This window comes from Dactylosporangium cerinum (assembly GCF_042653625.1).
Classification (GTDB): Bacteria; Actinomycetota; Actinomycetes; order Mycobacteriales; family Micromonosporaceae; genus Dactylosporangium; species Dactylosporangium cerinum.
The window spans coordinates 502,684-558,048 of the sequence record NZ_JBHSIU010000011.1 but is presented as its reverse complement, the minus strand read 5'-3'; the positions used below and the strand labels follow the sequence as shown (position 1 = coordinate 558,048).

Genomic DNA, 55,365 nt, shown 5'->3' with positions numbered 1-55,365 from the left:
CCACGCCAACCCGGCCCGGCAGTCAGAGGCGCTGGTCGCCGTGGTGACAACGCTGGCCGGGGTCGGTCAGCATCAGCCGGCCGAAGCTATCGCACGGAGCATCACCAACACCCACCAGCAGGTGCGCGCGTTGACTGCCGTGGTGCCCGCATTGCTCAGCGCCGGCGGGCGGGAGCGAGCCACACAACTGGCCGCGGACGCCGAAGCCGCTGCCCGTGGCATCACCGACCCGCAGTTGCAGTCGGAGGCATTGACGGTCGTGGTGAACGCGATTGCCGGCGCCGGCGAGCGGCAGCGAGCCACGCAGGTGGCGGCGGACGCCGAAGCCTCCGCCCGCAGCATCACCGACCCGGTCTCGCAAAGATATGCCTTGGTCACCCTGGCGAAAGCGTGCGCCCAGGCGGGCCTGGATCAACAAGCCGAGGCCATTGCGCGCAGCATGACAGATCCGTTCCGGCAGTCGGATGCGTTGTGTGTCGTGGTGACAGCGCTGGCCGAGGCCGGTCAGCACGAGCGAGCCGAAACGATTGCCCGCAGCATCACCGATGACCACTACCGGCGATTGCCGGCGTTGAGTGCCTTGGTGAAGGCGCTGGCCACAGCTGGTGAACACCGGCGGGCCGAGGCCATTGCCCGCGGGATCGGCAGCTCAGTCGAACAGGCGGAGGCGTTGGCAGCCGTGACAAGAGCGCTGGCCGCCGCCGGCGAACACGAGCGCGCGGCACAGGCGGCGGCAGACGTCGAGAACATCGCTCGCGGCACGGCAGAGCCGTTTCGGACGGAAGCGTTGACGGCCGCGGCGACAGCACTGGCCGCCGCCGGCGAACACGAGCGAGCAGTGCAGGCGGCCGCTGACGCCGAGACCGCCGCCCGCAACGCGGCCGACATGTACTTTTCGACAAAGGCCCTCACCGTCGCGGCCACGTCACTGGCGGACATCGCAGACGTTGTGGGCGATGAACAGGTCTGCCGGCTCCTTGGCGCAGCCTTCACTGTCGGCGCCTGGTGGACGCCGCTCAAGGTGGTAGCGCGTTTCCGTCCTGACCTGATCGTTGAGATTGCGAACGAACGTCAGACACCTTCGTTCCCCTTGGGCCTGGGCCCCCGAGAGTAACTCCTGTCGCGCAACGGCCAGGTGCGTCGGGCTACTGCTCAGTGCGCGGCGCCGACCTGGTAGAGCTGGGCCACGGCGGCGATGTCGGCGTCGCGCAGGCCGGATGACGCCGCTTCCTCGTAGCGCTGCCGCACCGCCCTGGCCGCCGGCAGCTCGACCTGCGCCGCCGCGGCGACGTCCAGTGCCAGGCCCGCGTCCTTGGCCCCGAGGACGGTCGCCCACCATCCGTCCTGCGAGCCGGTCAGCATGTCCTCGAAACGGTTCGCCAACCCATCCGGCAGCACGGGACTGGCACCGAGCAGGTCCCGGAGCTGGTCGTCGCGCAAACCTCCGGAACGTCCGACGGCAAACGACTCGGCCAGGGCGACCACCTCCGACAGCAGCATCAGATTGGTCGCCAGTTTGGCGGTCATGGCCAGCTGCGCCGTGTCGTACCGCCGGGCATTGCCGGACAGCGACGCGACGACGGGACGGATGCGGTCCACGACGCCGGCGTCGCCACCCGCCAGCAGCGCCGACTGTCCCGCCTCGACCGCGTCCGGGCTCCCCAGGACGGGCATCGCGACGTACCGGCCGGGGAACGCCTCGGCCAGCTCCGCGCTGAGCCCCGGCGACACCGTCGAGCAGTCGACGTAGACGGTCGGCCCACCGATCGATGACCGCAGCGGCCCCAACGCGACCGCCCGGACCGCGTCGTCGTTGGCCAACATGGTGATCACCACATCGGCACCGGTGGTGGCGTCAGCGACGCTGGCCGCTTCCATGGCGCCCGCCGACACGATCTCTCCTGCCTTGCCCGGCGTACGGTTCCACACCGCCACGTTGTGACCGCCGGCCACGAGCCTCCCGGCGATCGCGCGACCCATCCGTCCCATGCCCAGAACAGCGACGTTCATGCTGGCCTCCGTGTATCGGCCTCCGTTCGATGACACGGGCCCAGTGCCCGCCCGTCCCGCCCGCAAACGCCGGGCCCGCCGCTGACCGCTTGCCCGGTGCTCGGACCTCACCCGGACAGGATGAGCCGGCTGCGTCAGAGCTCGGCCAGGCGCCGGGCGGCCTCAACCAGTTCGGCGTGATCGGCAGTGGCGGCGAAGCCGAGCCGCAGGTGCGCGGCGGGGGGCTCGGTCGCGAAGTAGCGGCTGCCGGCGCCGACCGCGACACCGAGGCGGCGCGCGGCCCGGGCGACCTCGACGTCGTCGCTGCCGGGTGGCAGCCGGACCCACACGTGCAGCCCGCCGGACGGCACCTGGGTGACGGTCCAGTCCGGCCGTTGCCGGGTGATGGCGGCGACGAGCGTCCCGCATCGCTGGCGCAAGGCCACTGCCAGCGATCGGACGTGTCGCTCCCACGCCGGCGAGGTGAGCAGTTCCAGCGCGGCCTCCTGCATCGGCTGGGCGACGAAGAAGTCGTCGACCCGGCGGACCGCGCGCATGCGGTCCATGACCGGTCCGCGGGCGATGAGGGCGCCGATGCGCATGCTTGGCGCCGCGGGTTTGGTGAGTGAGGTCAGGTAGACGACGGTGCCGTCGCGATCGTCGGCCAGCAGCGTTCGGGGAATCGGGCCGCCGTGGCCGAGAAACCGGGCGAAGTCGTCCTCGATCACGAATGCTCCGGCGGCCCGGGCGACGTCGATGACCTGCTGGCGGCGTTGCGGGGACAGGACCGCGCCGGTCGGGTTGTGATGCGTCGGCTGGCAGTAGAGCAGCCGTGCACCGTGCATGGCGAACGCGTCGGCGAGCAGGTCGAGTCGCAGGCCGTGCTCGTCCACGGGCACCGGGGTCGGGCGGAGCCCGGCCGCGCGGGCGGCGGCGAGCGCGCCGGGGTAGCTGGGCGACTCCACCAGGATCGGGCTGCCCGGTGCGGCGATGGCGCGGAACGCCAGCGACAGGGCGCTCTGCCCGCCCGCCGTCACCAGGACGTCCTCCGCGCTGACGCCGCCGATCAGGTTGGCGAAGGTGCTGCGCAGGGTGGCCAACCCGGTCGCCGGCGCGCGGTCCCATGCGTCGGGCCGCCGTGCCGCGCGCACGAGCGCCGCGTTCAGCGCACGGACGGGCTGCAGCGAGTGGTGCAGATACCCGCCGTCCAGCAGGATCGCGTCAGCCGGCGGCAGCCCGAAGGCGTCGGTGATGGGCGTGGTGTCGACGCTGCGGTCGGTGAGCGCGACGGTCTGCCAGGCGGTGTCGGGTTGCGCACGGGATGGCCCGGCCGCCGCGGCGACGTAGGTGCCGCTGCCGGGGCGGGTGACGACCACTCCCTCGGCGGCCAGGAGCGCGATCGCGCGGGACACGGTGACCGGGCTGACGCGGTGCTGTTCGACGAGTTCGCGGTTGCTGGGCAGCCGATCGCCGGCGGAGAGCCGGGCGGCGAGAGCGCGGAGGCCAGCAGCCAGCGATGCAGTAGTGCTATCGTCAAACATGACGGACAACGATAGCACTACTGCGAAGAGCCGAGAAGCACTACCGCTGGACATCGCCGCGCTGCGCGCCGACACACCAGGAGCGAGCAAGGTCGTGCACTTCAACAACGCCGGCTGCGGGCTGCTCGCCACTCCGGTGCTGAAGGCCATGCTCGACCACCTCAACCTGGAGGTGGAAATCGGTGGGTACGAGGCATCAGCCGCGCGTGCCGACGAGGTCCGCCACTTCTACACCGAAGTCGCCGCGCTCATCAACACCACCGCCGAGAACGTCGCCTTCGCCGGCAGCGCCACACACGCCTTCGCCACCGCCCTGTCCGCGATCCCGTTCGAACCCGGCGACGTCATCCTGACCACCCGCAACGACTTCATCTCCAACCAGATCGCGTTCCTGTCACTCCGCAAACGTTTCGGCGTACGGATCGTGCACGCGCCCGACACGCCGGAGGGTGGGGTGGACGTCGCGGCGATGGCCGAGCTGATGCGGACGCACCGGCCGCGACTCGTCTCCGCCACCCACATCCCGACCAACTCCGGCCTGGTCCAGCCGATCGCCGAGATCGGCCGCCACTGCCGGGCACTCGATCTGCTGTACCTCGTCGACGCCTGCCAGTCGGTCGGCCAGTACCCCATCGACGTGGACGAGATCGGCTGTGACCTGCTCACCGCGACCTGCCGCAAGTTCCTGCGCGGACCGCGCGGCTCAGGATTCCTCTACGTGTCCGATCGCGTCCTGCGAGCCGGCTACGAGCCGCTGTTCGTCGACATGCACGGCGCTCGCTGGACCGCACCGGATCAGTACCAGCCCGCGCGCACGGCCGCCCGGTTCGAGGAGTGGGAGTTCCCCTACGCCACGGTGCTCGGCTGCGCCGCGGCCGTCCGATACGCCAGGCAGGTCGGCATCGACGCCGTCGCCCGCCGCTCCCCGGCCCTCGCCGGCACGTTGCGGCAGGAACTGGCGGGCATTCCCGGCATCCGCGTGCTCGACCGTGGCCGGCAACTGGGCGCCATTGTCACCTTCACCGTTGACGGATGGCAGCCACAGCCGTTCAAGGCCGCGCTCGACGCGCAGGGCATCAACTCGGCGCTCAGCCTCCGGGAGTTCGCGCAGTTCGACTTCACCGACAAGGCCGTCGACTGGTGCCTGCGACTCTCGCCCCACTACTACAACACCGAGGAGGAGCTCGGCCGGGTCGTGGCGGCGGTCGCCGGTCTCCGCGGGGATCGACGGTGAGCCCGCCCTTCCAACACCGGTCCAGCCCGATCCGGCATAGTGATGACGAATACGCGCGAACCTGGAGGCATCTTGAAGCTGCTGCTGACGTCAGGTGGCGTCACGAACCCGAGCATCCACGCCGCATTGGTGCAGCTTCTCGGCAAGCCGGTCGCGGAGTCTCACGCGCTGTGCGTCCCGACAGCGCAGTGGGGGCACCCGATGTGCGGTCCGGCTTCGGTGCGGGGTTTCGTAGCCGCCGGACCCGGCTTCCAGCATCTGTCAGGACTGGGTTGGGCGTCGCTCGGTGTCCTCGAGCTCACCGCGCTGCCCACGATCGGCGCGGAGCGCTGGGTGCCGTGGGTCCGGCAGGCTGACGTGCTCCTGGTCGACGGCGGCGACGCGACGTACCTGTGTCACTGGATGCGGGAGTCCGGGCTCGCTGATCTCCTGCCGTCGCTGCCCGACGCGGTCTGGGTGGGCGTGAGTGCCGGCAGCATGGTGATGACGCCCCGGATCGGATCGGATTTCGTCGAGTGGCCGTCCGCGCCGGACGACCGCACCCTGGGAGTCGTCGACTTCTCGATCTTCCCGCATCTGGACGCCTTCCCGACGAACACCATGGCCCACGCCGAACGATGGGCGGCCGAAGTCGACATCCCGGCCTACGCCATCGACGAACAGACGGCCATCAAGGTCATCGACGGCTCCGTCGAGGTGGTCTCCGAAGGACGATGGACGAGGTTCGGCTGATCGCCGGCCGAAGCCCTCAGCACTCCGCGGTGGCTGGGAGGCGGATCTGCCGATGTCCGGATGCCGTTCCGGCCAAGCGAATCCGGCTTCAGCTGTCCTCGTCCAGGCGCCGCGCCGCATCCTGCAGTTGGCCCTGGTCCCAGGTGATGGAACCGTCGCTGAGTCCGGCGACGACGGTGTCGATCCAGCGGATCTCCGCCTCGATGATCGCTTGCAGGTACTCGGTCTCCAGCAGGCTGACCCGCGGCAGCTCGACGCCGGCCTCCCGCACCAGTGCTTCACGGTCGGCGAGCCGCTGAACCAGCAGGTCCCGCCGTGCGGCCAGCAGGTCCCGCGTGGTCCGCGGGGAGAGCATCGGCACGAACGACAGTGCCGCGGGGAACTCCGGGAACTCGTTGCGCGGCGTGGACAGTATCTCGACGAGCCATTCGCGTGACGCGGCGCGTCCCGCGTCGGTCAGCCGGTAGGTCGTGCGCTCCGGGTACAGGTGGTCGCGCGTGGTCTCGTGGACCTCGATCAGCCCGGCCTCGGCCAGTCGGCCGATCGTCTTGTAGAGCGTGGCGCGTTGCCCCACGTTGACCACCTGGTCCTTCCCCCACTGCTTGATCAGGTGCTGCATCCGGTACGGGTGCAACGGACCGTCCTCGAGCAGGCCGAGGATCGTCAGTGCGAGGGGCGAGCGACGGGAGCCGGTGGTCACCACAAAAATCTACACTAGTGCCGACTCATCTAGTTGCCGGGAGACTAGTTGCCATGACACTATCTCTCCCATGACGACGCACAGCACCCCTCTCGCCGCCTGGCCGCGTCCAGCCACCCCGGTCCGCGCCAACCTGTCCCGCGTCCTCGCACTCGGTGCCGTCGCCGGCCCCGTGGTGTTCACGTCGGCTTGGCTCGTCCTGGGTTTCGTGAGCTCGGGTTACACGGTGTCCGGCACCCACATCGCGCCCTACTCCCACGTGAGCCAGCCCATCAGCGGCCTGGGCATGAGCGGGACCGCCCCGTTCATGAACACCGCCTTCGTGCTCAGCGGCCTCCTGCTTCTCGCCGGCGTGATCGGCGTCTTCCGGGGCACTGCCGCGGCGGGCCGGCCCGTAGCACGTCGGGTGAGCACGGTCCTTCTCTCGCTGTCGCCCGTCGACCTCGTGGTGGTCGGTCTGTTCGACCTGGAGTCGCCGCTGCTGCACTTCACCGGCGCCGGGCTGATCTACCTGCTCCCGGTGCTCAGCTTCCCGGTTGCCGGGCGCTACCTGCGCGGCATCCCGCAGTGGCGGCGGTTCGGCAACGGGCTGCTCCTCGCCGGGGCGCTGACCCTCGTGCTCGCGGTCGTGTTCACGATGACCTTCGACGTGGATACGACCGCTACTGGTCACGGCGTGGCCGGCCTCACCCAGCGTGTGCTCTTCACCGAGGTGCTCGCCTGGTTCGCCGTGATGGGCTGGCTGGCCCGCCGCGAACCCGCCGACCAGCAGGACGCGTGACGACCATGCCACGGACCCGCACCCGCACCGGTCTGGTCATCGGCGGTGGCATCGCCGGACCGATCGCGGCGATGGCACTGCGCAAGGCCGGCATCGAAGCCACCATGTACGAGGCGTACGACGGCACCGCGGACGGTGTCGGCGGCGCACTGACCATCGCATCCAACGGGCAGTTCGCCCTTGACGCGCTCGATGCCGGGCACGTCCTGCGGGGCATCGGCACACCCGTCGCCGGGATCGAGCTGCGCACCTGGCGCGGGCGAACCCTCGGCGAGTTCGGGACGCTGCCAGGACTGCCACCGGGCCAGTTCGTCTGGCGCGCCGACCTCTACCGGGCATTGCACGACGAGGCCGGCCGCCGCGGTGTCCGCACCGTGCACGGCAAGCGGCTGGTCGACACCGTGGAGACCGGCGACGCTCAAGCTCCGGCCAGGGCGCCTCGATCGCGGCGGAGAGCGCCGTCCAGCTCGCCCGATGCCTGCGGGACCTGCCGTACGCCGACGCGTTCCAAACGTACGAGCGGCTTCGCCGGGCCCGAGTCGAGAAAATCATCGCGGAAGCCAACAAGACCAACGCCAACAAGGCACCCGGCGCCGCCGGCCGGATCATCCGCGACGCCCTCCTGCCCGTGGTCTTCAAGCTCGCCAAACCCGAGAAGACGACCTGGCAGTTCGACCATCGGATCGACTGGACATCCCGGGCTGATGCGCTGCCCGCCTCGTCCTGAAGGCGGAGACAAAACATCGGTCTGCCGGCAGAGACGCCTGGCCAACCGGATCGCGGTGGCATCCGCGGGCGACTCTCGTTGGATGAGCACTGGGGAAGCTTGTCGAGACGGGCGGGAGCCGACAACCGGTTTCAAGCAGCGTGAACGTCGGGTGCGGCTCGGGGTCCGCGTAGCCTGGATGTCATGCCTGTCCAGCTCAACCACACCATCGTGCACGTGCGGGACCGGGAGCGCTCGGCCCGGCTCCTCGCCGAACTGCTGGGCGTCGCGGATCCGGTGCCGTACGGCCCGTTCCTGGTGGTCGAGCTCGCCAACGGCTGCTCGCTGGACTTCGTGCGGGAGGACGGCACCGTCCACCCCCAGCATTACGCGTTCCTCGTGTCGGAGGCGGAGTTCGACGAGATCTTCGCCCGGATCCAGGCGCACAGCCTGCCGTACTGGGCGGATCCGTACCACCGGCAGCCGGGACGGATCAACACCAACGACGGCGGGCGCGGGCTGTACTGGGAGGACGCCGACGGTCACAACCTCGAGATCATCACCGTGCCGTACGGCGGTTGAGGATCTGGTACTCGCCGCCGCAGGACTCGGCCAGGGTGGGGCCGAAGAGCGCGGCCGGGGTGTACGCGCCGGGCTTGCCCTGTCCGTCGAGCAGCCGGCGGACCACCTCGGCCGGCACCGCGCCCGTCCAGGCCTGTGCCTCACCGACGCGTAGCCAGCCCTCGCGCGTGCTGCCGTCGGCCCACTCGATGAGGGCGTGGCCCCACGAGTGCTCACGCGGTTTCGGTGCGGCCTTGAACCGCACCGCGGCCAGTCGCCGCCGCGCGAAGGTGCGGACCGGCCCGAGGTTCAGCAGCGCGGTCGCCGCCGGCAGGACCGCGCGGACGACCGGGGACGCCGGGGCCTCGCTGGACGCGGAGACCACGTCCGGCGCGCCGCTGGCCCGCTGGGCGGCCATCAGTTCGCCGAGCGGCATGCTCGCGGTGGTGACGGTCGAGCCGTCGGGCAGGACGAGCCGGATCGGGTCGCCGGCGAGCTTGTCGGGCACGAGCCGGCCGTCGCGGTACCGCCGGCCCTGGTACCTCCCGCCGCCCTCGACCCCCGGCAGGCCCTCCACGATGGTGCCCGCGAGCGCGTCGCCGACGGCGCCGGCCTCGACGGTCAGCGACGGCACCATGTCGACCCGGACCCGCCGCGGGATCGGCCGCCCCTCGCACAGCTTCACCACGATGCTCTCCGTGGCCGTCACGCCGAACCCGGCGCCGGTGACGGCGGTGCGCCCGGCGGCCGCGAACGCGTCGCCGCGGCCGAGGGTCGCCGACACCGCGGCGAGGTCGTTGGCCAGGTCGAGGTAGTCGCTGGCCGGCAGGCACGCGTCCAGCAGCGGCGCGGCGGTGTCGGTGAACGGCCCGATCGTGTTCACGACCACGGCCGGCCGGTCCCGCCGGATCGCGTCCGCCGTCTCGCCGACCGTTGCGGCCGCGACCGTCGGCAGGCCGTTCGCCGCGGCGGCGAGCCGGCCGGCGTCCCGCCCGACCAGCACCGGCCGGATGCCCCGGTGCTGCAGTTCGGCGGCGATCGCCCGGGCGCTGCGGCCGGTCCCGCCGAGAATCCACACGTCTGTCATGGCACAGCTCCGCCCTGGTGCGGCGAGCATCCCGGTGATGACACGCCGTGTCATTACGGTACCGCCAATGACATGCCATGTCATCACCGGTACACTTCCGGGATGGCACGATGGCAACCCGACGCGCGCGAACGGCTCCAGCAGGCGGCCCTCGAGCTCTTCGCCGAACAGGGCTTCGCCGCGACCACGGTGCCGGCGATCACCGAACGGGCCGGCCTGACGACGCGCACGTTCTTCCGGCACTTCGCCGACAAGCGTGAGGTGCTCTTCGCCGACGAGGCCGAACTGCCCGCATACGCCGAGCAGCTCGTCGCCGGGGCGCCCGCCGACACCAGCCCCCTCGCGATCGTCCTGGAGGGTCTGCGTGCCGTCGCCGAGACCCGGTTCGAAGGCCGGAAGGACACCGTCCGGCAGTGGCGCGCCATCGTCGCGTCCGACCCCGGTCTGCGCGAGCGCGAGCTGCAGAAGCGGGCCGCGATGGCGGCCGCGGTGCGGGACGGCTTCCAGGCCCGCGGTCTCGATCCGACCCGGGCCGCCCTGCTCGCCGAGACGTCGACGACCCTGATGTACGTGTCGGTCACCGTGTGGCTGGAGACCGACGACGACCGCAAGCTCTACGACATCATCGAGACAGCCCTCACGACACTGCGGGCAACGCTCGACACGTAACGCCGGTGACGAGCGTCTGGACGCGCCCGAGCGCGTGTGCTCCGATGGAGATATGCGGTTCGATGTCGACACGAAGGCCTCGCCCGAGCAGGTGCGCCGGGCCTTCACGGACTTCAGCGAGCGCCGGGCGCAGATCTGGAGCCGCACCCTCGATGCGAAGACGTACGAGCTGCGCGAGCAGGGCGACACCTGGGCGGTCGCCCGGGAGAGCACTCCCGGCTCACCGTTCTGGGTGGTCGCCCGCTACGACTGGTCGGACCCCGCGGTCATCCGCTGGACGGTCGTGGAGAGCAGCTACGGGGGCGGCGGCGACGGATTCGTACAGATAGCGCCGGGCTCCGACGGAGGCAGCCGGCTGCACGTCGAGTGGACCAGCACCAACGCGCGCGCATCGCAGAAGCCGCTGCTGTTCCTGCTGCATCACAGCCCCATGGGCAGGCTGATCTCCCGAATGTACGCCACCACCCTGGACCGGCACGCCCAGGAGGATCGCCACTGATCCTGAAGCCGCCGTCCACGATTCGCCGGTGGCGGTTGTCCAAATCCGCCAAGCGTCATTCGTCATCAGAGTGGGCCCGTCCGGGTCCATACCGAGAGCGGGTGGCCTGCATGACCGTCAACGATCAGCCCAGAGTCGATCAGCCACCGGTGCGGACGGCACCGGGGCGGTGGGCCGTGACCGCGGTGTTCTTCCTCAACGGGCTCACGCTGTCGACGTACATCGTGCGGGCCCCTTCGTTCAAGGACACCTACCACCTCACCGACGGACAGTTCGGGCTCACCGGCCTGCTGTTCGCGCTGGCCGCGCTGGTCTGCATGCAGTTCGTCGGGCCGCTGACGGCCCGGGTAGGGGCCCGGACGGTGCTGCGCGTGACCCTTGCGGTCATGCCGCTGCTGCTGGCCGGCATCGCCGTCGCACCCAGCCCGTGGTGGTTCACCGCCCTGGCACCCGTGCTCGGGGCGGTCCACGGCACCACCGACGCGGCGATGAACACCAGCGCCGTCGCCGTCGAACGCCGGGCCGGCCGCCCGATCCTCAACGGGTGCCACGCGGCCTGGAGCATCAGCGCGGTCGCCGCCTCGCTGTCCACCGCCGCCCTTGCCCACACCGAGGTCTCGCTCGCCGCCCACCTCATCACCGCCGGCGCCCTGCTGCTGGCCGCCGGCCTCGTGCTCGGTCCCCGACTGCCGGAAGCCGGCCGTGCCGACGCCGAGGCCGGCGACGCAGCCGGGCAGGACGGCGCGACGGACACCGCGGGCGCTACGGGCCCGCGGAACGGCTGGAGCGGCGCGCTGCTCCTGCTGGGCCTGACCGCCACCACGCTCATGATCTGCGAGGGAGCGGCGCTCGGCTGGGGCGGCATCTTCCTGCACGAGCAGCGGTACGCCACCCTCAGCATCGCCGCGGCCGCGATCACCGCCTACACCGGCGGCCAGACCCTGGGCCGGCTGGTCGGCGACCGGCTCACCAGCCGCTGGGGCGGCGACACGCTGTTCCGCCTGAGCGCCGCGATCGCGACAGCCGGCCTCGCGGCCGCCATACTGACGCCGCACCCCACCGCGGCGGTGGCCGGCTTCGCCCTGGCCGGACTGGGCTCCTCGGTGCTGATCCCGCTGACCTTCAGCGCGGTCGGCCGGCTGCCGGGCATCCCCACCGCGACCCTGGTGTCGCGGCTGACCACGTTCACCTACACCGGGATCCTGCTCGGTCCCGCCCTCATCGGCTGGGCCGCCGACCAGATCGGCCTCACCGCCACCATGACCGCGCTGATTCCACTGCCGCTCATCGTCGCCCTGCTCCGCCGCCCGCCGGCCCGGTGACCGGTCCTCGTGGCGGGCCGTGGCCGACCCTGCCTGAGCCACGAGCGCCGGTCGGCGCGCAGCGCGACGCTACGACTGCCTGGCCAGGCGGGCGGGGTGGTGCTCGATGCCGCCGCACCAGACGCGGCTGATCGACCGGACGGCGCGGATGTCGTGCAGCGGGTCGCCGTCGACGAGGACCAGGTCGGCTCGGCGACCCGGCGTGACGGCGCCCCGGTCGTGGAGGCCGAAGCGTTCGGCGGGCAGGACCGTCGCGGCGCGCAGCGCGTCGACGGTGCTGAGGCCGGCGTCGACGAGCAGTTCCAGCTCGTGGTGCAGGCTGTCGCCGAAGCTGAAGTTCCCCGCGGACTCGACGTCGGTGTTGGTGTCGGTGCCGGCCAGGATCGGGACACCGGCGCGGTACGCGGCGGCGACGCTCGCCCGCGCGCTGTCGTAACTCGCGCCGGGCATCGCCCACTGCTCCACCATCTGCGGGGGCGTCGACGGCGAAGTCAACGCCTCCATCATGGCCAGCGTGGGGATCAGCATCCGGTCCGCGGCCGCCATCCGGTCCGCCGCGGGGCGGTCCAGTGGCCGGTCCAGCGGCGTGTGGGTGAGCGCGTCGACCCCGGCCGCCTGCGCCATCTCCGCGGCCTCGTAGGACAGGGCGTGCGCCACGACGAGCCGCCCGAGTCGGTGCGCGGTGGCGACGAGCGCGTCGACGGTGGCCCGGTCGAGGCTGGGCCCGGGCAGGTCGATCAGAATCTTCAGGTAGTTGGAACCCTCGGCGAACCGCTCGGTCACGAACCGCTCCGCTTCGGCGGCGGAACGGATCAGGCCGCGCCTGCCGATCTCCGGGATGTGCGAGTGGACGCTGCCCGGAGCGAGCGCAGCGGTGCCGGCGCTGCGGATGTCGGTGAGGCCCCGGATCCCGCGCATCGAGTCGACGAACTCCGGCGGGGCGTTGGCCATGTCCAGGGCGGAGGTCACCCCGAAGCGCACCAGCCGTTCGAGCGCGGACCGCCCGTTGACGTGCAGGTGGGCGTCGATCAGCCCGGGCAGGAGCACCGCTCCCTCGCCGTCGATGACCGCCGTGACCCCCTCGGGGTCGGAGCCGATGCGGTCGCCGTCGAGCAACACCGTGCCGGGCCGGAGAAGTTGCCTGCCGTCGAACACGCGGACGTTGTGCAGTGCAGTCCTCATACGCCCGCAGATGCCCACTTCCGCACCGATGAACACCCGTCGGGCGCCACGATGTGGCTGCTGCTGCGACGACGCCTCCGGGCAGATCGCCGCAGCGCGTTCCGGCACCGGCGCAACTGCGTGCGGTCAGCGTGTCCGGGTCTCCCAGACCGGCTGCTGGGGCTCGTCGTTGTGCACGACGAAGTCGACCTGATCGGTCGGGCGTACCGTGGCGAAGTAGAGCTGCTGGGACGGGATGTACCGCTCGCGCCAGCGCCGTTCGACCTCGGCCCGGGACGACACCTGGCGCTCCCGGATCACGGCACGATCCACGGTCTTCTCCAGCTCGGTCGACACGAAGACACGCAGCTCCCAACGACCGATCAGCTCCGGGCGCATGAGGAAGACGCCGTCGAAGATCAGCACGGCGTCGGCGTCGGCAGTCACGACCGGCGGGGACGACACGGTGTCCGCCGTGCGGTCGTACACCGCGTCCTGGAAGCGTCGATCACCGCCCGGGCCGAGCGGATCGAGCAGCACCCGGTTCAGCGCGTCGTAGTCGTGGGTGTCGAAGTAGCAGCCTTCGGCCGAGTATTCGCCGCGCGGATAGCGCTGGGCCCGGGGGAAGAGGAAATCGTCGATCGTCGCGCGGATGACGTCGCGGCCCTGCGCGCGCAGGACGACGGCCAGGTCGTCGGCGAGGGTGGTCTTGCCGGCGGCGGGCGGTCCGTCGACTGCAACCCGTGTCGGGTGCGTCACTGTCACGGACCTGACTGCCTCAGCCAGGCGGCCGAGCATATCGTCGCGAGTGCCCTGGTCCATATCCTGCCCCGTCCCGCATTCGCGAAGTTCGCCGTGTGGGGCCGACCTTATGCGCGTCAGCCTTCGCCTGCCAACGCTCGTGAGGAGGAACCAATGGCGCCTTCGCTGGCCTACTTCGCCTGGCTCGCCCGTCTGCGGCCGTACACCCTGATGCGCCCCGCAGCCGCGCTGCAGCGCAACCTCAAGCGGCACGGGCTGACCGTGTATGACTACCCGGACGACGATCACCTGCGCGCGTCGACGCCCGAGGACCACACGCCGTTCTCCGCGACCGGCTGGCCGCTGAAGTCGGCGTTCGGGATCGGGCACGGCCTGGACGTCATGCCCCGCACCGACACCGCCGCGGGCCGCGCGGAGAACGCGGCGATCGCCCGGCAGCTGATCAAGGACCGCGACGCCGACCGCTCCGGCGTGCTGTGGATCAAGTACATCAACTGGACCGATGAGCGGGGCGTCTGCCGCCAGGAGCGGTGGATGCCGAACCGCACCACCAGGTCGTCGACGGACAAGGGGCACATCCACATCTCGGGCCGGTCGGACTGCGACGACGACGCCCGGGCCGAGACCTACGACCCGCTCAGCGAAGGAGACCCGTTCATGGCGCTCAGCGATCAGCAACAGACGGACCTGTGGGAGTGGATCGCCCTGCTGGTCGACCCGGGAGCCCCGCCGAACGGCCGCCCCGGGGACAGGTTCCGCTTCCCGCCGCCGTTCAAGGCTCTCGCCACCCGGCTCGGCACGATCGAGGCGGCGCTGGCCGCGTCGGCGCTGCGGGAGCAGGACATGCTGGCCGCGCTGGCCGCGCTCGCCGGCGGCGGCGGCGTCGACACGGCCGCGATCATCGCCGCGATCAACGCGCGTTCGTTGGACGTCATCGGGATGCTCAACCAGCAGGCCGCCCGGATCGCCGAGCTGGAAGCCGAGCTCGAGCAGGCGCGGCACGCCGCGGCGCAGGCCGAGACCGGCTGAGCCACGACCCGGCGGCCCGGGACGGTTCCTTCCTCGCCGCAGCCGCCGCCGGGCTGGTGCCGGCTTCCTACGCTGTCGGCATGCAGCTGACCGAGTTGAGCGATCGGGGGTTCCGGACCTCCGTCAGTGTGTTCCAGCGACCCACTGGTGGGCTGCGCTGGGTGATCATCCCGACGATCCACATGGGGCACGCCGACTACTACTGGGCGATCTGGCAGCGGCTACGGTCCTGCAAGGCGGTCATCGCCGAGACCTGGGACGGGCCCAGCTCGACCGGCATGGCCTACGCCAACGCGATGCGCCTGGCCCGGCAGCGAGCCAGCCGTGACCTGGTGGCCCAGGACATCGACTACGGCGCGCTCGGCGTACCGATCATCTTTCCCGACGACTACCTGGTGCCGCAGGCGGACCCGGACCGCCGGATGTCCCGTGGAGAGCGGCTGCACGCGACCATGTGGACGCCGATCCTCGCGCTGCAGATGGCGCTCGCGGATGACGGTGACTGGCTCAGCACCGCATCACTCGAACTGCACGACCATACCGAGGTTCCGCCGTACGGCGACAGCATCAAGCGGGACGAACTGCTGCTCGGCGTGATGCGGGAGATCGACGGCGAGTTCAGCGCCGAGGACATCGAGGTGGCCGTCGTCTTCGGGGCGTTGCACATACCGGCCGTCGTCCGGGAGCTGACCAAGCTCGGCTACCAGGTGATTCCCGAGGTCCAGTGGCTGACCGCGATCGACTACGACGAGCCGGCGTACCTGCGCAAGCCCCCGCTGGACGGGTGGATGGACTGGTGACCATCATGACCCACCCGGACCTGGACGGTTGGCCAGCCACGTTGCGGATGTCGGCATGACTGTTCTGGCGATGGCTTCCGCAGGGCGGTGGTTTTACCGTGCGGTCATGCCTATCGGACGGCTGGTGTTTGGTCTTGAATTCGGCACCTTGTGATGGCGCGGTCCGTCAACTCGATGCGGTCTCGGGCGGTCTTGATCGGCGCCGGCCGTTACGACGGTGCGCAGTTGCCCGACCTACCAGCCGCTGCACGGAATGTGGCGGCGCTCGGCGGGCTGCTGGCAGTTGACGGCTGCACGCAGGTGGTGGACCCGCTGGATGTGGCAGCGGTGCTGGACCCGGTGCGAACCGCATCGCTGCAGGCCGAGGATCTGCTGGTGGTGTATTACGCCGGGCACGGTCTGCTGCTCGGGCGGCAGCGGGACGAGCTGCACCTGGCGGTCGGTCGCAGTGATTTGGAGAAGCCGTGGGCGGCGGTGCCGTACGCACAGGTCGCCGATCTGGTCCGAGACAGTGGTGCACGGGTCAAGGTGGTCATCCTGGACTGCTGCTACAGCGGTCGTGCGACCGGTGTGCCGTTGATGGCGGCCGGGCCTGGGGTGATGGAGCAGGTCGACGTCGAAGGCGTGTACGTGATGACGTCGAGCCCGGCGACGCGCCCGTCGTACGCACCGTCGGGCTCGGCGTTCACCGCCTTCACCGAAGCGCTGCTGGACGAACTTGCCGCTGCGGCGACCGGCACCGACGGTCGGGTGTCGCTGGCCGCGGTGTTTGAGCGGGTGCGGCGGCGGATGCGGCGGGCTGGACTGTCGGAGCCGCAGCAATACACCACCAATACCGCAGCCGAGTTGGTTCTGGTGGTGCATGGCAAACAGGTCGGCGGTCGCGTCGTCACCTGGGGATACAGCACCCGCTACGAAGGCAGGGACATCTGGAGGATTTCAGAAGTCGCCACCGTGCCCTACGGACTGCCGCCCGCAACAGCGGTGTCGGCCGGCTACGGACATGACCTGTCCCTTGACGCGTACGGACGTGTCCATGCCTGGGGCGACAACGGGGAAGGGCAGCTGAACGTTCCGGATGGCCTGGACCGGATCGTGGCGATCTCGGCGGGTGGAAGCCATAGCCTTGCCCTCGACGCCGACGGACGGGTGTACGGCTGGGGCCGCAACACCCATGGGCAGGCAGCCGTCCCGGAGGCGCTGTCCGGCATGGTGTCTGTCGCCGCGGGATGGAGCCATAGCATGGCGCTCGGGAGCGACGGGCGGGTCGTCGCATGGGGCAGCAACCGTTGCGGGGAGCGGGCGGTCCCGGGCGGGCTGTCCCGAGTGTCGGCCATCGCCGCCGGTGGGCTGCACTGCCTTGCCCTCGACGCCGATGGCCGGGTCACCGCCTGGGGCGACAACACCTACGGCGAAACGCGGGTTCCGGACACCCTGGGACGGGTCGTCGCCATCGCGGCCGGATCGCATCGAAGCCTTGCAGTCGACGTCGATGGCAAACTCACCGCTTGGGGCAAGGTTGGCCGGCCTTCACGACCCTCCCGTGCTACGCCACCCAAGGGATTGGACCGGATCATCGCCATCGCCGCCGGCGAGTGGCACGACCTGGCCCTCGACGCCAACGGACAGATCACTGCCTGGGGCGACAACAGCCGCCACCAGACGGAGGTACCCACAGGACTGGTAGGCGTGACAGCGATCGCAGCCGGCGGGCACCGCAATCTGGCCATTGTCGCGGACTGAGCCCGCTCGTCGAGTGCACCCCCGATCGTGCTGCTCAGAGGGCCGGGCCGCCGACGTCACCGGCGGCCCACATGCGGGCCGCCACGCCGACCCGGTTTCGCACGCCGAGCTTCGCCTGGATGCTGGCCAGGTGGGTCTTCACGGTCCCGGCCGAGATGTTGAGCTCCGCCGCGATCTCCGCGTTGGTGCCGCCGGCCGCCACCGCCCGGGCGACCTCGCGTTCGCGGTCGGTCAGGGCGGCGACGCCAGCCGTTGATCCAAGCGGCTCGAGGCGGCGCAGCAGCCGGACCGTCAGCTGCGGGCTGATGAGGGTGTCGCCGGCCATCGCCGCGCGGACCGCCTCGATCAGCAGGGTCGGCCCGGACCGTTTCAGCAGGAAGCCGCAGGCGCCGTCGCGCAGCGCAGTGGTGAGGTAGTCGTCCTGGTCGAAGGTGGTGACCACGATGACGCGGGGCCCGGTGCCGGCCAGCCGGCGGGTCAGTTCCAGGCCGTCGAGGCCGGGCATGCGGATGTCGGCGAGGACGACGTCGGGGCGCAGGTGGCGGGCCAGGTCGAGGGCGGCGGTGCCGCTGGCGGCCTCGCCGACGACGGTCATGTCGGGCTGGCTGTCCAGGACCAGCCGGAACCCGATCCGCACGTTCTCCTGGTCGTCGGCGATCAGGATGCGGGTCGTCACGGCCGGTCCAGCGGCAGCACGGCGGCGACGCGCCAGCCGTTGTCGTGCGGGCCGGCCTGCAGGGTGCCGCCGAGCAGGTGCGCGCGGTGCCGGAGGTCGGCGAGGCCGGTGCCGTTGCCCGGGGTCGCGGTGCCCGGCGCCGGCGCGTCGTTGGTGACGGTGACGGCCAGTTCCCGGTCCGCTGTGTGGGACACGACGACCCGGACCGCCGTCGCGGCCGGGGCGTGCCGGTGGACGTTCGTCAGCGCCTCCTGCACCAGGCGATACGCGGTCGCGCCGATCTCAGCCGGTACCCCATCCGGTGCGGCGAGCGAGGACTCGACGTGGCCGCCGAAGCGGTGCAGCAACTCGGGCAGATCGGCGAGGCCGGGTGCCGCGCCGGGCGGGCCGGCGAGGTCGCCGAGCATCGCGACGGTGCGGTCCATCGTGTCCAGGGCCCGCAGCCCGGCCGCCTCGACCCGGTCCAACGCGTCCAGCGCGCGGGCCGGGTCGGTGCCGGCGACGAACTTGGCGGCCTGCGCGAGGGCCACGATGCCGCTGATGTCGTGGGCGACGAAGTCGTGCAGGTCGCGGGCGAGCGCGAGGCGCTGCGAGCGGCGCTCCCGGGCGACGGAGCTGCGGCGGCGGGCCTCCGCGAGGCGCGGGTATCCGCCGATCACCACCGCGACCGCCGGGCCGCCGGCCCACAGGGCGCAGGCTCCGACCGCGTCGAGCAGCGAGTCCGACGGCAGGAACCGCAGCACGCACACGGCGACGGCGAGGCCGGCGACCGCGACCGCGGCGAGCGCGGACCGCCGCGGCGCCCACCGGGTCGCGGCGACGAGCAGCACCAGCAACGCCGCGCACTCGCCGAGCCCGGTCCAGCCCGCCGCCTCGCCGTAGTCGGGTGGCGCGGCGACGTACGCGGCGGTCGCGGCCAGGGACACCGCACCGGCGGCGACGGCCAGGCGCGCGGGCCACACCCGCCGGTCCGGCCGGCCGGCCACGGCGACGACCGCCGCGGCGGCCACGGCACCGGCGGCGGCCACGGCCGGCACGACCGCGAGGGCTCCGATCGCGTCGCTCACCCGCCCAGCGTAGAGACCCACCGGCGGCGGCGCCGTCCGCCGAACGGCAGAGCCTCCGATGCCCGCACCGGCCACAACCCGTCCTTCGGCAGATGCCGCGCCGCCGCCGGCCCGCCGAGGCTGAACCCATGACATTCAGACGCATCAACTGGCCCGCCCTCGCCGCCGGGTGGGCTCTCGCGTACGGCCTGCTCGCGCTGTACTGGACCACCGGTGGCGGCGGCTTCCCGTTCGGCGCCGGCGACCCCGACCCGGGCATCGAGAAGGGTCTGTCAATCCTCGGCGGGGTCCACCGGTCCGTGGCGGCGCCGGTCATCGCGGCGGTCGCGCTCGGCGCCGCAGTTGTCGCCGCGCTGCTCGCCGGGCGCATCAGGGATGCGCGACGTCCCGCGGCGGCGGGTCGAGGTGTCGGCCGGGCCGGGATCGCGCTGGAAGCGGTCGCGTGGACGGTGGCACTGACACTGGGCGTGGTCGTGCCCGACTACCGGCCGCTGGTCGCGATGGGGCACGTGCCGGTCCTGCTCGCCGGCAAGCCGTTCGGCTGGCCCGAAGGGGTGTCGATCGGCTCGCAGCTACCGTGGCCGGTGCTGAACCAGGGGATCCTGATGGCCGGCGGTGCCCTGTTCGCGCTGGCGGCCCTCACCCACCGCCGGGCCCGCCGCAACGCCTGCACCGCCTGCGGCCGCGCCGGTCTCGGCGATGGCCGGGACCCGGCGCGCTGGGGCCGGATCGCCGTGTGGGTCGCCGCCGGTGTTCCGGTCGTGTACGCGGCGACCAGGTTCGCCTGGGCGCTCGGTATACCGCTCGGGTTCAGCTCGGCCCAGTTGCGGGACATGGCCGCGGAGATGCCCGGCATCTGGTGGGGCGGCGCAGCGCTGGGTGCCATGGGGCTGGCCGGGTCGGTCCTGACGTTCGGGCTGATCCGCCCGTGGGGTGAACGCTTCCCCCGCTGGATCCCGGTGCTGCGCGGCCGCCGGGTACCGGTCACGCTCGCGGTCGTGCCCGCCGTCGTCGTCGCGATGGCGGTCACGTCGGCCGGGCTCATGTTCGGCCGGGTGCTGTACCTGGACCCGGATCCGGGCAAGCTGGCGATGATGGGCCCGGGCCTGCTGTGGCCGCTGTGGGGTGCCGCCCTGGCCGCGGCCGCGGTCGCCTACCGGATCCGCCGGCGGGGAGACTGCACCCGCTGCGTCAACGCGCCACTGGCGGCGCGGAGCTGACGGCCACGGTGCCGGCGAACGCCGAGGCCGTCACCGGCGGCCCAGCGCACGGGCGACGGCCGGGATGATCGCGATCGAGAGCAGCCATCCGAGCACGTGCAGGGCGGTGAGCACATTGCTCGCCGCCGCCGTGTGCGCCTCCCAGCGCCGTTCCTGTCCGAGCGGGGACGTCGGCAGCAGCGCGTCGATCACGTACAGCACCGCGCTCGACGGATCGAACCGGGCGTTGCCGGACACCGGCGACGGCGGGACGCTGAGGAAGTACGCCGTGCCGGCGACGGCCGCGGCGGCGAGGATGGCCAACGCCCGGCCGGGGGCGTAGCCGTACCCGGCGATGGCGTCCAGTGCCGCGCTCCCGGCGCGCCGCCACGGCGTGAGCGTCCGGCGGCGGGCCCGCTGCCGCGCGAGCCGCACGGCGCGGTGTTCCTGGTCGTGGTCGACGCTCTGGTAGTACGCCGCCAACTGCTCGTACGGCTGCGGATGGTAACCGTGCGGGTCCGAGCGGAGCAGCTGGAGCCGCTCGTTGACAGGGGTTTCCGGTTGCATGGCGGCATACCGGACGTTGTCCATGCAGATGGCGGGAGCGTTGTCGGGATCGATGTGCAGCGCGCCGGCGATGGTGCTGCCGCTGAGCACGGCGGTGCCGATCGCGCTCTTGCGGGACAGGAAGAAGTCCTGCGTCACGGTCATGCTGAGCGCCTCGAGCGCGACCCGGTCGGGTCCCAGCAGCGTCGTGCCGGTCAGGTCGAGCCGGCCCTGGATGTGGGCCTCGGTGAGGTCGACATAGTCCAGCCGGCAGTTCTCGATGAGGAACGGGCCCGCAGTGACCACGGCGACCGCATCGATGGCCGGGATTCTGCAGCGCCGGATCCAGATGCCCCGGGTCCGCGCGTCGCCGAGCTCGACGGATTCATCGAACCAGCAACGGATGATGCCGATGGAGAAGTCCACGTCGCCGTCGCCCAGGTGCAACTTCCCGACGATCCGTGCGCCGTGCAGATGCAGCCTCGCGGTGGATCCGGGTTTGGTCGGCGCCGCCCCGAGCAGCAGCGCAACGACCACGGCCGCGCGGACGGTGCAGGACTCGGTCCAATCCGAGATCTGGGCGTCGGCGCCGTTCGGGTCGGGGCCGCCCAGGTCGACGCGTGTCCCGTCCGCGAATGCGTCCCACAGCTCGCGCTCGGCCGCCGTCAGGTCCGCGCGCTCCACGGCGTCTCCCTTGTGCCATACAAGAATGTGGATCTATTCTAAACGGTGCGCATCCTGCTCTGGCACGGATATCGGCTGAGCGGCACCGGATCCAATGAATGCGCCCGGGCGCTTGCCCTTGCTTGGAGCCGCGACGGCCACGACGTGACCCTGTTCTCCCAGGAGCCCCGGCCGGAGCACTTCGACATCGGTGCGGCATCGGCGGTGCGACCGGATATCGACGGCATCCTGCCGGTGTTCGTGCTCGACCGGTACGAGGGGCTGCACGCTCGCCTGTTGCCGGACTTCACGCCGGCGGAACGCGACCACTACGTGCGACGCAACGCGGCCGCGCTCCGCGAGCACCTTCCCGCCGATCTCGTGTACACCAACCACGTGCTCATGGGCGGGCCGGTCGGGGCGGCGACCGGCGCCCGCTACACGGTCTCGGTGCACGGTTCGGAGCTGGAGTACTCGATGCGCGGCAGGCCGGACCTCGCCCGGCTCGGGCAGGAAGCGCTGCGCGGAGCCGCCGCGACGTACGTCGGCTCCGCACATGCCGGCGGGGTGCTGACGGAGATCTGCGGCCCGGTGCCGCGCGTGCACCAGGTGCCTTCCGGCGTCGACACCGACCGGTGGAGGCCCCGGCCGCGCCTCGAGGCGCTGGCAGCGCTCGCCGCGGAGCCGAGCCCGGCAGCGGGCGTCACGGACCGGCTCACGGCGTTCCTCGCCGACGACGAGCCCACCGTCGTCTATGTCGGCAGGTTGCTCCACAACAAGGGCGTCCATCTGCTGCTGAAGGCGCTGGACGGGCTCGACGCCCGGGCGGTGATCGTCGGCTCCGGCGGGCATCGTGCCGACCTGGCAGCCTCCGCGCCCCCGAGGACGCTGTTCACGGGACCGCTCGGGCACCGTCAGCTCGTACACCTGCTGCCGTTGGCGGATGTCAGCGTCGTGCCGTCGATCTTCCCGGAAGCGTTCGGGATGGTCGCCGCCGAGGCAGCGGCGTCCGGGACCCCGCCGCTGGTGGCACGCCACTCCGGACTCGCGGAGATCGCGGCCCGGCTCGCCTCGGCCTATCCGCCCGAGTTCGCGCAGCTCACCAGCTTCGAACCCGGCGATCCGGCCGACCTGCACCGGAAGCTCAGGGCACTGCTGCTCCTGCCGCCGGACGAGCGCCGTCGCCTGGGCCTCGCAGCGCGACAGGTTGCCGTCACGCACTGGGGCTGGCCGCGCATTGCCAGGCACACGCTCGACGTGATCCGTTGACCATACATTGATCATTTATGTATGGTGCGGGCATGAAACCGATGCGGGAGCCGACGTTTCTCATCCTGACCGCGCTCGCGGACACGCCCCGGCACGGCTACGGAATCCTCCACGAGGTCGCCGAGGTCTCCGGTGGGCGGGTCAGCCTGCTCACCGGCACCCTCTACACGGCGCTGGACCGGCTCAGCGCCGAAGGCCTGGTCGAGCTCGACCGCGAGGAGACCGTCGACGGCCGGGCCCGCCGCTACTACCGGCTCACCGCCAGCGGGCGCACCGCGCTGACCGAGGAGACCGCCCGGCTTCGCCAGCTCACCACCGCCGCCGAGCGGCGCCTGGCCCTCGCCCCGCGCCCGAGGACGGCCTGATGACGCCGTTGTCCCGGCGGTACAGCCTGCTGCTGCGCGCCTATCCGCGCGGGTACCGCCCCACCGAGCTCCTGGACACGCTCCTCGAGGCAGCACCCCCGGGCCGGACATGGCCGCCGCTGCGGGAGGCGGCGAACCTCGTCCGCCACGGCCTGCGCGCCCACCTGGGGCGCCCGGGCAGCCGTGGTGTCGTGTTCTGGGCCGTGACCACCGCGTTCGTGTTCGGGCTGTTCGGCAGCGGGCTCGCCGTGCGGGCGGCGTGGGAGACCACGCCGCCGCTGCCGGACCAGGCGCAGACCCGGACGATCCTCGCCGAGATACTGCCGGACGAGGCCTGGGGCGAGCCCACCCCGCCCACGCGGGCGAAGTTCGGCAACTTCGGCGCGCCCACCGGGTGGGCCGGCTACGGGCGGTGGGTCACGTCGTTCGAGGGCGGGGACTACGGGCGCACGGAAGTCGGCGCCGCCATCCCCGGCAACCTGCGCCTCGGCGTGGCCGGCACCGCGGAACGGGCGACCGCCGGGCTGCGGGCCCACGGCTGGCGCATCCGCATGGTGACGGACGACGACCCGGACAACCACGTCACCGTCCTCGCCCGCCGCGACGGCCTGGACATCGCCGTGACCGTCTACGGCTACACCGTGACCGCAGACCCGTCGGTCTTCGTCTCCATCGCCCGCTCGACCCCGGTGGCCGCATGGCCCGCCGGGATCGGCGGCGGGCTGCTGAGCGCGTTGCTGGCGTTCCTCGCGTTCGGGTGGGGCAGCCGCCGCACCGCGTCCGGCCACCCGTTCGGACGGCTGGCCGAGGCGCTGTACGGCATCGGGCTGCTGCTCTGGCTGCTGCCGAGCACCGTCGCGCTGCCGCTGACGACGATCCGCACGGTCCAGTACGGCGGGCCCGACTGGCCGCAGACGTGGGAGTGGTTCGGCCAGCCGCACTACTTCATCTTCATCCTGCCCGGCGTGGCGTTCCTCGCGCTCGCCGCCGCACTGGCGGCGCGGCCCGCACTCAGGAAGGAACCGCTGGAGGCCAACGGCTGACGCTTCACCCGGAACGGGCGGTGTGCGGCGCGGCGGAGCGGGCAGGCCGACGCGATGTCGCATCACCTGGACTCCCCCGCCGCCCGCAAGGACGCACGGCTGGACATCACCGACCTGTACGTGTTCCGCGGCGAGCGCGGCACCGTGTTCGTCATGAACGTCAACCACTCGATCGCCACGGAGGTCACCGGTCACCGCGTCCCCGCGGGCTTCCACCCGGAGGCGCAGTACGAGTTCAAGATCGACACCGATGGCGACGCCGTGGAGAACCTCACGTTCCGGTGCACCTTCGGCGAGCTGGACGCCGACGGCGGCCAGACGCTGCAGCTGCGCCGCCTCACCGGGGCCGACGCCGCCGATCCCGACGCGCCGGGCACGGTGCTCGCCGACGGCGGCACCGGCCGGGCCGTGGACGGGCCCGACGGGATGCGGCTGTGGGTCGGCCGGGCCGGCGACCCGTTCTGGATCGAACCCGACGTGCTGCACGCCGTCGGCCACGCCCTGACCGACGGCACCCGGGCCGACCTGGCGGGGTGGACGCCGCAGCGGGCGAGGAACCTGTTCGCCGGGCACACGGTGCACACCATCGTCCTGGAGGTGCCGGACCGGCAGTTGCTGGCCGCGGCGCCCGACGGGCACCTGGGCGTCTGGGCCCGGACGAACCTCGCCACCGACGCCGGCGGCTGGCGCCAGATCAACCGGGCCGGCCACCCGATGATCCACCCGCTGTTCACCCAGTTCCACGAGGCGCTGGGCGACCAGCTCAACGCCGGCGTCCCGGCCGACGACCTGGCCGACTACGCGAAGCTGATGGCCGACGCGGTGTCGGCGGTCGTGACGGCGTACGGCACGGTGGCCGACCCCGGCGCGTACGGCGCCGCGATCGCCGCTCGGCTCCTGCCCGACGTGCTGCGCTACACCGTGGGGACGCCCGCAGCGTTCAGCTTCAACGGTTTCAACGGGCGGTCCCTCACCGACAACGCGCCGGACGTCATGTTCTCCCTCGCCACCAACACCGCATGCACCATCGGCCTGGACAAGGACTCGGTCACCAGCAAGCCGACGGACCGGTTCCCGTACGTGCCGCCCGTATCGGCACGCATTGCCAACTCTCAATGAGAAACTCTCACAATTGAATTGATCTTCATCTCGATGATCCCCGGATTGGCAATCGTGGGGTCCGTTCTGCTACACCAGGATGCGCGCGAAGGGCGGGAACCGGCTGGGCACGGCGGGCGGAAGGGGATCACGTGGCGCTGTCCGGTGCTCCGGCACGGTGGGAGACCGACGGTGGTCCAGTCGAAGTGGCGCGGGAGATCGGCTCCAGCGGGCAGTCGACACGGTATGAGACGTCGGATCGCGCGCTGCTCGTCGTGCTGCATCCTCGCGACGCCGGCCACGCCGAACGGTTGGCCCAGCGGCTCAGCAGCGTGCGCCGGCTCGACCTGACGGGCCTGCCGCTGTCCCGCCCCTACCGGCTCCTGCGGCGGCCGCAGATCGGATACACCACGGATCCGATCACCGGCCTCGTCCCACTCGGAAACCTGCTCTCGCCCGCAACGGCGGCCAACTTCGTCGTCTGGTACGCCGCCACCGGTGGCCTGCAACGACGGCTGCGCCTGCTCGCCCGGGTGGCAGCGGCCATCGCCCGGCTGCACGACCACGGCCTGGCGTACGGCGATCCGGCGCCGACCAACATCCTGGTCCCGGCGGACGAGACGACCACGACCGGGCAGGCGGCAGCCGATGAACCGGTCTGGCTCACCGACGTGCACGGCGTGACCCTGGACGCCGAGATGCGGATGCCGCCGGACGTGACGGTCGGCTACGCGGCTCCGGACGTGCTCTCCGGACGGCACGGGGTGTCCAGTCTCAGCGACGCGTTCGCGTTCGCGGTGCTCGCCTTCCACGTCCTCGCCGCGACCCACCCGTTCCTCGGCGACGCCGTGTACGACCACGACCGGCTCCTGCGCGACAAGGGGTACACCGGTCTCCTGCCGTGGGTCGAACACACCACGAACGGCAGCAACCGCTGCCGGTACGGCGTGCCACGCGAGTGGGTGCTCACGCCGGCGCTCCGCACGCTGTTCGAGGAGGCGTTCGAGGGTGGTCTGTGGAACCCGTCGGCGCGGCCGACCGTCGGCCAGTGGCGCGACGCGCTGTTCACGGCCGCCGGCACGACCTTGGTGTGCGAGCGGTGCCGCAACGGGTTCTACGGTGCCGGTGCCGCCTGCCCGTGGTGCGGCGACACGGCCCCACCGGCCCTGCGTGGCCGGGTCCATCTGGACCTGTGCGACGACCGTGGAGCGGCGCTCAGCCGGGTCACCCAAACGGACGACGTGACGGTGCAGCGCGATCGGGTGACCCCGGTCGCCGCCGGGCTCGTCACGTTCGACAGCGGCGACCCGATGCGGCCGGTCGCCGCCCTGCGGTTCGAGCGCGGCGGCGCGCTGACGGTGTACAACCGCTGGAACCGGCCGCTGTGGGTCGTGGCGCCGGGCGGTGCGCCGCAGCTGGTGGTCGAGCCCAGCGCGGATTCTGCGATCCCATCCGCCGGCGACGGCCGGTGGGAGCTGCACTTCGGCCCGGCGATGCTGACCCACCGGCTGATCGAATTCGTGCCTGTTGCGGGCACCGCATGAGCACGACGCTGCCACCACTGCCGGGCGCGGCCACGTTCGTGCAGCTCACCTGGCGCGGCCCGGCCCCGGCGCCGCACGTGGACGCTGTCAAGGACACCGAAGCACTGCTGGTCCGGGACGCCGCCGGCCGTGTGACGGTCGAGGTGCAGGGCGTCACGTCGTCCGTGACCGGCTATGACGACGAGCAGGAGCGCGCGCTGCACCGGGTGCTCGACCAGCCGATGCAGCGGGTCGCCACCGTCACCCACCTCGACCGCAAGGACGGACCACGGCTCGACCTGTACATCCACTCCTACGAGATCGGTCCGGCCGGGGAGCCGCTGCCGATCGGGGTCTCCGACCCGGCGATCGAGAGCATCCGCCGCGCCGCGCCCGACGAGGTCCGCCGCAACGACGGCGACGCCGCGGTGGCCTGGCTGATCCGGCGGTTGATCCTGCCGCCGTTGCCGGGCTCCGCGCCCGGCGTCCCCGGCCGGGCGATCATCTCCGCGGTCCCCCGGCAGGACCCGCGCCGGCCGACCACGTTCCGCGTGCACGGGCGTGGCGTCGCCATCGACGTCAAGGTGGACGGCGACGACCGCGCGATCGTGACCAGGGTGCTCTCGCGCGGCTACGACGCCGCGCACGGCGTGCTGAAGCTCGTCCACCGCGACCTCGTCCTCACCGACGCGTCCGTCGCCGCCAAGCTGCGGGCGGACATGAAACGCCAGCTCGACAAGCTCGCCGACGGTGAGGGTTTCCTGGCGTTGTGGCACCGGTACAACCGGGCCGAGAGCTGGTGGGTGCTGCGGCAGGTCGCCGACGACGGGTACGCCCGATATGACGCGGTGCGCCGGCTCGACGACGGGGTCTACCGGTTCACGCTCGCACCCGATCAGGCGCCGGAGCCGCGGGCCGCGCTGCTGCGCCGGGCCGCACGCACCCAGCAGACGGCCGACGGCGCGGACGGCTGGCAGTTGGAGGCGGCGCAGGCGCTGCCGGCCGCGATCATGCGGCTGGCCAACGGTGAGTCCATCGACCCGGAGCATCAGGACAACGGTTGGGGGCTGCTGGACGAGCAGCTCGACACGGCGGCGGTGAGCGCCACGGTCGTGCACGTCGACGAGCACGACGGCACCGTCGACGTGCAGCCGGTCCTGCTCGACGACCCCGGCCACGCGCTCAAGCCCGATCCGTGGGCACCGCCGTCGGAGGGGTTCCTGTACCGCTCGTTCCGTGGCGACCGTCGCCGGCTGCTCCGCCGGCGCCAGGCGATCGACCAGGTGCTGGCCGGTCATACCCGTATCCCGAACCTGCTGTCGCTGCTGGACGGCTCACAGGTGGCGGCGCCGGCCCGCAAGCGGATCCAGGCGCGGTCGGAGGCGGCGTGGAAGCACTTCGGCGACGCCGGCCCGACCGACCGCCAGGAGCTCGCCATCGACGTCGCCCTCAACACCCCGGACGTGGCGATCATTCAGGGGCCGCCCGGCACCGGCAAGACGCAGGTGATCGCGGCGCTGCAGACCCGGCTCGCGGAGGAGGGGCACGGGTTCTACCGGCTGCGCGGCAGCATGCTGCTGACCAGCTACCAGCACGGCGCCGTCGACGAACTCGTCCAGCGCTCGAAGGTGTTCGGGCTGCCCGCGAACAAGGTCGATCGGGCCGGGCGGGGCGCGACGGTCCAGATCGATCAGTGGTTGCAGGAGACACTGGCCCATCTCGACCGCCGCATCGAGGAGCATCCCGCGGGCGCGGCGCTGACGACCTTGCACCGGGCGGCCGCGCTCGTCGCCGGCCACCTCCTGGCGCCGGGCAGCCGGGCGGAGACCGCCAACCTGCTCGACGAGCTCCGCGCACTCGGCGGTGCCGTGCTGCCCGGCCGTCTGATCGACCGGCTGCACATCGCCAGGGACCGGCTCACCACGAGCTCCGGTGCGGCCCGCGCGGCCCGGCCCCGGTCCATGGCCGCCGACCTCGTCGTCATGGCCCTGCGCGAGATGGTGGCGCAGCCGGAGACCTTCCACCCGGCCGGTCCGGCAGCGGCGCGCAAGGCGCTGCGACGGCTGGCGGCGCTGCCGGACGCCGCGGATCCTGCGCTGGTCGCGGTGCTCGAACGCGCCGCCGGGTGGACGGCACCGGGGCCCGTTGCGTTCCAGGACGAGCTCGAGGCAGTGGCGCACCAGCTCACCGCGTGGCTGGACGGGGCATCCGGCGAACCGCCCGTGGACGACCCGGCCCGGCAGGACCTCGCCGATGACGCCGACCTGCGGGCCCTCCTGGGTGACGTCGTCGAGGCCCTTGACGATCGACTCGCCCAATCGACCGACGACGGTGTCGCCGCGGCGCTGCTGGACTACCGGCAGGCCCTGGCCGGGGATCCGGACGCGGTGAGCTGGACGCTGCGCGAGTACACCGCGTCGTATGCGGCCACCTGCCAGCAGGTTGACTCGCCGGCGATGCGGGACGCGAAGCAGCGGGCCAGCAGCCGCGACGTCAGCTTCGAGACGGTGATCGCCGACGAGGCCGCCCGGGCCAACCCGCTCGACCTGATGATCCCGCTGATCCACGCCGACCGCCGCATCGTGCTCGTCGGTGACCAGAACCAGCTGCCGCAGATGCTCGAACCCGACGTCGAGCGGGAGTTCGACACCGACCTGAGGGACCGGCTGGCGGAGAGCCTCTTCCAGCGGCTGTTCACCTCGCTCGCGAGCCCGGACGCGCCGGTGCGCCGGGTCGTGCAGCTCAACCGGCAGTTCCGGATGCACCCGGAGCTCGGCGACCTGATCAGCCGGCACTTCTACGGCGGCGAGCTGAGCAACGGGCGCGACGCCGCTGACTTCGTCCACGGACTGCCCGGATACGCCTCGGCGGTCGCCGCGTGGATCGACGTGCCGGGCAGTCAGGGACCTGAGTACGGCCGCCGCAGCAAGACCCGCCCGGCCGAGGCGAAGGTCGTGGCCGCCGAGCTCAAGCGGCTGTTGGAGGCTGCGCCGGACCTCACGTTCGGCGCGATCACCTTCTACAGCGACCAACGCGACGCGATCTGGCGCGAGCTGACCAGACTCGACCTGGCCGAACGCACGGAACACAGCGGATACCGCCCGGTGGAGGAACTCGGGTTCAACGCCGCCGGGGACCGGCTCGACCGGCTCATGGTCGGCACCGTGGACGCCTTCCAGGGCAAACAGTTCGACGTCGTGCTGCTGTCCACGACGCGGTGCGCGCCCCGGCACGACCACGTGCCCGCGCCGGGCGACCCCGAGTACCGGCGCTGGGCCGGCCAGCGGTACGGGCACCTGGTGCTGCGCAACCGCATGTGTGTGGCGCTCAGCCGGCAACAGCGGCTGCTCATCACCGTCGGCGCCGCCGACATGTTCGACGCGGCGAAGGCACCGGCCGCGCTGGCGCCCCTGACCGACCTGTTGGCGATGTGCCGGAGGGGTGCCCCGCATGGGCGTATGGTCTGACGCGCGGATCGTGCAGTTCGACCCCGGGCCACGGGTCGCCGCCGACAGCAAGGTCGCGCTGTTGTGGCCGGCGTGGGCGTACCGGGTCACCGCACCGGTGCTGCAGGACCGCGGCATCGACCTGTTCCAGCGGGCGGTCCTGGCGTTGTGCCGGGCCGGCGTCCGCCAACCCGACCGGATGGGACCGCTGCTGCACCTGGATCCGCGCCTGTGCACCCACATCGTCGACCGGGCCCGCACAGCCGGCCTGCTCGACAACGCCGGCGACATCACACAGGCCGGGTTGCTGGCGCTGCGGACCGGATCCACCGGCGACACGCCGCAGTGGCAGGTCTGCTACGTGTTCCAGGACCCGTTCGGTCAGCGCCTCTGGCCCCGCACCGTCGAACGGCTCACCGACGCGTGGCTGGTCGGCCGGACCCCGACCGAGGCGAAGATCATGGTGCACGGCGAACGAGGCGGGTTTCAGCGAGCCACGTTCGTCATGGCTCCCGAAGGTCCGCCGGCATGGCCGTCGGCCGCCCGGGTCGTCGAAGCCGCCAGCCTCGACCACGCCGAGCGCAGCGCGCACGAGCAACGGCAGCGGGAGCGGCGCAACCGCCAGCCGCCGGACACGACACCCGACACGGCGACAGCCGTGCCGGACCTCGACGGTGACGCGCGCCCGGACCTGCATCGCGTGGCGTTCGTCGACGAACCGGAGCCGGTGTTGATGCTGGCGTTCCTCACGGCCGAACACGACCCGGACCCGGCACCGAACGAACCGGATCCAGCGGACGACGAACTGGTGGCCCACGACCCGTTCGGTCTCGGCCCGAGCAAGGTCCTCCACGACCTCGTCCGCCGGCAGGCACGCACCGACACACACCTGGCGGCCATCCTGGCGGAGCTGACCGCGGCCGGCTTCGAGCAGGCCAGGCAACGGGCTCACCACGCCGACCTGAGCCTCGTCCAGCAGGTGCAACGCCGGCTCGTCCACGAGTTCGGCCCCGCCATCCGGGCCGACGCCGACGCCCTGGCGATGATGACCGACCTGGACCGCGAGCACCTGTCCGCCGGACGGGACGCATCGCTGAAACGCCTGGCCCATCAGGCGCTGGCCATGTACGAGGTCCTGCTGCCCAGGCTCCTGCACGCTCATCCGCTGCCGCAGCAGACCCTCGACAACTATCTGGCCGTGGGCGTCAAACTGCGCCGCGCAATGCTGGAACGCACGGCACGGGACGTCGGATTCGAGCGCGCCGACGACCTGTTCGGCTCGGTCACCGACAGCGAGCTGACCAAGACCAACGACAATCCGGCGAAGGGCTACGTGAAGGGCCTGATGACGCTGTGCCTGCTGGCCGTGCCGGCCTGGCCCGATCATCCCCTGCGCCGGCTCGCCCGGCAGCACCCCGACCTGCTCGGCACCCTGCAGGTGCTCAACACGCTGCGCAACCGCAGCGCGCACGCGAACCGTGAGGCCGGCCCACGCCACGACGCCGACTGGTGCCGCGCGGTCGGTGCCGCCGCCGCATCGGCGCTGCTCGAAGTACCTGCCACGCTTCCGGAAAGGACACCGACCTGATGTCGAAGGCCAACCGTCGGACCGCCGCCAACATCCCCACGGCCCGGCGCACGGAGACGCGCCCCGCCGACGGTCAAGCGGCGCCGGACGGGGCTCTGGACGAGGCACCGGACGAGGCACCGGACGTCACGGTGGCGAAGGTCGACGAGACGGTGGCGGCCGCCGCGGCCGCGCTGGGCGGCGACGATCGGCTGCCCGACCCGCCGGAACCCCCGGCCGGCGGCGTGGACGCGGCGACCCTGACCGAGGCCTGGCGCCGGGCGGCGCAGGCGGAGCAGGCATTCAAGGATCTCGGTGCAGATCTCGCCGACCTGCAGGTGCGGCTGGCCGGGGAACTGGCCTCGCAGCGCGACACCGCGGCCGACCTCTCCGCCCGCAGCCAACGCCTCGAGCAGGCCGAGCAGCAGGCTGAGCAGCGGGCCGAGCAGCGGGCCGGCGAAGCGCAGGAAGCACAGGAAGCGCTGCGGCTGCGGAACGCCGAGCTCGACGAACGCGACAGCCGGCTCCTGTCGGCGGAGACGGCGCTGCTGGTGCAGCAGCAACGAGCCAAGGAGGACCTGCTCGCCGAGGTCAGGGCCGAGTTCGCCGCCACCCGTGACCGCCTCGCCGCGCAACTGCGCACCTTGGAGGAGGAGGTCGAACGCAACCAGGCGCGGGCGCTGGAGTCCCTGGCCAGGGAACGCGACGACGTCGCCGCCGAACGCCGGCAGGTGGCACAGGAGTGGCAGCTCGTGCGGCAACGCACAGCGGAGCTCGAGGCACGCGAAGAGGACCTGGCCGACGCCAGAACCTTGTACGCCGAACGGGAGCAGCTCGCCGTCGCCGCCGCGACCGAGCGCTGGCAGTTGCGCTGCAGCCAGCTGGAGTCGCTGCACCGCGGCGCCCGCGAACACGCCGACGACCTGGAGCGGCAGCTCGCGCAGCGGGCCGCCGCGGACCGCGCCTTCGGCACCCGCAGCCCCGACCAGGTGCTGGCCGAGCTGGAGCGGCTGCGCGCCGACAGCGCCGAACTGCGCCGGCTGGAGCTGGTGGCCCCCGACGAGACCAGGGACCGGCTCATCGCCGTGGAACAGGAACGGCAGCGCCTGCAGGAGGGGCGCACGATGCTGCTGCAGCAGAACGCCGAACTGCAGCGGGAGCTGTCCGGGCATCAGATCACCGCGGTGGAGCTGGAACGGCTGAAGGTCAGCAAGGCGGCGATGAGCGCGTCCGTCGAGGCGTACGCGGCGACGGTGTCCGACCTGGAACGCCAGATCACCGGGCTGATCCACCGCCGCGACAGCGAATCGCCGTTCCCGGAGTGCTCGCGGATGGACCGCGAGCTCGACGAGGCGCGTGAGGACCTGGACGACGAGCCGCCGCACCTGCCCGACCTGATCACGCGGGTGCGGGCACTCATCCGGCAGCAGCATCAGCTGTACTACAGCCCGGCCGACCTGCGGTGCTTCCTCGCCGGCCTCGCGGCGACCCGGCTGCATCTGCTGCAGGGCATCAGCGGCACCGGCAAGACCCAGCTGCCGCAGCGGTTCGCCGAAGCCATCGGGGCGGCAAGCGTCGTGGTGTCCGTCGGCGCCGACTGGCGCACCCCGCAGGACCTCATGGGCTACTACAACGCGTTCGAGCGCCGGTTCTACGAGTCCGAGTTCACGCAGGCGGTGTACCGGGCGCAGTGTCGCGCCCACGCCGACCAGCCGTTCTTCGTCGTGCTCGACGAGATGAACCTGTCCCATCCGGAGCAGTACTTCAATGACGTGCTGTCGGCGCTGGAGCGGGAGGCGAAACGCAGCGAACGGACCGACCTGGTGCTCATGACCAGCGCCGTCGAACCGCCGCCGCGGCTCCTGCACGACGGTCGCCGGCTACCGGTGCCAGGCAACGTGTGGTTCGTCGGCACCGCCAACCACGACGAGACGACGCTGCACTTCGCCGACAAGACCTACGACCGGGCACACGTGATGGAACTGCCGGCACGCTACGAACGGTTCCAGACCAAGCCGGTCGACCCGCTGCCGTCGCTGAGCTGGCCGGCGCTGGAACGGTCCTTCCGGGACGCCCGCAAGCAGCACATCCCGGACGTCGCCGCCGCGCGCAAGTTCCTGACCGGCGAGTTCGCCGACCGGATGCTCGACGACTTCGACGTGGCCTGGGGCAACCGGCTCAACTGGCAGCTCGGCGCCTACGTGCCGGTCGTGCAGGCAGCCGGCGGCGACCTCACCGAGGCCGTCGACCACATCATCGCGACCAAGATCCTGCGAAAGCTGCGGGGCCGGCACGACCTGCACCGCGACCTGATCGAGCGGCTCCGCGACGATCTGCCCGGCCTGTGGCAGAAGCTGTCGGCCGACGGTGTCCCGGACAAGTCCGACCGGGTGCTGTGGCGCGAACTGCGCGACCGCGGCGCGTCCTGATGCGGTTCCACGATCGCATCGGCGGCGACGACCGTCCGCTGCCGGGACGGCACCCACTCGGCCGGTTCACCGTCGCCGCCGGCCCGGAGCTGCTGATCAACGGCATCGTGGTGCGGCCGGGCGACTACATCGGCGGGCCGCGGCGGTGGCGGGCCCGATCCGGCGCGGCCACGGTGCAGAGCGAGCACGGGCCGCAGCCGCTGCCGGATCCGGTGCTCGTCAGCGCCGTGCGCCTCATCGGCCTCGACATCGCCGAGCGGATCTCGACCGGACGGTCGCTGGACGACGCACCGGCCGTGTCACCCGTCATCGACCGGAAGCTGGCCGAGACCCGGCTGGCACCGGCGCCGCTCGAGAAGGCGATGGAGCAGCATCTGCGGCACCTGACCGCGGTGTGCTTCCGGCCCGCGGCCCGGCTGAGCCCGGTCAACGTCCTGCTGCCGGTGTCGCGCAGCCGGCGGATCACCTCCGCCACCGTCGTCCGGCTCGCCGCCCACAGTGAGGACTGGGCGCGGCTGCGTCCCGACGGCGTGATCCCCGAACGGGTCCTCACACCCCAGCGTGACATCAACGTCGACCTGTATGAGAACCGCGTCGCGGCCCGGCTCGCCACCCATCTCTGGCGACACCTGACGCTCCGCATCGCCGAGCTGCGCAGCCTCAGCGGCACGTTCACCGACGCGCAGCGACTCATCGAGGATGCAGCCGACCGGCCGTTCCTGGCCACCGTCGGCCTGTGGGAACTGCTGGTGGACCTGGTGGAGGACCTGGACTGGGCCGCCGGGGTCGCCAACCGGCTGCACACGCTGGAGCGGCTGCGGGACGAGGTGGCCCGCCTGCGCGGGGCACCGCTGTGGCGCGTCGTCAACCACCGCGCCGACGTCGGCACGACGCTGCGCCCGACCAACCTGTTCACCGACGATCACCGGTACCGGCACGTCAGCGACCTGTGGCAGGCGTGGCTGGCCAGCCAGGGCGGCGCGTTGACCGCCGCGGAGGAACTGGACGCGATCCAGCAGTGGTGCCGGAACTTCGAGCTGTACACCGGCCTGCTGCTGCACCGGGCACTGCTGAGCATGCGCCTGACTCCGGCGGATGCGTCGGCGCCGGCGCGCGGCGGTGCTCCGGCCCGGTACCTCGCCGGGCGGGTGGCCGTGGCGCTGCGGCGCGGCGACGACGGTGTGTACACCGTTGCCCGCGACGGCACCGACGTCGTGCGCGTGGTGCCGCTCCCGCACGCGCTCACCGCGTCCGGTCGCCCCGATGTCGTCGCCGCCGAGCTGACGGGGCTGCTGGGGATGCCGTCAGGGCCGCCGACCGTCGTGGTGTACCCGGCCGAACGAGCGGAGCGCGCGGGCCTTCCGCTGCAGACACGGCTGCGGGTGTTCGAGACGCCCGGCGGACCCGCTCCTGGGCGCTCCGCAGCCAGCCCGTACCCGGTGCCGGTCTCCCCGCTGGACGTCGACAGCGTCGTCCGGCTGGCCCGGGTGCTGCGCTGGGCGCTGGAGAAGCCGCGGCTCGGCCCGTACCCGCACGCCGTCGACGCCAACCCGGCCGACGCCGGCGCGCTCGCCGCGCTGCCGTGGCTCGCCGAACGCGACGGTTCGCTGGTCGTGGACCGCCCACCGGCCGGGCACGAACGCGCCGCGCTGCCCGCCGAGCTCCGGCGACTGCACCGGGCCGCCGACCGCGCCAGGCAACGAGGCGACAACAGCGAGCAGCTCGACCGGCTCCGCCACGACCTGGAGGCGGCGGCCGACCGCACCGCTGACGTCCTGCGCTGCCCGGTGTGCACCAAGGAGGCGCCACTGACGGGGCGCAACTGGCAGCGCCTCGACGAGGGCTACCGGGTCACCTGCGACTCGTGCCACTCGGTGTGGGAGCGCCGCACCTGCCAGCGGTGCCGCGCGCGGTACCCGGTGCTGTCGCCGCCGGCAACCGAACGCCCGCCGGACACCGCCGCCGAATCGCTGGACGGCGACGCGATCGACCGCAGGTTCGGCAGTTTCGTCCTGGCCACGGAGTGCTGGATCCGCCCGCGCAGGTTCATCTGCCCCGACTGCAGCACCTGCGCGGAGGCATTCAGCGGCAACGCCGCCGGCTGCGACCGTTGCGCCGGCCAGCCGCCGGCCTAGCCTGACGCCGGCACGGGGCGGGGCGGCGGTGCATTCCCCGCCCCGTGGACGCGTCAGACCTTGGTGCAGGTGGCACCGTTGAGGGTGAAGGTGGCCGGGACACCGTTGGTGCCGGCGACCGAGGTGGCGCTGAAGCCGAAGTTGAGGCTCCCGCCGACGGGGATGGTGGTGTTGTAGCTCGCCGGGTTGGTGGCGGTGACCTGCCTGCCGCTCTGGGTCGGCACGGCGTTCCACATGTTGGTGATGACCTGGTTGCCGGGGAAGGTCCACCGCAGCGCCCAACCGTTGATCGCCGTGGTGCCCGTGTTGCGGATCGTCACGTCGCCGTTGAAGCTGCTGCCCCAGTCGGACAGGCCGTAGTGCACGGTGCAGGCCCCGGCCGGCGGTGGGCTGCTGGCACTCGGACTGGCGCTGGGACTGGCACTCGGACTGGCACTCGGACTGGCACTCGGACTCTTTGACGGGCTCGCCGACACGGTGACGCTCGGCACGACTCCCCCGCTCTTCGTGATCATGTTGGCGGAGTGGGCGCGGAACGGCGCGAGCTCCGGCGCGCCCTGCATGACGCCGAACTTGCCGTCGACGTTGGTGGCCGAATACCACCAGAAGGCGCTGCCGTCACCGCCGGCGGCCTCGAAGTCGTTGAACAGCGCGGTGAACCACGCGGTCCGGTCGACGTTGTGGACGTTGAACTCGCCCATGAAGAACGGCTTGCCGACGACGTTGTGCGAGTCGTTGATCCAGGCACGGACCAGCGTCTTGGTCTGTTCGATGCCGAGGTTCGCCCACGACTCGGTCGGATACGGGTGCGCGGAGGTGAAGTCGATGTACGGCGACTGGTGGATGTAGACGAACGGGTTGCCCTCGTCGCCGCCGAAGCTGTACCGCGTCTCGTGCCCCTCCAGGCCGGTGCCGAGCAGGTGGTTCGGGTCGATGCCCTTGATGAACGCGCCCATCTCGTCCACCCACGCGCGCAGGGTGGTGCCGCTGGTGTTCTCGTTCGGGGTCTGGTTCTCGTAGCGGGGTTCGTTCATCAGCTCCCACGCCATGATGGTCGGGTCGTCCTTGTACTGCACGCCGCTGTAGTGGTTGGTGCGGTTCAGCGCGTGCGACACGTAGTTCTTGTAGCTGGTGAAACAGCCGGGGCATTTGGATTTGTTGAAGAACTGGCCGCGGCCCGGCTGCCCGCCGGACAGGCCTTCCCACTGCAGGCGCCGGTCGATGCCGCCGTACGCCTCCCAGTAGTTGTCGAAGACCGGGATCAGCCGGATGTTGTTCCGGCGCGCCGACTCGATGATGTAGTCGAACAGGGCGAACTGCTGCTCGTTGTAGACGCCCTTGGCAGTCTCGAAGCCGTGCCAGATCTCCATGCTGAACATCCACAGGCGCAGCACGGTCACCTTGTCGGCGGCGAGGTTCGCCAGGTGCGTGTCGATCTTCGCCTTGTCCATGTACTGCGTCTCAGTGTCACCGGAGCCGGCGCCGTAGGTGAACAGGTCGTAGGTGTTGGTCCCGGCGAAGTAGAAGCTCTTGCCACCGAGACAGAAGCGGATGCCGCAACGTTGCACGAAGGCGGTGGCAGCGGCGGCCTGGTTGACACCGGTCAGCACGACGACGGCACCGACTGCCGCCATGAGCACGGCGGCGAGTGCCGCCAGCAGCCGGTTGCGGGGTGTTCTGGGCGATTGGCTCATCGGGTTCCTTTGATGCCGATCGGGCGGGGTGTGCGCCGCGCGGCCGGCGCCGGCGCGCGGCGGTGTACGGCGGATCGCGTAACCGCTTAAGCAGCGCTCACGCTACGGCGGTGCGCTCGCATCGTCAAGTGGTGTTGCTCGATACGCTTATCCGCTTCAGATGCACGACTCCCCGACGTAGCCGATACCGCCACCGTCGCCGCCGCGGTGACCCAGTGCCGTAGCAACCGCCTGATCTGCGTCCTGGAGGTGCACGACACGACCGGCTACGCGCCGGGCAACGGCGCGGCCACGCTCGCCCAGGCCGCCGACTGGTGGGTCTCCGTCCGAAGCGCCGTCATCGGCCAGGAGCGTTACGTCATCGTCAACCTCGGCAACGAGCCGTACAGCAGCGGCACCGACACCGGCTGGATCAGCCAGACCCGCAACGCGATCAGCCGGCTGCGCGGCGCGGGCATCAGCAACACCCTCATCGCCGACGCACCCGGCTACGGTCAGGACGGCGACTACCTGATGCGCAACAACGCCGCCTCGGTGTTCGCCGGCGACCCGCAGCGCAACGTCGTGTTCTCCGTCCACATGTACGGCGTCTACGGCGCCGCGTCGCGGGTGAACGACTACATCAACTGGTTCGCCAACAACCGGATCCCGCTCATCGTCGGCGAGTTCGGCTGGACCCACAGCGGCGTCACCGTCGCCGTCGACGCGATCCTGTCCACCGCGCAGTCCCGCGGCATCGGCTGGCTCGCCTGGTCCTGGAGCGGCAACGGCGGCGCCGACGCCGTGCTGGACCTGACGAACGGCTTCAACCCGGCCAGCCTGACCTCCTGGGGGCAACCGGGTCGTCAACGGCACCATCACCGGCCAGCAGTCGGGACGCTGCATCGACGTGCCCGGCGCCAGCCAGGCCAACGGCACCGCCATCGCCCTCTGGGACTGCCACGGCGCGGCGAACCAGTCGTGGACGCTGACCGGTGCCGGCGAGCTGTGCGTTTACGGCTCGAAATGCCTCGACGTCGACAACCAGAGCACCGCGCCGGGCGCCAAGGTGCAGATCTGGGACTGCAACGGCCAGGCCAACCAGCGGTGTTCCGTCAACGCCGACGGCTCGATCCGCGGTCAGCAGTCGGGCATGTGCCTGGACGCGTCCGGCCAGGGCACGGCGAACGGCACCGCCGTCGTCGTCTGGTCCTGCAACGGGCAGCCCAACCAGAAGTGGACGCTGATCCGGTTTCACGACGGCACATCACCTGCCCCCGTGGCGGTGATGTGCCGTCGCTCGAGCTCGCCTTCGTGCCTACGTCGCGGTGCCTACGTCGCGCGCAGCTCCTCCAGGTCGGTGCTGCGGCGCAGGAACAGCAGACCCAGTGCGGTGGTGCCGAGCACCGCCAGCCCCGCGACGCCACCGATGCGGGCCAGTTCACCCCACGGCACCGGAACCGACCTGGTGATCGTCGGGATCTCCACGACGACACCGGACTTCTCGCGGACCGCCGGGTCGCTGCTCCCACACTCCGCCGCCGTCGCGGTGCACTGCCAGATCGACCCGCCGCCGCCCTGCATCTCCGTGCCGAGCGCGCGGACGAGGCTGATGCCGACGACGAGGGCGACCAGCACCGCCGGGATCGCCGGCAGCAGCGACTGCCACAGGATCGAGCGGCTCACTGTGCCGCGTGGCACGCCGGTCGCCACCAATGAGGCGTACGCGCGCCGCCGGCTCACGATCCCTTCCGCGACCACGACGAGCATCGCCAGTGCGGTCAGTACCACCGCGGTCAGCAGGGCCGCGTCGATGAGGTCCATCGTGCGCAGGTAGAACGGGTCCGGCTGGCCGAGCGGGTCCGCGTCGCGTTCGATGTCGGCCCTCACCGCGAACTGCGCCCGCATCCCGGCCGCGCCGGCCCCGAACAGCACGCACACGAGCAGCACCGCCAGCGTCCGGCTGCCGCTCCACGGGTCGGTCATGAGCCGCCCCGCCGCGAGCAGCCCGGCCGGTCGCCGCGCGAGGCGATGCAGCAGGCGGCCGCCCGTGTATGCCAGCCACCCGGTGCCGAGCACCACGCCGAAGCCGGCGCATGCCGAGCCCACCAGCAGCGTCGTCGGCAGGACCCAGCCGGGGACCTTGACGTGCACGTGCTGCCCCCACTGCGAGGCCGTGCCGATCGCCGCGAACGCCAGCACGCCGACCACGATGAAGACGCCCGACCACGGCTGCGGCCCGTGGGTGCGGCGCACCCGCCGTACCAGGCCGAAGGGGCTGACCGTGACGCGCCGCATGACCAGCGCCGCGGCCAGCGCCCCGGCGAACGGGATGGCGAGCGCGGCGACGACCACGAACCAGGGCGCCGGCCACACGTCGGTCGGCAGCGGCAGCAGCCCGTCGGCGTCGCGCCGGTCCAGCAGCCGGTGCCCCGCGAGGAACACCCCGGTGCCGCAGACCGATCCGATCAGGCCGGCCACGCCCGTCTCCGCCGCCGCGATCGCGGTCGTCTGCCAGGGCGTCGCCCCGGCGAGCCGGATGGCCGCCAGCCTGCGGTCCCGGGCCGGCGCGCCCAGCCGGGCGCACTGGCCCGCGAGCGCGAACACCGGCACGGTCAGCAGCAGCAGGGTGATCGCCACACCGGGCCGCAGGCCGGGCTCGCGCAGCAGCGCGTTGCCGTACTGCGTCGACCAGTCGTCCGACCCGCCCGACCCGTCGCCGAACTGTCCGATCGCCACCACGTTTGCCGCGGCGAGCACGGCGACTGTGGCCAGGGCGGTGCTGAGCGCGGTCAGCAGCACCCGCATCGCGTCGGTCCGGGTCCCGGCGAGGCCCAGCCGCACCAGCGTCGTGGGTCTCATCGGCCGTGCCGCCCGGCGGGGAGTGCGATGCCGAGGCCGGTGTCATCGACCGTGCCGTCGGTGAGCACGATCTCGCGGTCCGCGTATCCCGCGACCCGCGCCTCGTGTGTCACCAGCACCACCGTCGTGCGTTGCTCATGCGCGACCCGGACCAGCTGGGTCAGGACCTGCTCGCCGGCCAGCGTGTCCAGCGCCCCGGTCGGCTCGTCGGCGAACACGACCCGTGGCTCGGTCACCAGCGCCCGCGCCATCGCGCACCGCTGCTGCTGACCGCCGGACATCTCCCCCGGCCGGCTGTCGGCGACGTCGCCGACCCCGACCCGCTCCAGCCACGCCAGCGCCACGGTCCGCGCCTCCCGCCGCCCCGTGCCGGCGAGCAGCAGCGGCAACGCGACGTTGTCGGCTGCGGACAGCTCCGCGACGAGCTGCCCGAACTGGAACAACACCCCGAAGTCGCCGCGCCGTAGCCGCGAGCGGCGCGCCTCGGACAGGGTGTCGACGCGGGCGCCGCGATAGACGACCTCGCCCGAGTCCGGTCGCATGATCCCGGCCAGGCAGTGCAGCAGCGTCGACTTGCCGCAGCCGCTCGGCCCCGTGATCGCCAGGATCTCGCCCTCCTCGACGTCGAGCGTGACACCGCGCAGGGCGGGCGTCGCACCGTACGCGCGGACCACCCCTCTGGCCTGCAGGACAATGGTCATTGCGGTTCCCCCCGATGCAGTTCGGCGACGCGGGCCAGCGTGGTGCGAAGCCACACCAGGTCCGCGTCGAGGTGGGCGATGGCGTAGTCGGCGGCGATGACGTCGCCGACACCCGCGTCCGGGTCGGTCTTGACCGCGGTCAGCTCGCGCAGCCGGGCCGTGTGCGCGGCCCGCTGGGCCGCCAGGTACCGCACGGCCCGCCCGCTGTCGGGCCACATGAGCGCCACCATGACCTTGGCCAGCAGCACCGCGCCGACGTGGGGCGCGGGCGACTCGACCTCACCGACCCAGCGCTCCAGCTCGACCCGCCCGGCGTCGGTGATGGCGAACGTGGTCCGGTCCGGCCCGCCGGCCCGCTCCTGGCCGGCCTGCGCCACGAACCCGTCCCGCTCCAGCCGCCCGAGCGTGGCATAGACCTGCCCGAACCCGAGCGGCTTGGCGCGGGGCAGGGTGCGGTCATAGGCGTGCTTGAGGTCGTACCCATGTTTGGGCCCGTCCCCGAGCAGGCCGAGCAACACGAACGGCGCGGACACACGGCACACTATTCACCTGATGAATAGTGACCGTCAAGCCCGGCGCTCCGGCGCGGACCGTGCCACCATGGAACCCCGCACGGCCGCTTCGAGAGGACGCCGTTGTGCCATCGCGCCCCATGACGCCCGTCGACGTACGGCTGGTCGGCACCGCGCCCGCGCCGCTCGGCCCGGTGCTCACCGCTTCCTGGGAAGGCGCCGTCGTTGCCGTCCAGGACGCCGACCATCTGCTGGCGTACGAGCGGGCCGCCGTGCTTGCCAGGGTGCCAGAGCCGGCGCGGCGAATGGTGCTGCCGGCACACGCGAGGGCCACGCTCTCGCCCGACGGTGGCCTCGTCGTCATCGCCGAGGGCAGTGCCGTGCGCGCGGTCGACCCGAGCGGTGCGCTCCGCTGGGAGCTGCCGCACGATCCGTGGCACGGCGGGCACCGCGAGCCCCGCCCGCCGTGCGCTCCCGCGGTGAGCCCGGACGGCCGGTTCGTGAGCGTCGTGCTGCCATGCCTCGCCCGCGACGGCGAACCGGCGCTGCTGGTGTACGACAGTGAGCCGCGCCGCCGGTACACCAACGACCGCCTGGTGCTCGTGGACGCCGCGACCGGCAGGATCCATGGTGAACGACCGGTCACCGCAGTCTCCTCGACCGTTGCGCAGCGCTGGAGTCCCGACGGCACCGAACTGGTCATCACCTGCTGGACGGCGTGGTACAGCTGGGCGATGTACCGGGTCACGGTCCGCCCGGAGGGATTCAAGGTCACCGGCGGCCCGGCCTACCGGGAGGTCACCGATCTCGGCTCGAAGCCGGGACGGGTCCTGTCGGTCCGCCGGGCCGAGGGAATGACGTACGACGACGAGCACGACGACGTGGCGGTGCACGACATCGCGGTGCAGGACGGCGCCGCGGACCGGCAGGTGGCGCTGGTCGAGCTCGCCGCGTTGGGTGGCGAGCCGGACGACGAGCTGGGCACCGCACGGCGGGTCGGCGACGCGTACGTCGTCGTGTCGCTACGGCGGTTCCGCGGCGACGCCAGGTGGACGCACCACCTCTGCGCCTGGCCGGCGCTGCACCCGCTCGGCGCGGTGGCGTATCCGGTGCCGGTGACAGAGCACGTGGCGTCGCTCGGGGACGGCACATGGCTGACCACCGACGGCAGCGTGCTGTACCGGTGGGAGCTCACCGCCCCGTGAACAGTGCCGCATCGCTGCGATCGGCGACCGCGACACCTGCGGCTCGCGAACGGACTGCCGGCGCTCGGGGACGTAGTGGCGTCGCCGGCGCCGGGCGACGGTATTGTGCGCGGCGTGGAACGACTTGACCGTGGGGTCGACCCTCCGGGAGGCCGGTATTGAAGCGACTGCCCATTCCACTCGGTGAGGTCACCTCATGACGACCGCCGGCGGCAGTTCGGGTGCCGACCGGCAGTTGCTGCAGGTGCTGGTCGTCGAGGACGACGCCGGAGACGTCGCTCTGGTGGAGAGCGTCTTCGCGGAACACAGCCTGCCCAGCTCGCTGCACCACGTTCCCGACGGCGGTGAGGCGCTCGCCTTCCTGAACAGGGACGACCCCTATCAGGACGCGCCGCGGCCGGACCTGATCCTGCTCGATCTGAACATGCCCCGGGTCGACGGTCGGCAGGCACTGGTGATGATCAAGAGTGATGATCGGTTCAAGTCGATCCCGACCATTGTGTTCACCACCTCGTCGTCGGACAGTGACGTGTCGTCCAGCTACAACGCGCGGGCGAACGCGTACGTGAGCAAACCCCTCGATCTCGACGACTTCGAGCGGGTCATCATGGCGATCCGCAACTTCTACGGCCACACCGTCACGCTGCCCAGCCGGCCTTCCGACGACCCCGTAACCTGACTGAACCCTGTTCACGCCCGACGCAGCGCGGAGCGGCCCGCGAAGCGCGCTGCCGCGCCCAGCTCCTCTTCGATCCGGATCAGTTGGTTGTACTTCGCCGTGCGGTCGGAGCGCGACAGCGAGCCGGTCTTGATCTGACCGCAGCCGGTTGCCACCGCCAGGTCGGCGATCGTGGTGTCCTCCGTCTCGCCCGAGCGGTGTGACATCACGGCCGTCCAGCCCGCCTGGTGGGCCGTGGCCACCGCCGCGAGCGCCTCGGTCAGGGTGCCGATCTGGTTGACCTTGATCAGGACCGAGTTGCCGACACCGGTGCGGATGCCGTCGCGCAGCAACGTTTCATTGGTGCAGAACACGTCGTCGCCGGTGAGCTGGCAGCGGTCGCCGACACGGGCGGTCAGCTCGCGCCAGCCGTCCAGGTCGTTCTCCGCCATCGGGTCCTCGATCGACACGACCGGGTAGGCGTCGATGAGCCCGGCCAGGTAGTCGGCGTGCTCGGAGGGGCTGCGGCGCACCCCCTCGCCCGTGTAGTCGTAGACCCCGTCGCGGAAGAACTCCGACGATGCCGGGTCCATGACCAGGCCGATGTCCGCGCCGGGGCGGTAGCCGGTGCGCTCGATGGCGGTCATCACGAAGTCGAGCGCCTCGTCGGCGGTGCGCAGCGCCGGTGCGAAGCCACCCTCGTCGCCGACGCCGGTGGAGTGCCCGGCGGCCAGCAGATCGCGGCGCAGGGTGTGGAAGACCTCGCTGCCCATACGGACGGCATCGGCGAAGGACTCCGCGCCCACGGGCGCGATCATGAACTCCTGGAAGTCCAGCGGATTGTCGGCGTGGGCGCCGCCGTTGACGATGTTCATCATCGGCAGCGGCAGCAGGTGGGCCTCGGCGCCACCGAGGTAGCGGTAGAGGGGTTGGCGGTGGGCCGCCGCGACGGCCTTGGCGGTGGCGAGGGAGACGCCGAGGATCGCGTTGGCACCCAGCCGGGACTTCGTGGCGGTGCCGTCGAGGGCGACCAGCGCGGTGTCGAGCCCGGCCTGATCCGCACCGTCCCGGCCGCGCAACGCGGCTGCGATCTCGCCGTTGACGTGGGCCACCGCACGGTCGACGCCCTTGCCGTGCCAGCGTGCGGGGTCTCCGTCGCGCAGTTCCACGGCCTCCCGGGCACCGGTGGAGGCGCCGGAGGGGACGGCCGCGCGCCCCACGGATCCGTCGGCCAGGACGACGTCGACCTCGACGGTGGGGTTGCCCCTGCTGTCGAGGATGCGGCGGGCGGTGATGGTCTCGATGACGGCTGCCGTTGCGGACATGGCAGCTCCTTCCGGTTGTCGTGTGCCGTGGCTCCAGCGGCGACAACACTGGCGCTGAGCCCGACACCGGCGAACTCTACAGCATTGCTGCGCAGTTGTGCTGTTCAGTTTTGCTGTACAGCATTGCTGTGCAGGTCAAGTGCACGGCGATGACTGATCAACGGGGTAAAGTGCCGTGTGCCCACCTCGGAAGCCGCCGCCATCGCCGCCGAACTGCGCACCGCCATGGGCAAGCTGACCCGACGCGTCAAGCTCGAGGACCGCATCCCGCTGGGCCAGGTCGCCGTGCTCGGCGCACTCGACCGCAACGGCGCCATGACCACCAGCGACCTCGCCACCGATCAGCGCGTGCGCCCCCAGTCGATGGCCCGGGCGGTGGGGCTGCTCATGGAACAGCACCTGATCACCCGCCGGGCCCACCCCACGGACGGCCGCAAGTCGCTGGTCGAGCTGTCCGACGCGGGGCGGGCGGCGCTCGAAGCGGAACGCGGCCGCAGGGCCGGTTGGCTCGCCCAGGCCATCGAGGCCGAGCTCACCGATGAGGAGCGGGGCTTGCTGGCCCGCAGCGCCGCACTGCTGGAGCGGCTCGCCGCACATTGACGCCCGTCCGGCGGTCACTCTGCTGCGCCAGGACTCGCGATTCCAGTATAGCGGAGAGATTCCGCTATGCTGGACATGTGCGCGATGACTTCACCGAGCAGCTGGGTGAGCGGCTGCGCGAGTTGCGGCGGACACGGGCGCTCAGCCTCGAGTCGCTCGCCACGGCCAGCGGCGTCAGCCGGAGCATGATCTCCGACGTCGAACGCGGCGCCCGCTCGCCGACCGTGCTCGTGCTGGCCCGCCTCGCCACGGCGCTCGGCACCACCGTGTCCCGGCTCCTCGGCGAGGACCAACCGGCCCGCACGATCCTGCTGCGGCACGCCGAGCAGCACGCCATCGACCATCCCGACGGCTGGCAGCGCCGGATCCTCTCCCCCGTCCTGCCCGGCGTCGAGTTCGAGCTCATCCGCACGACCGTCGCCGCGGGCGCCGTCATCGGCAGCTTCGCCGCACACGCCGCCGGATCCCGGGAGTACGTCGCGGTCGAGACCGGCGAGCTGACCGTGACCCTGGACGGCGTCGACCACCGGCTCGGCCGGGGCGACGCGCTGTACTACGCGGGCGACTGCGTCCACGCCTTCGCCAACCCCGGCCCGACCGAATGCGTGTACTACACCGCCATGCAGGTCGCCGGATCCCCGCACCACCTGAGCCCCGAGGAGGCCACGTGATCGCGCCGCTCAACCCGCCCGGCCTGCCCGCACCGACCGGCAACTACACCCACGGCACCGTGGTCACCGCGGCCCAGCGGCTCGTCTTCGTCAGCGGCCAGGTCCCGTGGGCCGACAGCGACGGCAAGGTCCCCGAGGACTTCACCACCCAGTGCCGCCTGGTGTGGGAGCACATCGCGGCGGTGCTGAACGAGGCCGGCCTGACCACCCGTGACCTCGCGAAGGTCACGACCTACCTCGCCGACCGCCGCTACCGCGCGGAGAACTCCCGCATCCGCGCGGAGGTCCTCGGCGACCACACACCGGCCATCACCATCATCATCGCCGACATCTACGCCGAGGAATGGCTCCTGGAAATCGAGGCCATCGCCGTCGCGTGACCGCACCAGGCCGTCCGATCGTCACTGCGTGCTGGTCGGCCCGAACTTCTCGCGGAGCTTTGCCAGCTCCTGCGGCGATTCAACCCATTCCTCGGCGAAGCCACAGTTAAGGCAGATGTACCGGTGCACCAGAACGGGACTGGCCAGAAATCCGACCTGGATGATGTTGCCCGATCCGTACGGACCCGCGCGGCCCGGCACCCGAACGACGTCCGACGCATGGCACTTGGTGCACACCCCGCTGTACTTCATGGGTCGATCATCAACCATGCCCGCAAGCCCGGGGAGGGCGTCAGGGCAGCAGCGCCAGCTTGCCGGTCGTGGCCCGTGCCTCCAGTTCCGTGAGCGCCTTCGGACCGTCGGCCAGTTCATAGCCGGTGGGCCGGCCGGGGCCGAGCACGCCGGCTCCGACGAGCCCGAACAGCTCGCCCATGAGCTCACCGAAGATCTGCGGTGCCGCCTGGATCAGCACGCCGATGTTCAGACCGACGACGTGGACCTGGTGCTTGTAGACCAGGTCCCAGTTGGTGATCGCGGCCTGCCCGCCGGCCAGGCCGTAGACGACGACCCGGCCGGTGACCCGCTTGGCCGCGGCCAGGCTGGCCTCCAGGGTGGCACCGCCGCCCGACTCGAGGACCAGATCGGCACCCGCACCGCCGGTCAGCCGCAGCACCTCGGCGGCGATGCCGGCGGCGCGGGAGTCGATGACGTGGTCGGCGCCCAGGGCCCGGACCGTCCCGTGCTTGGCCGGTGAAGCGGTGGCGATCACCGTCGCGCCGTAGTGCTTCGCCATGCGCACCGCGGCCTGACCGGTCCCGCCGGCGGCGGCGTGGATCAGCACGGTCTGGCCTGCGGTGACGCCGCCCAACGGCCGGAGGGCCGCCAGCGCGGTCGGCCAGTTCACGACCAGGCCCAGCGCCTGCTCGTCGGTCCAGCCGCCCGGCACGGGCACCGCGGCCGCCGCCGGCAGCAGCATGTACTCGGCGAACGCACCACCGCCGATGGCCACACCGACGACGTGGTCACCGGGCGCCGGGCTCGGCACGGCCTCGCCGACGGCCACGACCTCACCGGCACCTTCGATGCCGGCCAGATACGGCGGCTGCGGCCCACCGGCGAACGTGCCGCGGGCCTGCGAGACATCGACGAAGTTGACCCCGGCGGCGGTGACCCGGATCAGCACCTCACCGGCACCCGGGGACGGCACCGGCACGTCGGTGATCAGGCGCAGATCCCGTGGGCCGTCCAGTGACGTCTGCTGCAGGGCGCGCATCGTGGTGGGAAGCGGCATCGCCGTCGGCTCCTTTGTTTATCGAACAATAAACAAACGATGCCATCGCCCTGCTGCGCCGGTCAAGCTAAAGTTGATCGAACGCCAAACAAAGCTGGAGGCAGACCCGATGGCGACCCGCGGCCGCCCCCGCACCTTCGATCCGGACACTGCCCTACGCCAGGCGCTGGACCTGTTCTGGAAGCGCGGTTACGAGGGCACCTCGATCAACGACCTGGCCCAGGCCATGGGGATCGCCTCCCCCAGCATCTACGCCTGCTTCGGCAGCAAGGAGGAACTGTTCCGCCAGGTCATGGCGCTGTACGGCGCAACGGCCGGCGAGCCGCCCCGGCGGGCGCTCCGCGAACAGCCGACCGCCCGCGCCGCGATCCACGCCATGCTCCGCGCCACCGCCGATCAGATCACCGGCCCCGACACGCCGCACTACTGCATGCTCGTCCTCGCCGCCGCCACCGGCTCCGTGGAAAATCACGCAGTCCGCGAGTTCCTGGCCGACCGCCGGCGCGACATGCACGCCACCATCAGGGACCGACTCGCCCGCGGCGTTGCCGACGGCGACCTCACCGCGCCGCCCGGCACCCTCGACGCCATCGCCCGCTACTACACCACCGTCGTGCAGGGCCTATCCATCCAGGCTCGAGACGGCGCCACCCGTGCCGAGCTGGAAACGATCGTCAGCTGCGCAATGACCGCGTGGGACACCCTCGCACCTCCCGCACGACGTCACACCGACGAGATGTGAGGCCATGCCGGAACCGACCCGTAGGTGGTCGCGGTCAGACGTCCGCTTCGAGGGCGAACGTGTTGCCGTCCGGGTCACGGAACCAGGCGATACGGCCACCGCCGGCCCGGGCGGTGATCCCCCTCGCATCGTGGTCGAACTGGTCGTAGCGGGCGAACTCGACGCCCGACGAGGCGAGCTCGTCGACGATCTGGTCGAGGTCCTCAACGTACCAGGTCGCCAGTGTCGCCGACGTCTGCCCGGCACTGTCGGACTGGTACACGTTCAGCGCCGGCCCGCCGCCGGAACCGTAGACGCGGCTGCCGCCGGCGATGTGCGCGCTGGGGCCGGATCGCAGTGCCTGCAGACCCAGCTTGCCTTCGTAGAACGCGACCGCCCGCTGGATGTCGGACACAGCGACCGAGGTTCTGATCGGATACGCGCGCAGCGGCATGCACCACTCTCTCACGGCGCACCGGGGCAAGGCCCGCCGATCAAGCGCGGGCGTCGGCCGCCGCGAGTCTTGCGCGCAGCGCCGCCCGCGCCGCGGGGTCCCACGGCCCGGAGCCGGCCAGCGGGATCTCGGTCATGAACCGGCGCTCGGCCTCGGGAATCCGGGCGACGACCAGATCGGGGTCCGTTTCCGCGGTCGCGTACAGGTTCGGGCCGTCGGCGTAGAACAGGTCGATGACGACGAGCCGCCCGTCGGCGGCGCGCATGACGTTGGCCGGGTTGGTGTCCAGCGGCCCGCACCACGGCAGCTCGCGCCGGGCCTGCTCGTGGACCCGGTGCACGATGTCGGCGAGGTCGGCGACCTCCGGGGCACGTTCGGCGATCGCCCGGTGGAACGCGGCGGCCTCCGCCCCGGCGACGGGTTCGAGCCACTCCAGGAACTGCAGGTCGCCGCCGCCGGGCAGGCGGCGGTGCGCGAACAGCGCCGGGACCTGGCGGGTCGGCGCGGCCTGCGTGTACAGGGCCGCGGCGTACGGACCGGTCGGGTCGAACGGGCTGATCCGCGCGGCCGTCGTGCCGTCGGGCGAGCGGAGCGCGATCGCCCAGTCCCCTGCCCCGCACGGGATCCAGCCGTCCCGCAGCAGCGCCGCCTCCACGTCCCGATGGTCCGACTGTGGTTCCAGCGCCGTCACGGCGTCGAGCATAGAGCGCGGCCGACCCGTAGGTGGTCCGGATCCGGGGACGGCCCGGGGCGCTCCCCGATGCCCGGGCACCCCCGCAGCCGCGACAGTTGAACCATCGAACACGAGCGAAGGAGAAACGTGATGGAGACCGTTCACGGCACGATGCGCCAGCACGACCTGGTGCGGCCGGTGCACGGACGGGTGCTCGGCGGCGTCTGCGCCGGGCTGGGGCGCCGCTTCGGCATCGACCCGTGGCCGGCCCGGCTGCTGTTCGTCCTGCTGCTGCTGGCCATCCCCGGCACGCAGATTCTCATTTACCCGATCCTGTGGATCATCATGCCGGCTGAGGTCGCGCCGAAGCTGGCCGAGCAGCCGGTCTCCCCGGCGCCGACGATGACGAGTGCCTGAGCTGCTCGGGTGCATCTGAGTCGGCGTACTCAGGACCGCACCGGCGGACCGTGTCAGGGTGGCGGCATGCGTCGACTGCCGCTGCTCCTGCTGCTGACCGTGCTCGCTGCCGCCTCGGCCTGCGCCGACCCCGACGCCGGCCCCGGCCGGGCGGAAACGACGGGCGAGCAGACGGCACCCGCCTCCCTGCTCGCCGACGGCACCGTCCCGTGGGCCGACCTGCGGATCAAGGACGAGGACCTCAACGGCAAGCCGCCCGGCCCGCGAACCCCCGCGCCGGGCAGCAAGCCGTGCCGGGCGGAGCAGCTGTCCGGCCGGCTCGACTCCTGGGTGCGCCCCGGCACCGGCGGCGAGACGCCGAAGGGCTGGGACGCCGCCATCGGCAAGCTCATCGGTGAGGTCGACGTCCAGAACACCTCGACGGTCGAGTGCACCCTGCAGGGCGAGGTCCCGACGACGATGCTCGCCGGTGGACGCGAGATCCCCATGCTGTACACGCACGACATCAACGACGAGGGCCGCAGCCGGGTGGTCGCCGTGCCCGCCGGTGGGCATGCGAGCCTGCGCCTGGACTGGTCGGGGCCGTTCTGCCAGCCGACGGACGGCCCGCTGGAGCTCGCGATCCAGGTCCCGCACGGCGGTGGCACGCTGCGCGCACCGGTCGCCGTGACCGACACCCCGAAGTGCCAGCAGGGCGAGGGCGTCAACCCGAACGCCCGGGCGACACTGTCCGCGAGCGGGTTCACCGAGCCCGTCGCCGCGTCGACGCCGGCCGCCTCACCACTGAACCAGTTGACCGTCTCCGTCAAGGGCCCGGCGAGCGCCGCGGCGGGTGAGCGGATCGTCTTCTGGGTCACGCTCGGCAACCCCACCAAGGGCCCGCTGTCCCTGGACCCGTGCCCTGGTTACCTGCTGGAACGTTTCTCCCTGGGAGATGCGAAGAACGATGCCGTGAACACGTCCCAGCTGTACCGGCTGAACTGCCGACCGCTCAAGAGCATCCCGGCCGGCGGCAGCGTGGTGTTCGAGATGGTGACCGACGTGCCCGTGGCGATGGCGTCCGGCCGGAAACTCACCATCACGTGGAAGCTGGTCCTGCCGCACTTCACCCAGCGCGGCAATCAGTACGGCGTCGTCACCGTCACGGTGAACTGACCGGGACGTCGGTCACGTCCAACAACGGTTGACCACGCAATGCGAGCAGACCGTTGACCACCTCGACGGAGGCCTGCCAGTCGGCCCGGCCGCGCAACCCGGCGGCCAGCAGCGCCGCCACGAAGGGACGCCAGGCGTCCGGGTCGTGCAGCGGCTTGATGACCATCGGCCGATCCTAAACGCGGGTCACCAGGTCGACAGGGCGGCGTTGATGTGGGATCTGAGCATCGCCTGGTACGCCGCCCCGCGCGCGCCGGGCCGAGCGCGTCCCATTCCGGCCCGCAGTTCTTGTCGTCGCCGGGGCCACAGGACGGCCGCGAACCCCTGCGCCCGCCGTTGACGTCAGTCGGTGCGGCGCAGGAGGCGTACCGCCACCGCGGCGAACCCGATTGCCTGGACCGCCGCCCCGGCGACCTCGAACCACTCGACGCCGGCGACCAGGCCGACGATGTGCGTCGGCGGCCAGATCATCACCGCGGCGGCAGCCCACCGGGGCACCGACCGCGACCGCCACAGCGCCAGGCCGAGCAGGAACGTGCCGACGATGTTGCCGAGGACGAACAGCAGGAACACCCAGGTCCCGGTCGCGTCCTGCTGCCGCGCGTCGAGCACGGCGGCGAAGCCGACCATCGGCCCGCCGACCCGCACCATCGCCAAGGTGGTGAGGTCGGTGAGCAGGACGGCCTGATAGCAGGCATAGCCGGCGGCCGTGAGCGTGCCACCGACGAAGGCCAGCCTGGCCGCTCCACGACCGGCCACCCGGGCGGCGCCCAGCGCGGCCGGCATCATGAGCAGCGCGCCGAGCATCCCGAACAGGACCACGTTGCGCAGCAGGGCCGGGTGTGCCGCCGCGGCGGTCAGCGCGTCGGCGCCGGTCTCGTCGCTCGCGCCGGCCGCCTGCGCCATCGCCCACCCGGTGTTGCAGGCGACGATGAACCACGGAGCGACAAGTGCCGCCGCGGCCAGTGCGTGCCGCCGCAAGCGGGTGTCGGACCGATCGGCCGGACCGAGCGTATCTGTCTGTGTCAGTGTTTGCATGGGCCAAGCCTGCGATCGGGTCGGCGCGCCCGGCCAGGGCACCAATTCCCGCACGGCGGGAGGAATTCCCGCGGTCCCGGGAGCCGAGGACAGCGGCCGCGACTCCCGGCCGGCCCGCGCCGTAACACGTTTTTCGGGCGATGCCGGCCGATGCCCCGGGTGGTGAAGTGGGGCCGAACGGCCGCGCCGCGACCGTGTTGCGGCACCGTTAGCATCGGCGTTCATGAAGACCGGTTCGGCTTGATGATGCAGCGTCGTCCGGCGGTCGTGTACGACGTCGCGCGCCTCGCAGGGGTGTCGCATCAGACGGTGTCGCGGGTGCTCAACGACCACCCGAGCGTCAGCCAGACCACCCGGCAGCGCGTGCTGGACGCGGTCCGCCAGCTTGGCTATCGACCCAACGCGATGGCACGGGGGCTGGCGGGGCGCCGGTCGCGGATCGTCGGGGTGGTCAGCTTCGACACGCTCCTGTACGGGCCTGCGGCGACCCTGCTCGGCGTGGAGCGCGCGGCCCGCGCCGCCGGATACGGCGTCAGCATCGCCACCGTGGAGCGGATCGATCGCCCGGCGGTGGTGTCGGCGACCGGGGCGCTCGCGGAGCAGTCGGTCGCCGGGGTCGTGGTCATCGCGCCGCAGACAGCTGCCGCGGCGGCCTTGCGCAGCATGCCCGCGGGCATGCCCGCCGTTGCGGTGGAGGCCGACACCGATGGTGCCATCCCGACGATCTCGGTCAATCAGATCGCCGGCGCACGGATGGCGGTGGAGCACCTGCTGCGGCTCGGACACCGGACGGTGTGGCACCTGTCGGGGCCACGTGACTGGCTGGAGACCCGGGGCCGGATCGAGGGCTGGCGGGCGGCACTCGTGGCGGCCGGGTTGCCCGTCCCGCCGTTGATGACCGGAGACTGGAGCGCCAGGTCCGGTCATGCGGCGGGGATGCGGCTGGCGGCACGGGACGACGTGACAGCAGTGTTCGCCGGCAACGACCAGATGGCCCTCGGCATGATGAGCGCCTTCCACGAACGCGGGATCCGGGTCCCGGACGACGTGAGCATCGTCGGTTTCGACGACATCCCTGAGGCGGCGTATCTGTCCCCACCGCTGACGACGGTCCGCCAGGACTTCGACGAGGTCGGCCGGCGCTGCATGGCGGCGCTGCTCCGGCTCATCGAAACGGACCGGCTGGAAGGCCCGGCGCGTCCGGCTGCGGATCCGGTCGTCGAGCCGTCCCTGATCGTCCGGGACAGCGCCGCCACCCCCGCCCACTGACCCGGCCGGGCGGGCACAACACCGCGCGGAGAAGCATTCCGTAAGAAAAGTGTTATGCGGCGGTGTCCCCTCGAGTCGCGTGCCGCCCGGCCATTCTCCGCAGCCGGGAATCTGCCGCACGAGCTCCGATACGAGTCGCAACTACCGGCGTGGAATCCCCGAAACTTTCAGAGAAGCGTCCACGCCGACGACGGCCGGTCCGCCGGGCATGCGCCTGTTACCTGCAGATATTAGGCTCCGATCGTCATGTGAACGGTAAAACTCGGCCGCGCTGCGACCCGGATTTCACCTGCATCCTCCGAAAGTGTTTCGGAAAGTATTGTCCGTTCGAAATTGCCGTGTGAGCATGGCGAGGCATTGAAGCCCACCGTTCACCGGTCCGGGTCGTGCGACATCACCGACACCCCTTTGTGCGCGCGGCGGCTGCGGCCTGCCGTGCGCGCGATGGTCGGCGTCCCGGACAGAACCGACAAGGAGTCCCCAGTGGCAGCCAGACCCCTGCACGCCGCCGCCACCCCGCGAAGAAGACCGTTCCGGGTCAACCTGGCGATCGCCGCCGTCGTCGCCACGGCAGCGGCGACGGGCGCGGTGATGATGATCCCCACCGCCAACGCCGCCGCGAGCACCCTGGGTGCGGCGGCGGCCCAGTCGGGCCGGTACTTCGGCACCGCCGTCGCCGCCGGCCGGCTCGGTGATTCGACGTACAGCACGATCGCCGGCCGCGAGTTCAACATGATCACCGCCGAGAACGAGATGAAGCCTGACACGACCGAACCCTCGCGGGGGAACTTCAACTTCAGCTCGGGCGACCAGATCTACAACTGGGCCACCCAGCGCGGCCTGAAGGTCCGCGGCCACACCCTGGCCTGGCACTCCCAGCAGCCGAGCTGGTGGGGCGGAATCAGCGGCAGCACCCTGCGCCAGGCGATGATCGACCACATCAACGGCGTGATGGGTCACTACAAGGGCAAGCTTGCGGCCTGGGACGTGGTCAACGAGGCCTTCAACGAGGACGGCAGCCGCCGCCAGTCCAACCTGCAGGGCACCGGCAACGACTGGATCGAGGTCGCGTTCCGCACGGCGCGCAACGCCGACCCGTCGGTGAAGCTCTGCTACAACGACTACAACATCGAGAACTGGTCGTACGGCAAGACGCAGGGCGTCTACCGCATGATCCAGGACTTCAAGTCCCGCGGCGTGCCGATCGACTGCGTGGGCCTGCAGACGCACTTCACCGGCGGCAGCTCGCTGCCGGGCAACTTTCAGACCACCCTGTCGAGCTTCGCGGCTCTCGGCGTGGACGTCGCGCTGACCGAGGTCGACGTCACGAATTCCTCGACCAGCCAGTACGCCGGGCTGACCCAGGCGTGCATCAACGTGCCCCGCTGCATCGGCATCACCGTCTGGGGCGTGCGGGA

Annotated in this window: 53 protein-coding genes and 2 pseudogenes (2 of these 55 cut by a window edge); 33 read left to right on the top strand and 22 right to left on the bottom strand. The window is 71.7% G+C overall.

Translation table 11 applies throughout. From position 1 onward, the window contains the following. A protein-coding gene (locus ACFPIJ_RS11485; protein ID WP_380114704.1) for a trypsin-like peptidase domain-containing protein crosses the window boundary here: on the top strand, window positions 1–1,114 show its final stretch. It extends 4,604 nt beyond the left edge of the window; the window shows 1,114 of its 5,718 coding nt (coding positions 4,605–5,718); the start codon falls outside the window, past its left edge; it ends in the stop codon at window positions 1,112–1,114. Window positions 1,115–1,152: 38 nt separating this feature from the next. Here ACFPIJ_RS11485 and ACFPIJ_RS11480 read toward each other — a convergent pair whose 3' ends face one another. Continuing rightward, on the bottom strand, window positions 1,153–2,010 hold the full coding sequence (locus ACFPIJ_RS11480) for an NAD(P)-dependent oxidoreductase (RefSeq protein ID WP_380114703.1): 858 nt from the start codon (window positions 2,008–2,010) through the stop codon (window positions 1,153–1,155). 134 nt (window positions 2,011–2,144) lie between these two features. Continuing rightward, on the bottom strand, window positions 2,145–3,530 hold the full coding sequence (locus ACFPIJ_RS11475) for an aminotransferase-like domain-containing protein (RefSeq protein WP_380114702.1): 1,386 nt from the start codon (window positions 3,528–3,530) through the stop codon (window positions 2,145–2,147). Between ACFPIJ_RS11475 and ACFPIJ_RS11470 the strand changes: the two genes are divergently transcribed. Then, window positions 3,529–4,764 carry an aminotransferase class V-fold PLP-dependent enzyme gene (locus tag ACFPIJ_RS11470; RefSeq protein WP_380114701.1) on the top strand — a complete coding sequence of 412 codons (1,236 nt, stop codon included), beginning with the start codon at window positions 3,529–3,531 and terminating at the stop codon, window positions 4,762–4,764. The genes ACFPIJ_RS11475 and ACFPIJ_RS11470 overlap by 2 nt on opposite strands. A 72-nt stretch (window positions 4,765–4,836) precedes the next feature. Next, the gene (locus tag ACFPIJ_RS11465; protein ID WP_380114700.1) at window positions 4,837–5,496 is read left to right on the top strand and encodes a Type 1 glutamine amidotransferase-like domain-containing protein; all 660 of its coding nucleotides are present in this window, start codon (window positions 4,837–4,839) and stop codon (window positions 5,494–5,496) included. An 88-nt stretch (window positions 5,497–5,584) separates the two neighbouring features. Here ACFPIJ_RS11465 and ACFPIJ_RS11460 read toward each other — a convergent pair whose 3' ends face one another. Continuing rightward, window positions 5,585–6,196 carry a PadR family transcriptional regulator gene (locus tag ACFPIJ_RS11460; protein ID WP_380114699.1) on the bottom strand — a complete coding sequence of 204 codons (612 nt, stop codon included), beginning with the start codon at window positions 6,194–6,196 and terminating at the stop codon, window positions 5,585–5,587. A 70-nt stretch (window positions 6,197–6,266) separates the two neighbouring features. On the opposite strand from ACFPIJ_RS11460, the gene ACFPIJ_RS11455 reads away from it, so the two are divergent. Beyond that, window positions 6,267–6,977 (top strand): DUF998 domain-containing protein, encoded by a 711-nt coding sequence (locus ACFPIJ_RS11455; RefSeq protein WP_380114698.1) that lies wholly within the window; start codon window positions 6,267–6,269, stop codon window positions 6,975–6,977. 418 nt (window positions 6,978–7,395) lie between these two features. On the opposite strand, the gene ACFPIJ_RS11450 is transcribed toward ACFPIJ_RS11455, so the two are convergent. Then, window positions 7,396–7,656 (bottom strand): hypothetical protein, encoded by a 261-nt coding sequence (locus ACFPIJ_RS11450; RefSeq protein ID WP_380114697.1) that lies wholly within the window; start codon window positions 7,654–7,656, stop codon window positions 7,396–7,398. 231 nt (window positions 7,657–7,887) lie between these two features. Here ACFPIJ_RS11450 and ACFPIJ_RS11445 point away from each other — a divergent pair, with 231 nt between their 5' ends. Then, entirely contained in the window at window positions 7,888–8,265 is a 378-nt protein-coding gene (locus tag ACFPIJ_RS11445) for a VOC family protein (protein ID WP_380114696.1), read from the top strand. On the opposite strand, the gene ACFPIJ_RS11440 is transcribed toward ACFPIJ_RS11445, so the two are convergent. Continuing rightward, window positions 8,243–9,331 carry a saccharopine dehydrogenase family protein gene (locus tag ACFPIJ_RS11440; protein WP_380114695.1) on the bottom strand — a complete coding sequence of 363 codons (1,089 nt, stop codon included), beginning with the start codon at window positions 9,329–9,331 and terminating at the stop codon, window positions 8,243–8,245. The two genes, ACFPIJ_RS11445 and ACFPIJ_RS11440, sit on opposite strands and share 23 nt — an antisense overlap. Window positions 9,332–9,433: 102 nt before the next feature. Here ACFPIJ_RS11440 and ACFPIJ_RS11435 point away from each other — a divergent pair, with 102 nt between their 5' ends. The 3 genes from ACFPIJ_RS11435 to ACFPIJ_RS11425 all read left to right on the top strand — a co-directional run bounded on the left by ACFPIJ_RS11435 (window position 9,434) and on the right by ACFPIJ_RS11425 (window position 11,821). Continuing rightward, window positions 9,434–10,000: a TetR/AcrR family transcriptional regulator gene (locus tag ACFPIJ_RS11435; protein ID WP_380114694.1), complete on the top strand. Its 567-nt coding sequence runs from the start codon at window positions 9,434–9,436 to the stop codon at window positions 9,998–10,000. A 52-nt stretch (window positions 10,001–10,052) separates the two neighbouring features. After that, on the top strand, window positions 10,053–10,499 hold the full coding sequence (locus tag ACFPIJ_RS11430) for an SRPBCC family protein (protein WP_380114693.1): 447 nt from the start codon (window positions 10,053–10,055) through the stop codon (window positions 10,497–10,499). Window positions 10,500–10,609: 110 nt separating this feature from the next. Continuing rightward, a complete protein-coding gene (locus ACFPIJ_RS11425; RefSeq protein WP_380114692.1) occupies window positions 10,610–11,821 on the top strand; it encodes an MFS transporter in 1,212 nt (403 codons plus the stop codon). A 69-nt stretch (window positions 11,822–11,890) separates the two neighbouring features. On the opposite strand, the gene ACFPIJ_RS11420 is transcribed toward ACFPIJ_RS11425, so the two are convergent. Both ACFPIJ_RS11420 and ACFPIJ_RS11415 read right to left on the bottom strand, forming a co-directional pair. Then, window positions 11,891–13,003, bottom strand: a complete 1,113-nt coding sequence (locus ACFPIJ_RS11420; protein ID WP_380114691.1) for an amidohydrolase family protein — start codon at window positions 13,001–13,003, stop codon at window positions 11,891–11,893. A gap of 126 nt (window positions 13,004–13,129) precedes the next feature. Further along, complete coding sequence (locus tag ACFPIJ_RS11415) at window positions 13,130–13,804, bottom strand: cytidylate kinase family protein (RefSeq protein WP_380114690.1); 675 nt, start codon at window positions 13,802–13,804, stop codon at window positions 13,130–13,132. A gap of 93 nt (window positions 13,805–13,897) precedes the next feature. Between ACFPIJ_RS11415 and ACFPIJ_RS11410 the strand changes: the two genes are divergently transcribed. The 3 genes from ACFPIJ_RS11410 (at window position 13,898) to ACFPIJ_RS11400 (ending at window position 17,316) form a co-directional block, all read left to right on the top strand. After that, the gene (locus ACFPIJ_RS11410) at window positions 13,898–14,773 is read left to right on the top strand and encodes a hypothetical protein (RefSeq protein WP_380114689.1); all 876 of its coding nucleotides are present in this window, start codon (window positions 13,898–13,900) and stop codon (window positions 14,771–14,773) included. Window positions 14,774–14,853: 80 nt separating this feature from the next. After that, the gene (locus ACFPIJ_RS11405) at window positions 14,854–15,573 is read left to right on the top strand and encodes a hypothetical protein (protein WP_380114688.1); all 720 of its coding nucleotides are present in this window, start codon (window positions 14,854–14,856) and stop codon (window positions 15,571–15,573) included. Window positions 15,574–15,765: 192 nt separating this feature from the next. Continuing rightward, complete coding sequence (locus tag ACFPIJ_RS11400; protein WP_380114687.1) at window positions 15,766–17,316, top strand: caspase, EACC1-associated type; 1,551 nt, start codon at window positions 15,766–15,768, stop codon at window positions 17,314–17,316. Window positions 17,317–17,350: 34 nt separating this feature from the next. Here the strand turns inward: ACFPIJ_RS11400 and ACFPIJ_RS11395 are convergent, their stop codons facing one another. Next, window positions 17,351–17,992, bottom strand: a complete 642-nt coding sequence (locus ACFPIJ_RS11395; protein ID WP_380114686.1) for a response regulator — start codon at window positions 17,990–17,992, stop codon at window positions 17,351–17,353. Further along, window positions 17,989–19,059 (bottom strand): sensor histidine kinase, encoded by a 1,071-nt coding sequence (locus ACFPIJ_RS11390; protein ID WP_380114685.1) that lies wholly within the window; start codon window positions 19,057–19,059, stop codon window positions 17,989–17,991. Before ACFPIJ_RS11390 ends, ACFPIJ_RS11395 begins: the two co-directional genes overlap by 4 nt. Before the next feature lie 128 nt (window positions 19,060–19,187). Between ACFPIJ_RS11390 and ACFPIJ_RS11385 the strand changes: the two genes are divergently transcribed. Then, complete coding sequence (locus ACFPIJ_RS11385; protein WP_380114684.1) at window positions 19,188–20,279, top strand: hypothetical protein; 1,092 nt, start codon at window positions 19,188–19,190, stop codon at window positions 20,277–20,279. A 30-nt stretch (window positions 20,280–20,309) separates the two neighbouring features. Here ACFPIJ_RS11385 and ACFPIJ_RS11380 read toward each other — a convergent pair whose 3' ends face one another. After that, window positions 20,310–21,488 (bottom strand): hypothetical protein, encoded by a 1,179-nt coding sequence (locus ACFPIJ_RS11380; protein ID WP_380114683.1) that lies wholly within the window; start codon window positions 21,486–21,488, stop codon window positions 20,310–20,312. A gap of 45 nt (window positions 21,489–21,533) precedes the next feature. On the opposite strand from ACFPIJ_RS11380, the gene ACFPIJ_RS11375 reads away from it, so the two are divergent. The 9 genes from ACFPIJ_RS11375 to ACFPIJ_RS11335 all read left to right on the top strand — a co-directional run bounded on the left by ACFPIJ_RS11375 (window position 21,534) and on the right by ACFPIJ_RS11335 (window position 36,342). Further along, on the top strand, window positions 21,534–22,736 hold the full coding sequence (locus ACFPIJ_RS11375) for a glycosyltransferase family 4 protein (protein WP_380114682.1): 1,203 nt from the start codon (window positions 21,534–21,536) through the stop codon (window positions 22,734–22,736). 41 nt (window positions 22,737–22,777) lie between these two features. Further along, window positions 22,778–23,101, top strand: a complete 324-nt coding sequence (locus tag ACFPIJ_RS11370; protein ID WP_380114767.1) for a PadR family transcriptional regulator — start codon at window positions 22,778–22,780, stop codon at window positions 23,099–23,101. Beyond that, window positions 23,101–24,144, top strand: a complete 1,044-nt coding sequence (locus tag ACFPIJ_RS11365) for a hypothetical protein (protein ID WP_380114681.1) — start codon at window positions 23,101–23,103, stop codon at window positions 24,142–24,144. Before ACFPIJ_RS11370 ends, ACFPIJ_RS11365 begins: the two co-directional genes overlap by 1 nt. Before the next feature lie 54 nt (window positions 24,145–24,198). After that, window positions 24,199–25,263, top strand: coding sequence for a DUF4331 family protein (locus tag ACFPIJ_RS11360; protein ID WP_380114680.1), 1,065 nt, complete (start codon window positions 24,199–24,201; stop codon window positions 25,261–25,263). 131 nt (window positions 25,264–25,394) lie between these two features. Further along, the gene (locus ACFPIJ_RS11355) at window positions 25,395–26,786 is read left to right on the top strand and encodes a hypothetical protein (protein ID WP_380114679.1); all 1,392 of its coding nucleotides are present in this window, start codon (window positions 25,395–25,397) and stop codon (window positions 26,784–26,786) included. Continuing rightward, window positions 26,783–30,232 (top strand): DEAD/DEAH box helicase, encoded by a 3,450-nt coding sequence (locus tag ACFPIJ_RS11350; protein ID WP_380114678.1) that lies wholly within the window; start codon window positions 26,783–26,785, stop codon window positions 30,230–30,232. The genes ACFPIJ_RS11355 and ACFPIJ_RS11350 overlap by 4 nt, the downstream gene beginning before the upstream one ends. After that, window positions 30,216–31,799 (top strand): hypothetical protein, encoded by a 1,584-nt coding sequence (locus tag ACFPIJ_RS11345; RefSeq protein ID WP_380114677.1) that lies wholly within the window; start codon window positions 30,216–30,218, stop codon window positions 31,797–31,799. Before ACFPIJ_RS11350 ends, ACFPIJ_RS11345 begins: the two co-directional genes overlap by 17 nt. Continuing rightward, window positions 31,799–34,207: an AAA family ATPase gene (locus ACFPIJ_RS11340; protein WP_380114676.1), complete on the top strand. Its 2,409-nt coding sequence runs from the start codon at window positions 31,799–31,801 to the stop codon at window positions 34,205–34,207. Before ACFPIJ_RS11345 ends, ACFPIJ_RS11340 begins: the two co-directional genes overlap by 1 nt. Then, window positions 34,207–36,342: a hypothetical protein gene (locus ACFPIJ_RS11335; RefSeq protein WP_380114675.1), complete on the top strand. Its 2,136-nt coding sequence runs from the start codon at window positions 34,207–34,209 to the stop codon at window positions 36,340–36,342. The genes ACFPIJ_RS11340 and ACFPIJ_RS11335 overlap by 1 nt, the downstream gene beginning before the upstream one ends. A 53-nt stretch (window positions 36,343–36,395) precedes the next feature. On the opposite strand, the gene ACFPIJ_RS11330 is transcribed toward ACFPIJ_RS11335, so the two are convergent. Continuing rightward, window positions 36,396–38,036: a cellulose binding domain-containing protein gene (locus ACFPIJ_RS11330; RefSeq protein ID WP_380114674.1), complete on the bottom strand. Its 1,641-nt coding sequence runs from the start codon at window positions 38,034–38,036 to the stop codon at window positions 36,396–36,398. A gap of 207 nt (window positions 38,037–38,243) precedes the next feature. Here ACFPIJ_RS11330 and ACFPIJ_RS11325 point away from each other — a divergent pair. Next, window positions 38,244–38,744 (top strand): annotated as a pseudogene (locus ACFPIJ_RS11325) (cellulase family glycosylhydrolase); the annotation flags it as partial. Here the strand turns inward: ACFPIJ_RS11325 and ACFPIJ_RS11320 are convergent. Next, a complete protein-coding gene (locus ACFPIJ_RS11320; RefSeq protein ID WP_380114769.1) occupies window positions 38,654–38,845 on the bottom strand; it encodes a hypothetical protein in 192 nt (63 codons plus the stop codon). The pseudogene ACFPIJ_RS11325 and the gene ACFPIJ_RS11320 sit on opposite strands and share 91 nt — an antisense overlap. Window positions 38,846–38,892: 47 nt before the next feature. Here ACFPIJ_RS11320 and ACFPIJ_RS11315 point away from each other — a divergent pair. Beyond that, window positions 38,893–39,267, top strand: a pseudogene (locus tag ACFPIJ_RS11315) (RICIN domain-containing protein); the annotation flags it as partial. Window positions 39,268–39,347: 80 nt separating this feature from the next. Here the strand turns inward: ACFPIJ_RS11315 and ACFPIJ_RS11310 are convergent. The 3 genes from ACFPIJ_RS11310 to ACFPIJ_RS11300 are packed head-to-tail and all read right to left on the bottom strand — an operon-like array spanning window position 39,348 to window position 42,111. Further along, a complete protein-coding gene (locus tag ACFPIJ_RS11310) occupies window positions 39,348–40,877 on the bottom strand; it encodes an ABC transporter permease (protein ID WP_380114673.1) in 1,530 nt (509 codons plus the stop codon). Continuing rightward, complete coding sequence (locus tag ACFPIJ_RS11305; RefSeq protein ID WP_380114672.1) at window positions 40,874–41,578, bottom strand: ABC transporter ATP-binding protein; 705 nt, start codon at window positions 41,576–41,578, stop codon at window positions 40,874–40,876. The genes ACFPIJ_RS11310 and ACFPIJ_RS11305 overlap by 4 nt, the downstream gene beginning before the upstream one ends. After that, on the bottom strand, window positions 41,575–42,111 hold the full coding sequence (locus ACFPIJ_RS11300) for a PadR family transcriptional regulator (protein ID WP_380114671.1): 537 nt from the start codon (window positions 42,109–42,111) through the stop codon (window positions 41,575–41,577). Before ACFPIJ_RS11300 ends, ACFPIJ_RS11305 begins: the two co-directional genes overlap by 4 nt. 119 nt (window positions 42,112–42,230) lie before the next feature. Between ACFPIJ_RS11300 and ACFPIJ_RS11295 the strand changes: the two genes are divergently transcribed. Together ACFPIJ_RS11295 and ACFPIJ_RS11290 are read left to right on the top strand one after the other, a co-directional pair. Continuing rightward, window positions 42,231–43,295: a hypothetical protein gene (locus ACFPIJ_RS11295; protein WP_380114670.1), complete on the top strand. Its 1,065-nt coding sequence runs from the start codon at window positions 42,231–42,233 to the stop codon at window positions 43,293–43,295. A 196-nt stretch (window positions 43,296–43,491) separates the two neighbouring features. Then, window positions 43,492–43,974, top strand: coding sequence for a response regulator (locus ACFPIJ_RS11290; RefSeq protein WP_380114669.1), 483 nt, complete (start codon window positions 43,492–43,494; stop codon window positions 43,972–43,974). Between the two features lie 11 nt (window positions 43,975–43,985). On the opposite strand, the gene eno is transcribed toward ACFPIJ_RS11290, so the two are convergent. Next, on the bottom strand, window positions 43,986–45,278 hold the full coding sequence (gene eno, locus ACFPIJ_RS11285) for a phosphopyruvate hydratase (protein WP_380114668.1): 1,293 nt from the start codon (window positions 45,276–45,278) through the stop codon (window positions 43,986–43,988). A gap of 177 nt (window positions 45,279–45,455) precedes the next feature. Between eno and ACFPIJ_RS11280 the strand changes: the two genes are divergently transcribed. From ACFPIJ_RS11280 to ACFPIJ_RS11270, 3 genes are all read left to right on the top strand, one after another. Then, window positions 45,456–45,878: a MarR family winged helix-turn-helix transcriptional regulator gene (locus tag ACFPIJ_RS11280; RefSeq protein WP_380114667.1), complete on the top strand. Its 423-nt coding sequence runs from the start codon at window positions 45,456–45,458 to the stop codon at window positions 45,876–45,878. A 77-nt stretch (window positions 45,879–45,955) separates the two neighbouring features. Then, a complete protein-coding gene (locus ACFPIJ_RS11275; protein WP_380114666.1) occupies window positions 45,956–46,549 on the top strand; it encodes a helix-turn-helix domain-containing protein in 594 nt (197 codons plus the stop codon). Next, window positions 46,546–46,929 carry a RidA family protein gene (locus tag ACFPIJ_RS11270; RefSeq protein WP_380114665.1) on the top strand — a complete coding sequence of 128 codons (384 nt, stop codon included), beginning with the start codon at window positions 46,546–46,548 and terminating at the stop codon, window positions 46,927–46,929. Before ACFPIJ_RS11275 ends, ACFPIJ_RS11270 begins: the two co-directional genes overlap by 4 nt. Before the next feature lie 21 nt (window positions 46,930–46,950). Here the strand turns inward: ACFPIJ_RS11270 and ACFPIJ_RS11265 are convergent, their stop codons facing one another. Continuing rightward, the gene (locus ACFPIJ_RS11265) at window positions 46,951–47,181 is read right to left on the bottom strand and encodes a hypothetical protein (protein WP_380114664.1); all 231 of its coding nucleotides are present in this window, start codon (window positions 47,179–47,181) and stop codon (window positions 46,951–46,953) included. Window positions 47,182–47,221: 40 nt separating this feature from the next. Next, window positions 47,222–48,220, bottom strand: a complete 999-nt coding sequence (locus ACFPIJ_RS11260) for an NADPH:quinone oxidoreductase family protein (RefSeq protein WP_380114663.1) — start codon at window positions 48,218–48,220, stop codon at window positions 47,222–47,224. A 109-nt stretch (window positions 48,221–48,329) separates the two neighbouring features. On the opposite strand from ACFPIJ_RS11260, the gene ACFPIJ_RS11255 reads away from it, so the two are divergent. Beyond that, complete coding sequence (locus ACFPIJ_RS11255; protein WP_380114662.1) at window positions 48,330–48,962, top strand: TetR/AcrR family transcriptional regulator; 633 nt, start codon at window positions 48,330–48,332, stop codon at window positions 48,960–48,962. A 34-nt stretch (window positions 48,963–48,996) separates the two neighbouring features. On the opposite strand, the gene ACFPIJ_RS11250 is transcribed toward ACFPIJ_RS11255, so the two are convergent. Beyond that, entirely contained in the window at window positions 48,997–49,395 is a 399-nt protein-coding gene (locus ACFPIJ_RS11250; RefSeq protein WP_380114661.1) for a VOC family protein, read from the bottom strand. A gap of 40 nt (window positions 49,396–49,435) precedes the next feature. Beyond that, window positions 49,436–50,086 (bottom strand): hypothetical protein, encoded by a 651-nt coding sequence (locus tag ACFPIJ_RS11245; protein ID WP_380114660.1) that lies wholly within the window; start codon window positions 50,084–50,086, stop codon window positions 49,436–49,438. Window positions 50,087–50,218: 132 nt separating this feature from the next. On the opposite strand from ACFPIJ_RS11245, the gene ACFPIJ_RS11240 reads away from it, so the two are divergent. Together ACFPIJ_RS11240 and ACFPIJ_RS11235 are read left to right on the top strand one after the other, a co-directional pair. Further along, window positions 50,219–50,485, top strand: a complete 267-nt coding sequence (locus ACFPIJ_RS11240) for a PspC domain-containing protein (RefSeq protein WP_380114659.1) — start codon at window positions 50,219–50,221, stop codon at window positions 50,483–50,485. A gap of 66 nt (window positions 50,486–50,551) precedes the next feature. Continuing rightward, the gene (locus ACFPIJ_RS11235) at window positions 50,552–51,640 is read left to right on the top strand and encodes a hypothetical protein (protein WP_380114658.1); all 1,089 of its coding nucleotides are present in this window, start codon (window positions 50,552–50,554) and stop codon (window positions 51,638–51,640) included. Here the strand turns inward: ACFPIJ_RS11235 and ACFPIJ_RS11230 are convergent. Both ACFPIJ_RS11230 and ACFPIJ_RS11225 read right to left on the bottom strand, forming a co-directional pair. Continuing rightward, entirely contained in the window at window positions 51,627–51,806 is a 180-nt protein-coding gene (locus tag ACFPIJ_RS11230) for a hypothetical protein (RefSeq protein WP_380114657.1), read from the bottom strand. The genes ACFPIJ_RS11235 and ACFPIJ_RS11230 overlap by 14 nt on opposite strands. 176 nt (window positions 51,807–51,982) lie before the next feature. Then, window positions 51,983–52,678, bottom strand: coding sequence for a hypothetical protein (locus ACFPIJ_RS11225; RefSeq protein WP_380114656.1), 696 nt, complete (start codon window positions 52,676–52,678; stop codon window positions 51,983–51,985). Between the two features lie 243 nt (window positions 52,679–52,921). On the opposite strand from ACFPIJ_RS11225, the gene ACFPIJ_RS11220 reads away from it, so the two are divergent. Continuing rightward, window positions 52,922–53,947 carry a LacI family DNA-binding transcriptional regulator gene (locus tag ACFPIJ_RS11220; protein WP_380114655.1) on the top strand — a complete coding sequence of 342 codons (1,026 nt, stop codon included), beginning with the start codon at window positions 52,922–52,924 and terminating at the stop codon, window positions 53,945–53,947. 444 nt (window positions 53,948–54,391) lie between these two features. Continuing rightward, window positions 54,392–55,365 carry the 5' portion of an endo-1,4-beta-xylanase gene (locus tag ACFPIJ_RS11215; RefSeq protein ID WP_380114654.1) on the top strand. Its footprint extends 541 nt past the window's final position, so the window shows 974 of its 1,515 coding nt (coding positions 1–974); its start codon is at window positions 54,392–54,394; the stop codon falls past the right edge of the window.

What these genes read in the sequence shown, in the direction of transcription:
- ACFPIJ_RS11480 (WP_380114703.1), bottom strand. Translation starts at nt 2,010, where the DNA reads ATGAACGTCGCTGTTCTGGGCATGGGACGGATGGGTCGCGCGATCGCC.
- ACFPIJ_RS11470 (WP_380114701.1), top strand. Translation starts at nt 3,529, where the DNA reads ATGACGGACAACGATAGCACTACTGCGAAGAGCCGAGAAGCACTACCG.
- ACFPIJ_RS11475 (WP_380114702.1), bottom strand. Translation starts at nt 3,530, where the DNA reads ATGTTTGACGATAGCACTACTGCATCGCTGGCTGCTGGCCTCCGCGCT.
- ACFPIJ_RS11455 (WP_380114698.1), top strand. Translation starts at nt 6,267, where the DNA reads ATGACGACGCACAGCACCCCTCTCGCCGCCTGGCCGCGTCCAGCCACC.
- ACFPIJ_RS11450 (WP_380114697.1), bottom strand. Translation starts at nt 7,656, where the DNA reads ATGGTCGAACTGCCAGGTCGTCTTCTCGGGTTTGGCGAGCTTGAAGAC.
- ACFPIJ_RS11445 (WP_380114696.1), top strand. Translation starts at nt 7,888, where the DNA reads ATGCCTGTCCAGCTCAACCACACCATCGTGCACGTGCGGGACCGGGAG.
- ACFPIJ_RS11440 (WP_380114695.1), bottom strand. Translation starts at nt 9,331, where the DNA reads ATGACAGACGTGTGGATTCTCGGCGGGACCGGCCGCAGCGCCCGGGCG.
- ACFPIJ_RS11435 (WP_380114694.1), top strand. Translation starts at nt 9,434, where the DNA reads ATGGCACGATGGCAACCCGACGCGCGCGAACGGCTCCAGCAGGCGGCC.
- ACFPIJ_RS11430 (WP_380114693.1), top strand. Translation starts at nt 10,053, where the DNA reads ATGCGGTTCGATGTCGACACGAAGGCCTCGCCCGAGCAGGTGCGCCGG.
- ACFPIJ_RS11425 (WP_380114692.1), top strand. Translation starts at nt 10,610, where the DNA reads ATGACCGTCAACGATCAGCCCAGAGTCGATCAGCCACCGGTGCGGACG.
- ACFPIJ_RS11420 (WP_380114691.1), bottom strand. Translation starts at nt 13,003, where the DNA reads ATGAGGACTGCACTGCACAACGTCCGCGTGTTCGACGGCAGGCAACTT.
- ACFPIJ_RS11415 (WP_380114690.1), bottom strand. Translation starts at nt 13,804, where the DNA reads ATGGACCAGGGCACTCGCGACGATATGCTCGGCCGCCTGGCTGAGGCA.
- ACFPIJ_RS11410 (WP_380114689.1), top strand. Translation starts at nt 13,898, where the DNA reads ATGGCGCCTTCGCTGGCCTACTTCGCCTGGCTCGCCCGTCTGCGGCCG.
- ACFPIJ_RS11405 (WP_380114688.1), top strand. Translation starts at nt 14,854, where the DNA reads ATGCAGCTGACCGAGTTGAGCGATCGGGGGTTCCGGACCTCCGTCAGT.
- ACFPIJ_RS11385 (WP_380114684.1), top strand. Translation starts at nt 19,188, where the DNA reads ATGACATTCAGACGCATCAACTGGCCCGCCCTCGCCGCCGGGTGGGCT.
- ACFPIJ_RS11370 (WP_380114767.1), top strand. Translation starts at nt 22,778, where the DNA reads ATGCGGGAGCCGACGTTTCTCATCCTGACCGCGCTCGCGGACACGCCC.
- ACFPIJ_RS11365 (WP_380114681.1), top strand. Translation starts at nt 23,101, where the DNA reads ATGACGCCGTTGTCCCGGCGGTACAGCCTGCTGCTGCGCGCCTATCCG.
- ACFPIJ_RS11360 (WP_380114680.1), top strand. Translation starts at nt 24,199, where the DNA reads ATGTCGCATCACCTGGACTCCCCCGCCGCCCGCAAGGACGCACGGCTG.
- ACFPIJ_RS11350 (WP_380114678.1), top strand. Translation starts at nt 26,783, where the DNA reads ATGAGCACGACGCTGCCACCACTGCCGGGCGCGGCCACGTTCGTGCAG.
- ACFPIJ_RS11345 (WP_380114677.1), top strand. Translation starts at nt 30,216, where the DNA reads ATGGGCGTATGGTCTGACGCGCGGATCGTGCAGTTCGACCCCGGGCCA.
- ACFPIJ_RS11340 (WP_380114676.1), top strand. Translation starts at nt 31,799, where the DNA reads ATGTCGAAGGCCAACCGTCGGACCGCCGCCAACATCCCCACGGCCCGG.
- ACFPIJ_RS11335 (WP_380114675.1), top strand. Translation starts at nt 34,207, where the DNA reads ATGCGGTTCCACGATCGCATCGGCGGCGACGACCGTCCGCTGCCGGGA.
- ACFPIJ_RS11330 (WP_380114674.1), bottom strand. Translation starts at nt 38,036, where the DNA reads ATGAGCCAATCGCCCAGAACACCCCGCAACCGGCTGCTGGCGGCACTC.
- ACFPIJ_RS11310 (WP_380114673.1), bottom strand. Translation starts at nt 40,877, where the DNA reads ATGAGACCCACGACGCTGGTGCGGCTGGGCCTCGCCGGGACCCGGACC.
- ACFPIJ_RS11305 (WP_380114672.1), bottom strand. Translation starts at nt 41,578, where the DNA reads ATGACCATTGTCCTGCAGGCCAGAGGGGTGGTCCGCGCGTACGGTGCG.
- ACFPIJ_RS11295 (WP_380114670.1), top strand. Translation starts at nt 42,231, where the DNA reads ATGACGCCCGTCGACGTACGGCTGGTCGGCACCGCGCCCGCGCCGCTC.
- ACFPIJ_RS11290 (WP_380114669.1), top strand. Translation starts at nt 43,492, where the DNA reads ATGACGACCGCCGGCGGCAGTTCGGGTGCCGACCGGCAGTTGCTGCAG.
- eno (WP_380114668.1), bottom strand. Translation starts at nt 45,278, where the DNA reads ATGTCCGCAACGGCAGCCGTCATCGAGACCATCACCGCCCGCCGCATC.
- ACFPIJ_RS11265 (WP_380114664.1), bottom strand. Translation starts at nt 47,181, where the DNA reads ATGAAGTACAGCGGGGTGTGCACCAAGTGCCATGCGTCGGACGTCGTT.
- ACFPIJ_RS11260 (WP_380114663.1), bottom strand. Translation starts at nt 48,220, where the DNA reads ATGCCGCTTCCCACCACGATGCGCGCCCTGCAGCAGACGTCACTGGAC.
- ACFPIJ_RS11255 (WP_380114662.1), top strand. Translation starts at nt 48,330, where the DNA reads ATGGCGACCCGCGGCCGCCCCCGCACCTTCGATCCGGACACTGCCCTA.
- ACFPIJ_RS11250 (WP_380114661.1), bottom strand. Translation starts at nt 49,395, where the DNA reads ATGCCGCTGCGCGCGTATCCGATCAGAACCTCGGTCGCTGTGTCCGAC.
- ACFPIJ_RS11240 (WP_380114659.1), top strand. Translation starts at nt 50,219, where the DNA reads ATGGAGACCGTTCACGGCACGATGCGCCAGCACGACCTGGTGCGGCCG.
- ACFPIJ_RS11235 (WP_380114658.1), top strand. Translation starts at nt 50,552, where the DNA reads ATGCGTCGACTGCCGCTGCTCCTGCTGCTGACCGTGCTCGCTGCCGCC.
- ACFPIJ_RS11230 (WP_380114657.1), bottom strand. Translation starts at nt 51,806, where the DNA reads ATGGTCATCAAGCCGCTGCACGACCCGGACGCCTGGCGTCCCTTCGTG.
- ACFPIJ_RS11225 (WP_380114656.1), bottom strand. Translation starts at nt 52,678, where the DNA reads ATGCAAACACTGACACAGACAGATACGCTCGGTCCGGCCGATCGGTCC.
- ACFPIJ_RS11220 (WP_380114655.1), top strand. Translation starts at nt 52,922, where the DNA reads ATGATGCAGCGTCGTCCGGCGGTCGTGTACGACGTCGCGCGCCTCGCA.